Raw genomic sequence first — 57671 nt, 5'->3', positions numbered from 1 at the left:
GGGCTGGACCCGCAGGCGCGGCTGGAGTACCGGGTGAACCGGCACGTGGTCGTCCTCAACGACCTCGCGGCCGGCACGGTGTGGATGGCCGCGGACGAGTACCAGAAGGTCGACGACTGGGACGTGCAGCTCCCGGAGGAGGCGGAGGGCGAGGAGTCGGACGCCGAGCTGACGAACCCCGAGCAGGTGGACCAGTTCATCGCGGACCGGTCGCAGCCGAACAAGCCCCCGCAGCCGAAGGACGACGTGCTCGGCGTGCGGCCCGGGCGGTCGACGATCCTGCCGGTGCTCGCGAACGACGTCGACCCGGACGGCGACGTCATGACGGCGACGGTGCTGGGCGAGGGCCCGGACGAGGTCGAGGTGCAGGAGGTGCTCGGCGGCGCCGCGCTGCAGGCGGTGGTCCCGCAGGACGCCGAGGGCACGGTGGGCTTCCGCTACGCGGTGTCCGACGGGCGCGGCGGCGTGGCCGAGGCGTCGGTGTCGCTGAACGTCTCGCCGTGGGGCGAGAACGAGGTCCCCGAGCAGACGGGCGACCCGGTGCTCAGGGTCGCGCAGGGCGGCACCGCCTCGATCAAGGTGCTGCCGTTCTTCAAGGACCCCGACGGCGACGACCTCTACCTCGCCGCCGCGACGGCGACGTCCGCGGGCGACGACGTGCGCTCGCGTCCCGACGGGACGGTCGAGTTCCGCGACGCGGGCGGGTCGACGGGCCGCAAGATCGTGACGCTGGCGGTCGCGGACGGTCAGGGCGGTCTCGCCGAGGGCAAGCTCCTCGTGGACGTCGTCGCGTCGGACCAGCCGCCCGTCCCGGTGAGCGACCACGTCGTGGTGCTGGCCGGCCAGCCGGTGACCGTGGAGCCGCTGCGCAACGACTCCGACCCGGACGGCGACGACCTGCGCCTGGCCTCCGTCTCGGAGTCGGCGCCCGCCGAGATCACGGCGAACTACGACGCGGGCACGTTCCAGTTCCTGTCGAACGAGCCCCGCTCCTACGACCTCGTGTACGAGGTGACCGACGGGCCGCACCTCGCCCGTGGCCTCGTGCGCGTCGACGTCGTGATGCCGCCCGAGCACGGCGGCGCGCCCGTCGTCGTCACCGACACGGCGATGCTGCCCACCGGCGGCAAGACGCTCGTGGACGTGCTGGCGAACGACACGGACCCGGCGGGCGGGGTGCTCGTGGTGCAGTCGGTGAGCGTGCCGGACGACGCGGGGGTGTCGGTGGCGGTGCTGGCGCACCAGATGCTGCGGATCACCGAGCTGCGTGCGCTGGACGGTCCGGTGACGGTCGAGTACACGGTGTCGAACGGGACGGCGACCTCGGTGGGTCAGGTCCGTGTCGTGCCGGTGCCCGCACCGTCGGAGCTGCGGCCGCCGAACGCGGCGCCGGACGAGGTGACGGTGCACGCGGGGGACGTGGTGACGGTCCCGGTGCTGAGGAACGACACGCACCCGGACGGGTTGGAGCTGTTCGTGCAGCCCGAGCTGGAGCAGGGTGTGGACGGCGAGCTGGGTGAGGCGTTCGTGTCCGAGGACACGGTGCGGTTCAGGGCCGGGTCGCAGGCGGGCACGGCGTACGCGATCTACCGGGTGCGGGACACCAACGGGCAGGAGGACTCGGCCCAGGTCACGATCCGGATCCGGGACGGGCAGGACAACGCCCCGCCGGTGCCGCGCGACGTGGAGGCCCGGGTGCTGTCCGGGGGCAGCGTGCGGGTGGACGTGCCGCTGGACGGCATCGACCCCGACGGCGACTCCGTCCAGCTCACGGGCGTCGCGTCCCCGGCCTCGAAGGGCACGGCGCAGGTGGTCGACGGGTTCCTGGAGTACACGGCGTCGAAGAACTCGGTCGGTCTGGACACGTTCACCTACGCGGTGCTCGACGCGCGCGGGGAGACCGCGACGGGCACGGTGCGGGTGGGGATCTCGCGTCCGGGTGAGACGAACCAGGCGCCGGTCGCGGTCGACGACGAGGTCACGGTGCGCGGGGGTCGCACGGTCGCGGTCGCGGCGCTGGTCAACGATACCGACCCGGACGGGGACCAGATCGCGCTCGTGCCGTCCGCGGTCGAGGAGAGCCAGGGCATGGACCCGCAGGTCGTGGGGGACCGGGTCGTGATCACCTCGCCGCCGGACGACGGGTCGTACACGTTCTACTACGGCATCCAGGACACCTACGGTGCGCGGGCGACGGGCGCGATCACGGTGCAGGTCGCGGCCGACGCCCCGCTGCTGCCGCCGGTCGCGCGTGACGACGCGGTCCAGGTCGAGGACATCCTCGGTACGACCGAGGTCACCGTCCCGGTGCTCGACAACGACGACGACCCCGACGGCGCCGCGAGCGAGCTCGAGGTCGGCGTGGAGTCGCAGACCGCGACGGTCGACGACGACGGCGACCTCGTCGTCACGCTCACCGAGCGGCGCCAGGTCGTCACCTACACGGTCACCGACCCGGACGGCCTCACGGCGAAGGCGTTCGTCAAGGTCCCCGGTCTCACCGACCAGGCCCCGACGCTGCGCCCGGGCATCACGCCGCTCGAGGTGCACAGCGGGGAGCCGCTCGACATCGACATCACGGACCACGTGCTCGTCGTCGAGGGACGCACCCCGCGCCTGACGTCCGAGGACAAGGTCACGGCGCTGGAGGGGGCCCGCGAGGTCACGTCGGCGACGGAGATCACGTACACGTCGGACGCGGGGTACGTGGGGCCCGCGTCGGTGACGTTCGAGGTGACCGACGGCTCCGGCCCGGACGACCCGGACGGCAGCACGGCACTCCTCACGGTCCCCATCACCGTGCTCCCGCCGGAGAACCTGCCGCCGGAGCTCGTGGGCACCCCGACGCTCGACGTGGCGGCGGGCGAGGAGGCGTCGGTCGACCTCGCGCGCTTCGCGACCGACCCCGACGAGGACCCCCTCACGTTCTCGGTGGGCGGGAGCCCCGAGGGCATCACGCTCTCCCTCGAGGGCAGCACGCTGCACGCCCAGGCGACCCCCGACACCCCCAAGGGCACGGTGGTCGAGGTGCCTCTCACGGTCACGGACGGCGAGCACCCGCCCGTCGACGGGGCCGCGACGCTCACCGTCGTCGCCTCGACCCGGCCGCTCGCGCGCGCCGTCGACGACAGCGTGGAGGACGCCCACCAGGGCCGCGCGGAGTCGGTGGACGTGCTCGCGAACGACTCCAACCCGTTCCCCGAGGGTGAGCTGACCGTCCTCGACGCTCTCATCGAGACGGGGCGCGGCGCGCCGCCCGTCGTGCGCGGCGGGACGGTCGAGGTCACCCCCGCCGACGACTTCGTCGGTGTCATGGTGGTGCGCTACCGCATCCAGGACGCGACGAAGGACCCCGACCGCGAGGTCGAGGGACGCGTCCACCTCACCGTGCTCGGCAAGCCCGAGGCACCCACCACCCCGCAGGTCGTCGAGGTCCGCTCCGAGACCGTCGTGCTCACCTGGGACCCGCCGAACAACAACGGCGCCGAGATCACCGGCTACACCGTGCGCTCCCAGAACGGCTACGAGAAGGCCTGCGGCACCACCACCTGCACCCTCGACGGACTGACCAACGACGTCGAGTACACCTTCACCGTGTTCGCGACCAACGACGTCGGCGACGGCCCCGCCTCCCCGCCGTCGGAGATCGCACGACCCGACGAGAAGCCCGACCCGCCCGCCGCACCCACCCTCGAGTTCGGCGACGAGTCCCTCACCGTCACCTGGACCAACGCGACCTACACCGACCGCTCCGCGATCCGCTGCGTGAACCTGCGCATCACCGCGGGCGGCGGCACGGACAAGACGTGCGTCGAGGGGACCACCTACGAGTGGACCGGGCTGAAGAACGGCACGTCGTACCAGGTCCAGGTCCAGGCGGTGAACGACGCGCCGGACCCGTCGGAGTGGGGCGAGCTGTCCGCGGCGGAGATCCCCGCGGGCGTGCCGGACGCGCCGGCCGCGCCGACGGCGGCGCGCACCGAGAGCGCCGTCAACGGCGGCGTCATCGGCGTCACGTGGAGCGTGCCGTTCGAGAACGGCGACGCGGTCTCGACGTACCACCTCCAGCGCTACAAGAACGGCGCGGCCGACGGCGCCCCGGTGACGGTGAAGGGCAAGACGTCGTACTCGGCGACGGGTCTCGACAACGAGGCCAGCTACCACTTCACGGTCGTCGCCGAGAACAAGGCGGGCAAGGGCGCGGCGAGCGCGGCGTCGAACAAGGTCGTCCCGTACGGCAAGCCGGGCGAGCCGGGCAAGCCCTCGGCGTCGCTCATCAACGGCGACACGAGCGGCAAGGCCCGCGTGACGTTCGGCGCTGCCGACGCGAACGGCAACGCCGTCACCTACGACGTCCGGGCGAACGGCTCGGGCGGCTCCACGAAGTCCACGACCGCGACGTCGTACACGTTCACGGGGCTGAGCAACGGCAGCGCCTACACGTTCGACGTGCGCGCGTGCAACGCCGCCGGGTGCTCGGGCTGGACCACGCGGTCCGGCTCCGTGACGCCGTACACGACCCCCGGGTCGCCGGGCGTGAAGTGGAACAAGACGTCCGCGACCGACGGGTACTTCCAGGTGTCCGCGCCCGGGTCCGACGGCGGGAACAAGGCCACCGTCGAGTGGGAGTTCACGCGCGGGCAGTCGGGCAGCGGGAAGGGCACGGGCCGGGTCGACGTCGGTGGCGGGTACTCGAAGACGTACACGCTGCGCGCCCGTGCGTGCAACGACGCCGGGTGCTCGGGCTGGACCAGCGACAGCGGGACGACGGAGGACGAGCCGCCGCCCCCGCAGCCGACCGTGTACAAGCACTCGAACGCCGTCGGAGAGTCCGGCTGCGGCCACAGCTCGTGCCGCTGGCTGGGCCTGCACGCGAACGGCTACTCCGGCACGGTGAAGTACCAGTGCTGGGCGTCCGACGGCGGGTGGCACATGTTCTCGCCTTCCTCGTACTGGGTGGGCCAGGGCACCACCTGGTGGTCGGCCACCCTGACCGGCAGCAACAGCGTCCGCCTGCAGTGCTACTACGGCGCGCCCGGCCAGCAGGTGCAGATCCGGTTCCAGAGCGGACCGAGCACGACGGGCATGACCTGGTAGCCGGCGACCGCCACACCACGACCTCAGGAGAGACGGAACACCCATGAGCACGATGACCCCGGAGCAGGCCGCCTGGTTCGCTCAGACCTTCGACCGCCTCGTCGGCAACGTCGGCCAGGCGGTGCTGGGCAAGGCGCACGTCGTGCGCCTGACGCTCACCTGCATGCTGTCCGAGGGGCACATCCTCCTCGAGGACGCGCCGGGCACGGGCAAGACGTCGCTCGCGCGCGCCCTCGCCGCGAGCGTGCAGGGCACGAACAGCCGCATCCAGTTCACGCCGGACCTGCTGCCGTCCGACGTCACGGGTGTGACGATCTACGACCAGAAGTCGGGCAGGTTCGAGTTCCACCAGGGCCCGATCTTCGCGTCGATCGTCCTCGCCGACGAGATCAACCGTGCCTCGCCGAAGACGCAGTCGGCGCTGCTGGAGGTCATGGAGGAGGGGCGGGTCACCGTCGACGGCGTCGGCCACGACGTCGGCCGGCCGTTCATGGTCATCGCGACGCAGAACCCCATCGAGCAGGCGGGCACGTACCGCCTGCCCGAGGCCCAGCTCGACCGCTTCCTCATGAAGACGTCGCTCGGGTACCCCGACCACGCGTCCACGGTGGAGATCCTGTCCGGTGCGGCCGTGCGCGACCGCAGCAAGACGCTCCAGGCGATCATCACGACCCAGGCGGTCGTGGAGATGTCCGAGCTCGCGGCGCGCGTCCACGTGGACGGCGCCGTCCTGGAGTACATCTCGCGCCTCGCGGAGGAGACGCGCAACGCGCCCGAGGTGCGGGTCGGGGTGTCCGTCCGCGGCGCCCTCGCGCTCGTGCGCTGCGCGAAGGTGTGGGCGGCGGCGCACGGCCGCAACTACGTGCTGCCGGACGACGTCAAGGAGCTCGCGCAGCCGGTGTGGGCGCACCGGTTCGTCCTCGACCCGGAGGCGGAGTTCGCGGGCGCGACGAGCGAGGCCGTGCTGGGCCGCCTCCTCGCCGACGTCGCGGCACCGCAGGAGCGTCGCTCCGCCTGACCCGCCGCTCCGTCCCCGCTGCACCCGTACCGAGAGCAGGACCATGAACGCCTCCCGCCCCCGCTCCGGCGGCGCGACAGCCGGCACCGCGCCGTCGACCGCGCGCGCCGGGCTCCTGCGACCCGTCGGCGACGCCGTGTCGCGCGGCACCGCGTCGGTGCGCCGCGCGCTGCGCCCGCTCGCGCCCGCGACGTCCGCGGTGAGCCCCTTCGGCTGGGTCACGGTCGTCGCGGCCGTCGGGGCCTGGTGGGCCGGCCTGGTGCTGTCGTGGCTGGAGCTCGTCGTCGTCGCGGTCCTGCTCACGGTCGCGCTGCTCGCGGCCGTGGTCTTCGTGCTCGGCCGGTTCCGGTACGGCGTGGTCCTCGACCTGGCGCAGCGGCGCGTGACGGTCGGCGACCGCGCGGTGGGTCGGCTCGACGTGACGAACGCGTCGTCGCGCCCCCTCCTGCCCTCGGTCATGGAGCTGCCGGTCGGCCAGGGCATGGCGACGTTCCCCGTCCCGCGTCTGCGCCCGGGGGCGAACCACGAGGAGATCTTCACGGTCCCGACGAACCGCCGGTCCGTCATCTCGGTGGGTCCGGTTCGCTCCGTGCGGGCCGACCCGCTGGGCCTGTTGCGGCGCGAGGTCGTGTGGACCGAGCCCGAGGAGCTGTTCGTCCACCCGCGCGTGAAGAACCTCACCGGGTCGTCGACCGGGTTCCTCAAGGACCTCGAGGGCCGTGTGACGACGGACATCTCGAACTCCGACGTGTCGTTCCACGCGCTGCGCGATTACGTGCCGGGCGACGACCGGCGCCACATCCACTGGAAGACGACCGCGCGCACGGGCCAGCTCATGGTGCGCCAGTTCGAGGAGACGCGCCGCTCGCACCTCGCGGTGCTGCTGTCGACCCGTGCCGAGGACTACGCGCACGACGACGAGTTCGAGCTCGCCGTGAGCGCGTGCGGCTCCCTCGGGCTGCAGGCCATCAAGGAGGACCGCGGCGTCACGGTGCTCGTCAACGACGGGAACCTGCGCGGCGACCACCGGACCCGCCTCCTCGACGACCTCGCCCGCGTCGACACGAGCGCGCAGCGCGCGACGCTCGTCGACGTGGCCCGCCTCGCGGGCGCGACCATCACCGACGCGTCCGTGGTCGCGTTCGTCGTCGGGTCCCGCGTGACGCCGACCGAGCTGCGCGCCGCGTCCGCGCGTCTGCCGCAGGACGTGCGGGTCATGGCGATCCAGTGCGTCCCCGGCGCGTCGCTGAGCCGGCACGCGATCGCCGAGCTCGTGGTCCTGACGATCGGGGAGCTCGGGGAGCTCCCGCTCGCCCTGCGGAGGCTGAACGACTGATGAGCGCCCCCAGCACCACGACGCGCGGCTCGCGCCGCGTCCCCGCGGGCACCGCGGCCGCCCCCTCGTCGGGGACGTCGCGCCGCGGCACCACCCGGCTGCGCGGCGCCGAGCGGCCCCGCGCGCTGACCGTGGCGGGCGCCGTCGACGCCGCCGCCCTCCTCGTCGTCCTCGGTGCGACGATCGTCGGCCTCGGCCCCGTCTGGGGGTCGACGGGCTACCTCGTCCCGGCCGTCGGGGGTGCCGTGGTGGGCCTCGCGGTCGCGTGGCTCGGCGCATGGCGCCGCTGGCCCGCGGTCACCGTCCTCGCGGTCGCCGTCCTCGCCTACGTGCTGTTCGGCGGTGCGCTGGCGCTGCCCGCGGACGCGATCGGCGGCGTCGTGCCGTCCCTGACGACCGTCCAGGACCTGCTGCTCGGCGCGGTGACCGGGTGGAAGGAGTTCGTGACCACGGTCCCGCCGCTCCACTCGTTCCCGGACCTCGCGGTCGTCCCGTACCTCCTCCTGCTCGTGACCGCGCTCGTCGCCGGGTCGGTCGCGTGGCGTGCGAAGCACGCGGCCTGGGCGCTCGTGCCCGTCCTCGTGGCGTTCGTCGGCGTCATCCTCCTCGGCACGGTGATCGCGGCCGCGCCCGTGGCGCAGGGCCTCGTGCTCGGCGTCGTCGGCCTGCTCTGGGCGAGCTGGCGGGTCACCGCCGCGCGGATGGGCGCCCACCAGGTCACCACGGAGGCGAGCCGGGCCGCGACGCGCCGCCTGTGGTGGCACCGGGTCCGCACGGGCGCGGCGATGCTCGCCGTCGGCGGCGTGGCGGCCGCGTTCGCCGGGCCGGCGCTCCTGCCGGACGAGCCGCGGACGGTCCTGCGCGAGACCGTCGTCCCGCCGCTCGACCTGCACGAGTACGTCAGCCCGCTCACCGGGTTCCGCAAGTACGCCAAGGACCTCGACGAGGCGGAGCTGTTCACCGTCCGCGGGCTGCCCGCGGGCACGAAGGTGCGCCTCGCCACGCTCGACGCGTACAACGGCGTCGTGTACGACGCGTCCAGCGGCCTGCCCGGCTCCGGCGTGTACACGAGGGCGGGCGACGAGATCGCGACCGTGGCCACGGGCACGCCGACGACCCTGGAGGTCGAGGTCCGCGACTACGCGGGCGTGTGGGTGCCCGACGCGGGGACCCTCGCCGGCATCACCTACACGTCGGACCGGGCGCGCGAGCTCGCCGAGGGCACGTACTACAACTCCACGACGGGGACGGCGCTCACGACGGCGGGCCTGCAGCCCGGCGACACGTACACGCTCGACACGCTCGTGCGTCCGGAGCCCACGGAGGAGGACCTGCGCGCGGGGGCGATCGACCAGGTCGCCGTGCCGCCCCTGCAGAAGGGCCTGCTGCCCGCGGCGCTCGCCGGCAAGGCTGCGCAGTTCATGGGCGAGGAGACGGACCCGGTGGAGCAGCTCTTCGCGCTGCGCGACGGGCTCGTCGCGAGCGGTGTGTTCTCGAGCGGCCTGGAGAACCAGCCGCCCTCGCGCCCGGGCCACTCGGCCGAGCGCATCGACACCCTGCTCGCCGACGACGAGATGGTGGGCGACGACGAGCAGTTCGCCGTCGCGCTCGCCCTCATGGCGAACCAGGCCGGGATCCCCGCGCGCGTCGTCATGGGCTTCTACCCGGACGAGAAGGACCCGCTGGAGCCGGGTGAGCCGTTCACGGCCACCGGGGGCGACGTCCACGCGTGGGCCGAGGTGCCGTTCGTGGGCTACGGGTGGGTGCCGGTGACGGCGATCCCCGACGAGGACAACAAGATCGAGCCGGAGCCGAAGAGCCTCCAGGTGCCCAAGCCGCCCGTCCTCGAGGACCCGGAGCCGCCGGAGGAGCCCGCCGAGGCGGAGGCCGGGAAGGTCGACGACGAGGACGACGAGAAGGCCGACAGCGAGCGGTTCGACTGGGGCACGGTCGTGCTCGTCGGCGTCGCCGTCGCCGTGCCGCTGCTGCTCCTGGCCCTGCCGATCGTGCTCGTCCTCGCGTACAAGGCCCGACGCCGCGCCCGTCGCCGGGCGGCGGAGCGTCCGGTCGACCGGGTGAGCGGCGGCTGGCGCGAGGTGCTCGACGCCGCGACCGACCTCGGGACGCCCGTGCCGGTGGGCGCGACGCGGCGTGAGGGCGCGGGCGTGATCGCGCAGACGTTCGGCGCGACCACGACGATCCCGCTCGCGCATCGCGCCGACGCGACGGTGTTCGGCGCGGGCGAGCCGACCGAGCAGGAGATCGAGGCGTTCTGGGCCGACGTCGACGGTGTCGTCGGCGGGCTACGCTCCTCCGTGAACCGGCGCGCCCGGCTGCGCGCGGCCCTGTCGCTGCGGTCCGTGCGGGCCGGCCGGACCGCCAGGGCGGGCGGCGGACGGTGGACGTCGTGGTTCCGTCGGCCCCCGACGGCGCCGACCGGGACGGCGGGCCCGACGAGGGGCGCGCCGACGGACGAGGGAGTGGATCGATGACGGACGTGACCTGCGCCGCGTGCGGTTCCGCGCAGTCGGCGGGATCGGCGTTCTGCGCCGTGTGCGGGCAGCCGTTCCCCCGGACGGGTCGGCCGCTCGCGGCGCCGCCGTCGGGGCCGCTCGGTGGCGTGCAGGCCGCAGCGAGCGGCGGCGTGTGGCAGGGCGCACCGGCGGGCGTCGCCGACGTGACGACGGAGCCCGAGGTGTACGCCGCGACGCAGAAGGCGGCGCTGCCCGCCCCGGTCGCGGGCGCACCGGCGCTCGCCGCGGCGCCGTTCGCGGGGGTGGGCCGCCGCGTGCTGGCCTTCGTCGTCGACGCGGGGGCGGTCGGCGTGCTCGCCGCGATCGTCCTGGTGGTCGGCGTCGCGGTCGTCGGCGTCCCGCTGACGGGCGCACCGCGGCAGGTGACCCCCGAGGAGGCGTCCGCCATCCTCGGCCAGCTCCTCGTCGTCTACGCGCTGGCCGGTGTCCTCGTGCTCGCGTGGTGGCTCGGCATCGCGTTCTGGGAAGGACGCACGGGCAAGACCCTCGGCAACCTTGCGACGGGGATCCGCACGCTCGACCTGACCACGCGCACGCCCGTCGGCTTCGGCCGGGCGCTCGTGCGCTGGCTCGTCGTCGCGGCGGGCGGCCTCGTCGTCGTGGGGCAGTGGCTGGTCGTCGCGAGCCCGGCGTTCGACTCCTCGGGCCGCCGTCAGGGCTGGCACGACAAGGCGGCACGCGCGGTCGTCGTCGACGCGCGGGGCACCTCCGCACCCGCCCGGCACGACGGCGTCGCCTCGCTCGTGCCGCCGGCCTCCTCGGCACCGGGCTACCCCTCGGCACCGGGCTACCCCTCGTCGGCGGGCCAGCCCGGACCGGCGGGGTACGCCCCGCCCTCGGCCCCTGCGGCGGCCGGCGCTCCCGCGCCCGGCGGCTACGCGCCGTCGACCCCGGCACCGCGTCCCGTGGACCCGGCGGCCTTCGCCCCGCCCGCCGCGGCACCGGGCACCGCGGCCCCGTCCGCTCCGCTGCCGGACCCGTGGGCCTTCCCGTCGGCGCCCGCCGGGCCGGGCGGGGGCGGCGGTCTGATCACCGGCGTGCCCGGGTCCGCGCCCGCGGCCCCGGCCGCTCCGACCCCGGCTCCGACCCCCGCCCCGGCCCCGGCCCCGGCCCCGGCCCCGGCCCCGGCCCCGGCCCCGGTCGCCGCGCAGCCCGCGGCCGAGCCGGAGGACCCCGAGTGGGACAGCACGCGCATGAGCGTGGCGGAGGCCCGTGCGATGGACCCGGCGCCCGTCGTCACGGTCGTCCTGGAGCTCGAGTCCGGCGAGCGCCGCGTCGTCGACGGGCCCGCGCTCGTCGGACGCAACCCGCAGGCCCCCGACGCCGGGTGGATCCTCGTGCCGGTCGCCGACCCGACACGGTCCGTGTCCAAGACGCACGCCGAGCTGGGGGTCGACCCGGGCGGCCTGTGGCTCACGGACAGGGGCTCGACGAACGGCACGGTGGTGTCCGCGCCGGGCGCGCCGCCGCGCGTGGCCGAGCCGGGGGCGCGGGTCCGCGTCCCCGTGGGGGCCACGATCCACGTCGGCGACCGCCGGCTCGTCGTGCACCCGGGGGCCGCGTGAACGGCCCGGAGACCGAGGTGCACCTCTCCTGGGGCGCGGCGTCGCACCGCGGCGCCCGACGTCAGCTCAACGAGGACCGCTTCCTCGTGTCGCGCTCGGTCTTCCTCGTCGCCGACGGCATGGGGGGCCACGACGCAGGCGAGGTCGCCAGCGCCACCGCCATCGCGGCGCTGCGTCCCCTCGCCGACCTCGACGTCGTGCGGCCCGAGGACGTGCGCGCGCGGCTCGTCGCGGCGCAGGACGACGTGCGGGCGATCGTCACCGAGCCCGGCCGCGGCGCAGGCACGACGCTGAGCGGCGTCGCCGTGAGCGAGCAGGACGGCAACCCGTACTGGCTCGTGCTCAACGTGGGCGACTCGCGCACGTACCACCTGTCGGGCGGGCGGCTTGACCAGGTGAGCGTGGACCACTCCGAGGTCCAGGAGATGGTCGACGCCGGTCTGCTCACCGCGGGCGAGGCCCTGACCCACCCGCGTCGCCACGTGGTGACCCGGGCCCTGGGCTCGCGCAACGAGCCGCAGCCCGACTTCTGGTACGTGCCGATCGAGAGCCACGACCGTGTCCTCGTCTGCTCCGACGGGCTCACGGGCGAGCTGTCCGACGAGCGGATCGCGGAGATCCTGCTCGAGCACCCGGACCCGCAGAGCGCCGCCGAACGGCTGGTGCACGAGGCAATCGTCGCCGGGGGCCGGGATAACATCACTGTCGTCGTCGTGGACGCCACGGGCGTCCAGGACGATACGGGCGCCGGGAGCACCGCTCCGCGCGACCGGCTGCCCGCGACGGACTCGACGATCGACGACGACACCCTGCCCAGGGAGGTCCGACTGCAGATGGGGGGCTTGACGTGACGCTGCGCTACGTCGCGGGGGACGCCCACGTCCTGGTCCGAGGGGGTGCCGCGGTCGTCCTGCCGGGCGGCGCCGACACCGCCCTCGTGGACCAGGTCTGGGACCAGCTCGGCACGGACCCGGGGGTGGTGGAGGTCCTCCAGGTCCTCACGGGCGCCTTCGGGTCGAGCCTGCGGACCATCCCCCCGTTCGCGGTCGCGGTGGTCACCGGGCGACGCGCCCACGTCGCGGTCCGCGGCGCGGTGGGCGTGACCCTCGAGGTCGAGGACGGGCAGCGCCTCCACGTGGACGGCGAGCACGTCACCACGTGGTCCGAGCGCGTCGTGGACGACGTCGTGGAGCTCCTCGTGCGCACGGCGACCGACCCGCTCGACGTGCCCGCCGGGACGACCCTCCTGGGCGACGCGCCCTCGCTCCCGCTGACGTCCGCCGTCGTGCTCGCGGACGCCGTCGCGTGGCAGCTCGCCCCGCGGCCGGAGCCGGTCACCGTCGGGCCCGCGGGCTCGACCGCCGAGCCGACCGAGGAGCCGACCGAGGAGCCGACCGAGGAGCCGAGCGAGGAGCGGACCGCCGAGCCCGTGGAGGCGTCACCGTCGCCCGCCGTGGTGCCGCTCGGGGCGACCCTGCGGCCGTCCGAGGAGACGATCGCCCCGGGGCCGGAGGGCCAGACCTTCGCCGCCTCGCCCCCGCCGCCCGTCGACGAGCTGGACGTGCCGCCGGTCGCGGCCGACGACTACGCGCACCTGTGGGGCTCGACCGTGATGCGGACCGTCGAGGACGCCGCGGTGCGGGCGGAGGAGCCGGACGAGGACGAGCACGGCGACGAGGCCGCGGCGGGGCCGGTCCCGCCGGTCCCCGCCCCGCCCGCCCCGCCGACGCCGCCGTCTCCCGGGGCCGCGGCCGGGTCGGACGGCCTCATCGCGGGCGTGCCGCGCGAGTGGACGGGGGCGACGCCGGCCGCGGCCCACCGTGCCGCCGGCGTGGACGACGACCTCTCGTCCGTGCTCGACGCCGGGCACGACGTGGGTGCGGGCCAGCAGCCGGGACAGCGGCCGGGACAGCAGCCGGGACAGGACGCGGGCGGGCTCGACCACGACGGCCACACCGTCCTGTCCTCGGCCATCGCGGACCTGCGCGCCGCCGCCGAGCAGCCCGGCGCGGGGCCGACCGCGGACGACGCCTCCGGCGAGCCGTCCGGCACGGCACCGACCGACCCCTCGCCGTACGACTCCGCCCAGGACGACTCGGCACGGCTCGACGCCGCGCCGGACCACAGCGCTCCGTACGCGGTCTCCGGGACGGGTGCCGTGGCGACGCCCGCACCCGGGACGCCCTCGTTCGAGACGCCGCCCGGTCCGGGCCAGCGGATCCTCGCGCGCACGTGCGCGCAGGGCCACGCCAACCCGCCGTCGCGCGAGGCGTGCGCGCTGTGCGGCGCACCGCTCGAGGGCGACGCCGCGCTCGCCCTGCGCCCGCCGCTCGGTCGGGTCACCGTCTCCACGGGCCAGACCGTCGACCTCGACCGCGGGGTCGTGGTGGGGCGCCGCCCGCGGACGCCGCGCACGCAGGCCGCGGACCTCCCGCGGCTCGTGACCGTCCCCAGCCCGCAGCAGGACATCTCGCGCTCCCACCTGGAGATCACGCTCGAGGGCTGGCACGTGCTCGTGAGCGACATGGCGACGACCAACGGGACGACGCTCCTGCGCGCCGGCCAGCCCCCGCGCCGCCTGCACCCGTCGGAGCCGGTGCTCGTGGTCGACGGCGACGTCGCCGACCTGGGCGACGGCGTGACCCTGACGTTCGAGGGGATTCGGTGAGCACGAAGCGCGCTCCCTCGCCGCCGCCGGAGATCCAGGGGTTCGAGTACGTCTCGCTCGTCGGGTCCGGCGGGTTCTCGGACGTCTTCCTCTACCAGCAGCAGCGGCCGCGTCGCCGCGTCGCGGTCAAGGTCCTCCTGCACGAGTGGTCGAGCCCGTCGCAGCGCGCCGCGTTCGACGCCGAGGCCGACCTCATGGCGACGCTGTCGAACCACCCGTCGATCGTCACCATGTACGAGGCCGACGTCGCGGACGACGGCCGGCCGTACCTCGCGATGGAGTACTGCTCGCGCCCGAACCTGGGCGCGCGCTACCGCACGGAGCGGCTGTCCGTCGCGGAGGCGCTGCGCATCGCCGTGCAGATCGCGGGCGCCGTGGAGACGGCGCACCGCGCGGGCATCCTGCACCGCGACATCAAGCCCGCGAACATCCTCGTCACGGAGTACGGCCACCCCGCGCTCACCGACTTCGGCATCTCCTCCACGGTGGACGACGCCGCGCGCGCCGAGGGCATGTCCATCCCGTGGTCCCCGCCCGAGTCGTTCGCGGAGCCGCCGCGCAGCGGCATCGCCACGGACGTGTGGGCGCTCGCGGCCACGACGTACACGCTGCTCGCCGGCCGGTCGCCGTTCGAGGTGCCGGGCGGGTCGAACTCCAGCGCGAACCTCATCTCCCGGATCGAGTCGTCGCCGCTGCCGCGCACGGGCCGGACCGACGTCCCGGCGTCGCTGGAGCGCGTGCTCGCGACCGCGATGGCGAAGAACCCGGGCGCGCGGTACCCGACGATGCTGGCGTTCGCCCGCGCCCTGCAGCAGGTGCAGAACGAGCTCGCGCTCGCCGTCACCCCGATCGACCTCCTCGACGACTCCGGCCACGTGCAGGAGGAGGAGCCGGACGACGACGGCGGGACCCGGCTGCGCCAGGTCGTGTCGATCGACCCGTCGGGGCCGGGCGGGGGCGCCGCCCCCACGACCGGGGCGCCGCAGCCCGACCCGCGCTGGTCGGTGCCGCACGCGGGTGCGGGCGCCGCGGCGTCGTACGGGCCGGGGGCGTCGGCCGGGCCCGGCTACGGCCAGGGGGTGCCCGCGGCGACCACCGGCACGCCGGGGGCCGCGCCGGCCGCGTGGACCGGCCACGCGCCGTCGGGCACGAGCGGCACCGCCCCGACCTCGGCGCTCGGCCACGCGCCCGTCGTCGAGCTCACCGACCCGTCGCGGGGCGGCGGCCGCCCGGGGGCGTGGGGCGGCGTACCCGTGGAGGACACCGTCCAGCGCACGGTCGGGCCGTCCGGGCCCGGGGACGACGGCGCCGGGGGCGGCGAGCAGACCCCGCGCCGGGGCGTGCTGTGGATCGTGCTGTCGGCCGTGCTCGTCGTCGCCGTCGCGGTCGGCGGTGTGCTCGCGCTCACCCGCGACCGGACCCCGGGCGGGGACGACGCGGAGCCCCCCGACGAGCCGACGAGCACGTCGACGTACACGCCGTCGGACAACCTCGGGGCGCTGGTGCCGCCCGTGAACGACCTCGTGGGCACGTACGACCCCGACCGGGAGGTCGCGACGTTCACCTGGGCGTACGACAGCCCGGACGCGCAGGAGGATGACGGCTTCGCGTGGCGCCGCCTCGACGTGCTGGGCGACGGCCCGTACAAGCGGATCTTCGACCAGGACGAGGTGGAGCTCAGCGCCGACCCGGGCGAGCAGGTGTGCATCGAGGTCGTCGTGGACCGGTCGGGCCGGCAGTCCGCGAGCCCGCAGACCGCGTGCGTCCAGGGGGAGGCGGGATGAGCGAGCTCGCGATCGAGTTCTGCGGGGAGTGGTTCCGCCCGGACGCGGAGGGGGAGCCGTTCGACATCGGGCGCGACGGCGACCTCGCGATCGAGGACAACCCGTACCTGCACCGGCGCTTCCTGCGGGTCTCGCACGAGGGCGGGATCTGGTGGCTGGCGAACGTCGGCACGCTCATCTCGGCGACGGTCTGCGACGCGGGGGGCGGCGTGCAGTCGTGGCTCTCGCCGGGCAACCGGCTGCCCATCGTGTTCCCGACGACGTCGATCGTGTTCACCGCGGGTCCCACGACGTACGAGGTGATCGCGCAGCTCCGGGGCGCGCCGTACCAGGAGATCCGCTCGGAGGACCCCGACTCGGGGGCGACGACGATCGGCATGATCACGTTCACCACGAGCCAGAAGCAGCTCATCGTCGCGCTCGCGGAGCCGATGCTGCGGCGCGACGGCACGGGCCTGTCCGAGATCCCGTCGTCGGCCGCGGCGGCCGCGCGCCTGGGCTGGGCCACGACGCGCTTCAACCGCAAGCTCGACAACGTGTGCGACAAGCTCGACCGCATCGGCGTGAAGGGCCTGCGCGGCGGGCCGGGCGCGCTCGCGACGAACCGCCGTGCCCGCCTGGTCGAGTACGCCGTGGCCTCACGCCTCGTCACCGGTGCCGACCTGCCCCTGCTGGACCTGACCGACGACGGCTGAGCCGCCGGCCGCCCACGACCCCCGACGGAAGCCGAGGACGACCCTGTGCGCATCAAGCTCACGCTGCACCGCCCCGACGCGTCGACGACGAACGTCGCCGTGACCGCGGACGCGACGGCGTCCGTGCGCGACGTCGCGGAGGCGCTGTTCGCGGGCGACCCCGCTCGCGCGGGCGCCGCCGTGCCGGAGCGCCTGACGTTGCAGGTCGCGACGAACCCGGCCGCCGGGTCGGGTGCCGGGCAGGGCCGCGTGCTGTCGCCGACGAGCGACCTCGTGGAGGCGGGCCTGCGCTCGGGCTCGACCGTCTCGATCGTGCGCGTCTCGGAGCAGTTCGACGCGCCGGGGCAGGACCGGGGGGCGGCCGTCGCGGTGCTGCGCGTCCTGGAGGGTCCCGACGCGGGGCGCGAGTTCCCGCTGCCGGTGGGCACGAGCTACGTGGGGCGCGACCGCCACATGGACATCCGGCTCTCCGACCCGCAGGTCTCCAAGCGCCACGCGCGCATCACGGTGGGCGAGACCATCGAGATCACGGACACGAACTCCGCGAACGGCCTCGTCATGGGCGGTCAGCGCATGACGCGCTCGGCGCTGACGTCGGCGGACACGGTGACGATCGGCACGTCCGTGGTGTCGGTCGTGGCCCTGCACCGGTCGACGAGCCTCGCGCCGACCAGCCCCGTCGTCGAGTTCAACCGGTCGCCGCGCGTCGTCGCGCGGTTCAAGGAGCGCAAGCTCCGGGCGCCGAAGCCGCCGCGCCCGCCGGAGGGCGCGCGCTTCCCGTACCTCGCGATGGTCGCGCCGCTCATCATGGGCGTGATCCTCTACTCGGTCACGAAGAACGTCCTGTCGATCGTCTTCATCGGTCTCAGCCCCATCCTCATGCTCGGGGCCTACCTCGACTCGAAGATGCAGGCGAAGCGGAAGTTCACGGCGCAGGTCGAGCAGTTCCGCCAGTCCGTGGCGGCGATGCGGGTCACGATCGAGCGCACGCACGCCGTGGAGCGCGCGGTGCGGCTCACGGAGGCGCCCTCGGTCGCGGACACGGTCGACGGGGTGCGTCGCCTCGGCGGGCTCCTGTGGACGCACCGGCCCGAGCACGACGCGTTCCTCACGGTCCGCATCGGGCTGGGCGCGGCGCCGTCGCGCACGCAGGTGGACCAGCAGTCGGAGAACGACACCCTGCCCCAGTTCTGGTCCGAGCTGGAGAAGCTGCACACGGAGTGCGCCACGATCGACGGCGTCCCCGTCGTCGCGCGGCTGCGCACCGACGGCGCCCTGGGCATCGCGGGCACCGGGCCGAGCGCCGACGCCGTGGGGCGCGGCGTGCTCGTCCAGCTCGCCGGCCTGCACTCGCCGTCCGAGCTCGTCCTCACGGCCCTGACGTCGCAGCGCTCGCGCGCCGACTGGGAGTGGCTCGAGTGGCTGCCGCACACGGGCTCCCCGCACAGCCCGCTCGGGGGCGACCACCTCGCCGACAACCCCGGTGCCGCGCTCTCGCTCCTGTCCCAGCTCGAGGACCTCGTCGAGCTGCGCGGCGCCGACCTGGGCGCCCGGGCGGAGCTGCGCGGCCCCATCGACCCGGACGAGCCGCAGGAGACGCCGAAGCCCGTGCTGCCGACCGTCGTCGTGCTCGTCGAGGACGACGCCCCGGTGGACCGGTCGCGCCTCACGCGCCTCGCGGAGCGCGGTGCCGACGCGGGCGTCCACGTCGTGTGGGTCGCGCCGACGGTCGAGCAGCTCCCCGCGGCGTGCCGCACGTTCGTGCTCGTCTCCGCGGACGACGGCGCGGCGACGACCGACGGCGCCGGGCGACCGGGCGCCGTCGGCGGGTCGACGGCGGGGGAGGTGCGGGTCGGACGGCTGTCCTACCCGGTGACGTGCGAGACGGTGGACCTGCCCACGGCGCACGAGGTCGCGCGCATCCTCGCGCCGGTCGTCGACGTCGGCGCCCCGGTGGACGACGACTCCGACCTGCCGCGCTCGGTGTCGTACCTGAGCCTCGCGGGCACGTCGCTCGCCGACGACCCGGGCCGCCTCATCGACGCGTGGCGCGAGAACGGCTCGCTCACGCCGCGCGACGGGTCGCCGCCGGTGCGCCGCAAGCGCCCGACGAACCTGCGCGCCCTCGTGGGCCACTCCGGCGTGGAGCCGCTGTACCTCGACCTGCGCACCCAGGGCCCGCACGCGCTCGTCGGCGGGACGACCGGCGCCGGCAAGTCCGAGTTCCTCCAGTCGTGGGTGCTCGGCATGGCCGCGGCGCACAGCCCGGACCGGGTGACGTTCCTCTTCGTCGACTACAAGGGCGGTGCGGCGTTCGCGGACTGCGTGAACCTGCCGCACACCGTGGGCCTCGTCACCGACCTGTCGCCGCACCTCGTGCGGCGCGCGCTGACGTCGCTGCGCGCCGAGCTGCGCTACCGCGAGCACCTGCTCAACCGGAAGAAGGCGAAGGACCTCGCCTCGCTCGAGCGCACGGGCGACCCGGACGCGCCGCCGAGCCTGCTCATCGTCGTCGACGAGTTCGCGGCCCTCGTCAACGAGGTGCCGGAGTTCGTCGACGGGGTCGTGGACGTCGCGCAGCGCGGGCGCTCCCTCGGCCTGCACCTCATCCTCGCGACGCAGCGCCCCGCGGGCGTCATCCGCGACAACCTGCGCGCCAACACGAACCTGCGCGTGGCGCTGCGCATGGCCGACGAGGACGACTCGACGGACATCCTCGGCATCCCCATGGCCGCGCACTTCGACCCGTCGATCCCGGGGCGCGGCGCCGTGAAGACGGGCCCGGGGCGCATCACCCCGTTCCAGACCGGCTACGCGGGCGGGTGGACGACGGCGCAGCCCGAGCGGTCGCGCATCGACGTGCAGGAGATGGCGTTCGGCACGGGGGCGCGCTGGGAGCTGCCGGAGCCCGAGGTGGAGGAGGTCGCGGACCCGGGTCCGAACGACATCGCTCGCGTCGTGTCGACGATCTCGGCCGCGGCCACGCAGGCCGGCGTGCCGGTGCCGCGCAAGCCGTGGCTCGCCGAGCTCGCGCCCACCTACGACCTCGCGCGCCTGCCCAACCCGCGCACCGACACGATGCTGCTCCTCGGCGTCGAGGACGACCCGGGCGCGCAGGCCCAGCCCACCGTCTTCTACGAGCCCGACCGCGACGGCAACATGGCGGTGTACGGCACCGGCGGCTCGGGCAAGAGCGCCACACTGCGCACCATCGCGGTGTCCGCCGCGATCACCGCGCGCGGCGGCCCGGTGCAGGTCTACGCGATCGACTGCGGCGCGAGCGGCCTGCGGATGCTCGAGGACCTGCCCCACGTCGGCGCCGTGATCTCCGGCGACGACGAGGAGCGCGTGCAGCGCGTCCTGCGGATGCTGCGCGACCTCGTGGACGAGCGCTCCGCCCGGTACGCCGCCGTGCGGGCCGGTGACATCACCGAGTACCGGCGCCTCGCGAACGCGCCCGACGAGCCGCGCGTCCTGCTCCTCGTCGACGGCATCGGCGCGTTCCGCGAGTCGTACGAGTTCCGTGCCGCGCACCAGTTCCCCGTCTGGGGAGCGTTCTCCGCGGTCGCGACGGACGGCCGCCAGGTCGGGGTCCACCTCGTCGTCGCGGGCGACCGGGCGGCGTCGGTCCCGACGGCGCTCGGGTCGACGATCCAGAAGCGGCTCGTGCTGCGGCTGGCGAACGAGGACGACTACCTCACCCTCGGCGTCCCCAAGGACGTCCTGTCGCTGACCTCGCCGCCCGGCCGCGGCGTGCTCGACGAGAACGAGGTGCAGGTCGCGGTCCTCGGCGGCGACGCGAACGTCGCCCTCCAGTCGCGCGAGCTGGGTCGCCTGCGCGACGCGATGGTGCGCCTCGGGATCTCTGCGGCCCCGGGGGTGGACCGCCTGCCGGACAGCTTCACGCTCGCGGACCTGCCCGTCCTCGCGGCGGACCGCCCGACGATCGGTCTCGACGACCTCGACATTGCGCCCGTCGGCCTGCCCGCCCGCGGCACCTTCATGCTCGCCGGCCCCCCGGGCGGTGGTCGCACGACGGCGCTCGTCACGATCGCGCAGACCGTCCGGCGGGCGCGCGCCGGGAGGGTGGTCTACCTCTCGCCGCGCCGCACGAGCATCTCCGGCCTCGACGCGTGGGACACGGCGGCGACGTCGCCCGAGGACGTCGTGACGCTGCTGGGCAGCCTCACCGCCGCGCTCGAGTCCGGGTCGCTGCGCCCGGGCGGGCTGACGGTCCTCGTCGAGTCCGTCACGGAGTTCACGGGCACCCCCGCCGAGCAGCCCCTCGCGGCGTTCGTGCGGACCGCGGTGCGCGCCGAGCAGCTCGTCGTGGGGGAGGCGGAGTCCTCGACGTGGGGGCAGGCGTGGGCGATCGCGCAGCCGTTCAAGGCCGGCCGGTCGGGGCTCCTGCTCACGCCGGGCGACCTCGACGGCGACAACCTGCTGGGCACCGGGCTCGGCAGGCTCCGCCGCGCGGACTTCCCCCCGGGACGGGGCTTCCTCGTCGTGTCCGGCCGGGCGCGCAAGATGCACGTCGCGCTGCCCGAGTAGCAGCGCGGTGACCAGGGGTTTCGCCGATGGGGACCGGTCCCCATCGACGGATCGCGTGGCGCGATGGTTGAGTCGTGCCATCGACAACGCAGGGGCGTCCACATCGGGTGGCCGCCACGACGGAAGGGGAACACCATGGCTGGTGGCATGTGGGGCGCGAACGTCGAGGAGCTCCGCGGACTGGGGCAGACGCTGCAGCAGAAGGCGGACGAGATCCGCACGACGATGCAGCAGCTGAACAGCCAGATCCAGGGCGTGCCGTGGGAGGGCCCGGACGCCCAGCAGTTCAAGGGCAACGACTGGCCGGCCGCGCAGACGCAGCTGAACAACGTCGCGCAGACGCTGAGCGACGCGGGCCAGAAGGCCCAGCAGAACGCGCAGCAGCAGGAGCAGGCGTCGAACTCCTGATCCCCGGAGCCTCGACCCGAGGGCGCAGGACCGTCAGGTCCTGCGCCCTCGGCGCGTCCGGGGCCCTCCTCTGGGAGACTGGGCCCCGGACCACCCACGACGAAGGGCTGCCGAGCGCATGACCGAGCTGCACTACCCGAGCGACGACTTCCCCGCCCCGGTGGGCGTGCGCGTCGAGGCCCCGGACGGCTGGGTGCCGTTGCCGCACGTCGCGCTCCCGCTGGCGCTCGGCCGCGAGGTCCCGGAGGGCGAGTTCAACCCCAACGTCATCGTCGTGGTCTCGCGGGTGCGGTCGGACGTGACGATCGACGACGCGCACGCCGAGGTGCTGCGCAAGCTGCGCCCGCTGCCGAAGCTCCGTGAGCTGGGCTCGGGCGAGGCCGACGTCGACGGGCTGGCCGGGCGGTGGGTCGAGGCGTCGTTCAAGGGCGGGGCGGGCACGGTGCTCGTCCAGGCGGTGCGCACCGTCCTCGTGCCGCGTGGCCCGGTCGCGGACCTCGTGCAGACCACGGGGACCTGCACGATCACCCAGCACCCGTGGGCGGCGGACGAGATCCGGGCGGTCCAGGACAGCCTGCGGCTCGACCGGTAGCGGGCGCCGCAGGACCCTCACCGTTTACATTCGCCCGGATCACAAGACGGCCTATCCGCCTGGCGAGACCGCTGGCACAGTAGGAGGGTCGGGAGAGGGCTGGGTGAGGTCACCCTCACCCGGTCGTACAATCGAGATGGTCTCCGCGGCCGGTGCTCCCCGACCGCCACGGTGCGGCCGGGCGACACGCCCGCCCGCGAGCACCAGACTCCCGTCCTCGACCGGAAGGCGTCCTGTCCTGTGAGCAGCATCCGTCCCCTGCGCGTCGCGATCGTCGGCGCGGGTCCCGCCGGGATCTACGCCGCGGACATCCTGTCCAAGACCGATCTCGACGTGAGCATCGACCTCTTCGAGCGTCTGCCCGCACCGTTCGGCCTCGTGCGCTACGGCGTCGCGCCCGACCACCCGCGCATCAAGCAGATCATCGTCGCGCTGCACAAGGTGCTCAGCCGCGGCGACATCCGCCTGCTCGCGAACGTGGACTACGGCGTCGACCTCAAGCTCGACGACCTGCGCCAGTACTACGACGCCGTGATCTTCTCCACCGGCTCGATCCGCGACGCCGCGCTCCCGATCGAGGGCATCGACCTGCCCGAGTCCTACGGCGCGGCCGACTTCGTCTCCTGGTACGACGGGCACCCCGACGTGCCGCGCACCTGGCCCCTCGAGGCGCAGCAGGTCGCCGTGCTCGGCGCGGGCAACGTCGCGCTCGACGTCGCGCGCATCCTCGCGAAGCACGCCGACGACCTTCTCCCGACGGAGATCCCGCAGAACGTCTACGACCTGCTCAAGTCGTCGCCCGTCACCGACGTCCACGTGTTCGCCCGCCGCGGTCCCGCGCAGGCGAAGTTCTCCCCGCTCGAGCTGCGCGAGCTCGGCCACGTGCCCGACGTGGACGTCGTCGTCTACCCGGAGGACTTCGAGTTCGACGAGGGCTCGATGGCCGCGATCAACTCGTCCAACCAGACGAAGCAGGTCGTCAAGACCCTCACCGACTGGACGCTCAAGGACCCCTCCGAGCTCACCGCGTCGCGCCGCCTGCACCTGCACTTCCTCCACGCCCCCGCCGCGATCCTCGGCGACGGGAAGGTCGAGGCGCTGCGCACCGAGCGCACGCGGCTCAACGGCGACGGCACCGTCTCCGGCACGGGAGAGTTCCACGAGTGGCCCGTCCAGGCGGTCTACCGCGCCGTCGGGTACTTCGGCTCGCCCCTGCCCGAGATCCCGTTCGACGAGCTCAAGGGCGTCATCCCCAACCGCGAGGGCCGCGTCGTCGACATCGACGGCGAGCACCTGCCCGGCGTGTACGCGACCGGGTGGATCAAGCGCGGCCCGGTCGGGCTCATCGGACACACCAAGTCCGACGCGTCCGAGACGATCCGCCACCTCGTCGAGGACGTCACGGGTGCCGGCGACGGCGGCGACGTCGCCACCGCCGACCTCGGTGCGGGCCGCACCGCGCCGCACGGGAGCCCCGAGGCGGTCGTCGAGTTCCTCGCCGAGCGTGGCGTGGACTACGTCGAGTGGTCCGGCTGGGAGCTGCTCGACGCGTACGAGCGCGGCCTCGGCGAGCCGCACGGACGCGAGCGCATCAAGGTCGTCTCCCGCGAGGACATGATCCGTGTCGCGCGGGGCGAGTCGCAGGTCGGCTGACCTCCACGACCCCGAGCACCGCACGACGGCGCCCCGCCCACCCGGGTGGGGCGCCGTCGTCGTCCCGGGAACGTGCCGCCGCCCTCGCGCGTTCTGCAGATGGGCACCGGCGAGGCGGGTGCCCCACGGGCGGCCCCGCACCACGGTGGGCCGCCCGGAGCGTGGAAGGAGCGCACGTGGGACGACGCCAGCACTTCAACGGCCTGAAGACGGCCGCGCTGTTCGGGGTCATGTGGGCCATCGTCCTCGGCCTGTGGGCCGTGTTCGGTGCCCGCCCGAACCTGCTGTGGCTGTTCGTGGGCGTCGGTCTCGTCACGACGTTCTACGGGTACTGGAACTCCGACAAGATCGCGATCCGGGCCATGCACGCCCGGCCGGTGAGCGAGCTCGAGCAGCCGGCGATGTACCGGATCGTGCGGGAGCTCTCGACGGAGGCGCGCCAGCCGATGCCGCGCCTGTACGTGTCGCCGACCCAGGCGCCCAACGCGTTCGCGACGGGTCGCAACCCGAAGAACGCGGCGGTGTGCTGCACGGAGGGGATCCTGCGCATCCTCGACGAGCGCGAGCTGCGGGGGGTGGTGGGGCACGAGCTCATGCACGTGTACAACCGCGACATCCTCACGTCGTCGGTCGCGGGGGCGCTCGCGGGCGTCATCACGTCGCTCGCGCAGTTCCTGCTGTTCTTCGGCGGGGACCGGGAGCGGGGCGGCAACCCGCTCGCCGCGCTCGCGATGATGATCCTCGCGCCGATCGCCGCGATGCTCGTCCAGCTCGCCATCTCGCGCACGCGCGAGTACGACGCGGACGAGGACGGTGCGCGCCTCACGGGGGACCCGCTCGCGCTGGCGTCGGCGCTGCGCAAGCTCGACGCGGGGACCAAGCGTGCTCCGCTGCCGCAGAACCGCGACCTCGTCGACGTGTCGCACCTCATGATCGCGAACCCGTTCCGCGGCGCGGGGGTCGGGAAGATGTTCGCGACGCACCCGCCGATGGCGGACCGGATCAAGCGTCTCGAGGCGATGGCGGGTCAGGGTCAGGGCTACGGCGGGATCACCTACCACTGACGGGCCGGGTCGGCCCTCAGGGCACCTGGCCGCCGAGCAGGACCCCGCCGACGAACGCGACGACGCCGAGCGCGGCCACGACGGCGCTGGGGCCCGGGCGTCGTCGGGTGTCGCCGGACCCCGTGCCGTGGACGGCGCGGTCGTGGGTGGTGAGCAGGGCGTCGCGTGCCGCGAACGGGTCGGCGGCGCCGCGCACGAGGCCGCCGGTCGCCGCGGCGGGCAGGAGGATCGCGTCCGCCTGCTCCAGCGACGTGGCGGCGACGCGCACCACGAGGGCGTCGGCGCTCGCGACCACGGCCTCGACGCGGCGCCACGGGACGTGGGCGTCGAGGAGGGCGCCGCGCACGACGAGCGCCCGCGGGCGCGGCGCGAGCGCCGGCTCCGCGGCCCACGACCACGCGTGCAGCCCCCACGCCACGAGGACCGCGCCGCCCAGGAGTCCGAGGGCCGAGACCTCGGGGGCGAGCAGGGCGCCGAGCGGGAGCCCGAGGACCGCCGCGAGCCAGGGGCCGACCCGGCCGGTGCGCACGGCCAGCCGGAGCAGCCGGTCGTGCGCGCCCGCCGCACCCTGCGCCCCCGGACCCTGTGCCCCCGCTGCCGGCCCCGCCGTGCCGTCCCGGGTCGTGCCCTGCCCGCCGGCGCCGGCGGACGCGAGCGTCGGGCCGCCGACGTGCCGTCCGCGCCCGCGCGGGAGGTCCACGACCGTCTCGGTGACGTACCAGCGGTCGTCGGGCCCGCGCAGCGCGACGGGGGAGCCGTCGGCGACGAGACCGACGACGAGCACCGGGGTGCCGTCCCAGGTGGGCGGCGATTCCGGCGGCCAGTCGTCCTCGGCGTGACCGTGCGCGAGGTCGAGGAGCTCGTCGTCGGAGACGGAGCCGACGGGCCGGTCGAACGGGTCCTCGTGCTCGGCGGTGTCGGGCGGCTCGGAGAGCAGGAGCAGGTCCTGGGCGGCGGCGAACGGTCGGCCGTCGTCCGCGGCCGACAGGAGCACGTCGCGGCCGTCCCACGTCGCGCGCACCCGCACCGCCGGGGCGTCGTGCACGAGCAGACCTCGCACCCGGCGCCGACGCGCGGTCTCCCGCCCGAGCAGCACGAGCCCCACCACGGCCCCGCCCGCGGCCGGCAGGAGCACGAGGGACGGGTCGAACGCGTCGTCGACGAGCTCCGCCCGGCCGTGCCGGTCGTACCGCACGACGACGGCGGACCCGACCTCCGGCGTCGTGGAGGGGAGCGGGACCGCCAGGTCGAGGCCGTCGACGTCGACGACGGCCGTCCAGTCGTCGTCGACGAGCGCGACGACCGTGCCCTCGGCGACGGTCGCCGACGCGCGGAACTCCTCCGCTGCCCGGACGTCGCGGACGAACCAGGCCGCGCAGGCGACGGCCCCGACCAGGGTGACCGCGCCGAGCGTCGTCCAGCCCCCGCGTCGGCGCACGGCGTAGGCCCGCGCCGGGGGCTCGCCGCCGGGCACGACGCGCGGGCCGCCCCAGAGCCCGGCGGCGACGCGCTGGCGGGCGCGAGCGGCCGCGTCCACGGTGGCGAGCGCGACGAGCGCACCGGTCCCGCAGAGCCCGACGAGGAGCGGCGCGCCCGACGTCCCGGCGGCGCTCGCGGCCGCGGCCGCGGCGGCGACCCACAGACCGGTGCGGGGTGCGAGCAGGAGCGTCACGAGCGCCCCGAGGGCGACCCCGGCGGCGACCACCGTGCCCCAGTACCCGGGGTCGGCGACGACCTCGGCCGTGGACGGGCCGTCGTCGTCCGGCAGCAGGAGCACGACGAGGGCGACGGTCGCCACGAGCGTCGCGGCCGCGGCGGTGGCGAGGTGGCGCACCGCGGGCCGGCGCCGCCACAGGGCGACGTCGTCCGCGGTCAGGAGGCGGGTCACGCGCGCAGTGTACGTCCGGGGGAGCGCACCCCCCGGACGACCGTGTCCCGCCGAGGCGTGGGCGGTCCTGGCACGGGTGTGACCTGGCGGCGTGACGCACCGGCCAGGTGACCTGGCTCACGATCCACCGGGACGAGCCCGCGGGCGTCCTAGCGTGGCAGGAGGCCCGGCTCCCCCCGGGCCGGTCGCCGCGGGTGGTGCCCGCGGCGGCTCCGGGTGCACCGACGGAGGTCCAGCCATGCAGCACAGCCATCGCCGCCTCGCGACGAACGTCCTCGTCATCGGGACGGGGGGTGCCGGGCTGCGCGCCGCGATCGAGCTCGCCGAGCGTGGCGTCGACGTCCTGGCGGTCGGGAAGCGTCGCCGGCACGACGCGCACACGAGCCTCGCGGCGGGCGGCATCAACGCCGCGCTCGCCACGACCGACCCCGAGGACTCGTGGCAGCAGCACGCGGCCGACACGATCACGGAGTCGTACGGGCTCGCCGACCCGGAGGTCGTCGAGATCGTCACGCGCGGCGCCGCGCGCGGCATCGAGGACCTGGAGCGGTGGGGCATGCCGTTCGCGCGCCAGGCCGACGGCCGGATCAGCCAGCGGTTCTTCGGCGCCCACACCTATCGCCGGACCGCGTTCGCGGGCGACTACACGGGGCTGGAGATCCAGCGCACGCTCGTGCGCCGCGCGTCCGAGCTGCACGTGCCGATCCTCGACACCGTGTACGTCACACGGATCCTCACCGCCGGCGGGCGCGTGTTCGGCGCGTACGGGTTCGACGTCACCGACGGCACGCGCGTGACGATCCACGCCGACGCGGTGATCCTCGCCGCGGGCGGGCACACGCGGATCTGGCGGCGCACGTCGTCGCGCCGCGACGAGAACACGGGCGACGCGTGGCGCCTGGCCGTGCTCGCGGGCGCGCGCCTGCGCGACGCGGAGCTCGTCCAGTTCCACCCGTCGGGGATCGTCGAGCCGGAGGACGCCGCGGGGACGCTCGTCTCCGAGGCGGCGCGCGGCGAGGGCGGCATCCTGCGCAACGCGCTGGGCGAGCGTTACATGGAGCGCTACGACCCGCAGCGCAGGGAGCTCTCGACGCGCGACCGCGTGGCGCTCGCGGGGTTCACGGAGATCGCCGAGGGTCGCGGCACGCAGAAGGGTGCGGTCTACCTCGACGTGTCGCACCTGCCGCGCGAGCAGGTGCTCGAGCGCCTGCCGCGGGTCTACCGCATGATGCTCGACCTGCAGATGCTCGACATCACGACGACGCCCATGGAGGTCGCGCCGACCGCGCACTACTCGATGGGTGGGGTGCGCGTCGCGGCGGCCGACCACTCGACGGACGTCGACGGGCTGTACGTCATCGGCGAGGCGGCGAGCGGGCTGCACGGGGCGAACCGGCTGGGCGGCAACTCGCTCGTCGAGCTGCTCGTGTACGGGCGGATCACGGGCGAGGCGGCGGCCGAGTTCGCCGTCGGCTCGGACGCACCCCGTCGTGACCGCGAGGCGGTCGCCGAGGCCGCCCACGAGGTCGACCGCGTCCTCGGCCTCGGCGTGCCGATCGGTGCGGACGCCGCCCGGCAGGAGAACGCGCGCCGCCTCCAGCGGGAGGTGCGCGACCTCATGACGGCCCACGCCGGCGTCGTCCGCTCCGAGGCCGGGCTCACCGAGGGGCTCGCCCGGCTGGACGAGGTGGGGGAGCGGGCGGCGGCCGTCGTCGCGCACCCCGACATCGCGGGCTACGACGACCTCGCGCACGCGTTCGACCTGCAGGGCTCGCTGCTGGCCGCCCGCGCGACGCTCGACTCGGCGCTCGCGCGGCGCGAGACGCGCGGGTGCCACAACCGGTCGGACTTCCCGGAGACCGACCCGGCGCTGCGCGTCAACCTCGTGTGGTCGCCCGACGGCGGCGTCGAGACGGAGGCGATCCCGCCCGTGCCCGAGGAGATCGCCTCACTCGTGCGGCACGACGACTCCGTGGCCGGCAAGCTCGTCGAGTAGCGCGCGAGCCACCCCGTCGTCGTCGTTCGCCGCGGCGCGGTCCGTCGCCGCGGCGAGCACGTCGGGGTGGGCGTTCGCGACGGCGAAGGACCGCCCCGCCCAGCGCAGCATGGGCAGGTCGTTGGGCATGTCGCCGAACGCCCACACGTCGCGGGGCTCGACGCCGAGCCGGGCGCACCAGCGCGCGAGCGCCGCGTCCTTGGTCACGCCCGGGGCGAGCAGCTCGGCGAGCCCCGCGGCGCCCGAGTACGCGAGATGGGCGCGGTGCCCGACGACGTCCCGCACCTCGGCGAAGAAGCGCTCCTGGGCGGGGTCCTGGCCGTGCGCGACGACGACGGGCTGCGTCGCGCGGACCGTCGGGACATGCGCGGACGGTCGGCGGTCCGCGTGTGGTTCACGCGTAGGCGCGGGCGGGGCGGGGTGCGCGTCGGGCGGGGCGGGATGCGCGTCGGGCGGGGCAGGTGCAGGGCGCCCTCGGGCGAGGATCTTCCCGACGGGACCGGAGGCTGCCCCGAGCGCCTGCTCGACGGGTCGTACGGACTCCGGCCCGGCGGGGTCGGAGGCGTCGTCCGCCGGGGAGCGGAACCCCGGGTCGAACGTCGGGCCCTCGACCCGTTCGAGCGCGAGCGCGACGTCGGGCACGGCCCCGCGGAGGTCCGCGACGAGGGCGGCGACCTCGTGGTCGGCGAAACCGCACACGTCGAGCGCGCGCCCGGTCGCCAGGTCCCACACGGCGGCGCCGCCGAGGCAGATGACGCGGCCGTGCCCGCCGACGACGTCCCGCAGCGGCGCGAGCCAGCGCGGCGGGCGCGCCGTGACGAAGACGACCTCGACGCCCGCGTCCTCGGCGGCGAGCAGCGCGGCGCGGGTGCGCGCGGAGACGCCGCCGTCCGAGCGCAGGAGCGTCCCGTCGAGGTCCGTCGCGACGACGCGCGGCAGCCCGCCCGACCGGGCGCCGGGGCGGGCCGACGGCGCGGGGCGCGGCCCGTCGTCGGGCACGGGCACCGGGGTGCTACCGGTAGTTCGTGAACTGCAGCGCGACGTCCAGGTCGGAGCCCTTGAGCAGCGCGATGACGGTCTGGAGGTCGTCGCGCGACTTCGACGTCACGCGCACCTCGTCGCCGGTGATCTGCGTCTTGACGGCCTTGGGGCCCTCGTCGCGGATGATCTTCGTGATCTTCTTCGCGTTCTCGCTGGACAGGCCCTCCTTGAGGGTCGCGGCGAGGCGGTACTCCTTTCCGGACGCCTTGGGCTCCTTGTCCCCGGAGTCGATCGCCTTGAGCGAGATGCCGCGCTTGACGAGCTTCGTCTCGAAGACGTCGAGGATCGCGAGGACGCGCTCGGCCGAGTTCGCGACCATGAGGATGCTCTCGCCGCTCCACGCGATCGACGCGCCGACGTTGCGGAAGTCGTAGCGCTGCGAGACCTCCTTGGCGGCCTGGTTGAGCGCGTTGTCGACCTCCTGGCGGTCGACCTTGCTGACGATGTCGAACGACGAGTCGGCCATGGGTTCTCCCTCGTGACGGGTACGGGTGCTGGGCACCACGGTAGTCGAGCGTGCCCGACCAGGTGCTCGCCGAGGGTCAGGCTCGTGTCGCGAGCCGCGTGGCCCGGGCGGCGTGCAGGCCGTCCACGGAGAGGACGACGAGCGCGACCCACACGAGCCCGAACCCGACCCAGCGGGCCGGCGGCATCTGCTCGTGGAAGACGAGGAGGCCGCACAGGAACTGCAGCACGGGCGCGAGGTACTGGAGCATCCCGACGAGCGACAGGGGGATCCGCCGCGCGGCCGAGGAGAACAGCAGCAGGGGGACGGCCGTGACGAGGCCGGACGACGCGAGGAGCAGCGCGTGCGCGGGGTCGGCGGTCGTGAACGTCCCGGTCCCGGTGGCACCGAGCCACACGAGGTAGCCGAGGGCGAGGGGAGCGAGCGTCGTGGTCTCGGCGGCGAGCCCGGGCAGCGCCTCGACGCTGCGGCCCGTGCGGTTCTTCACCAGCCCGTAGAGACCGAAGCTGAACGCGACGCCCAGCGCGATCCACGGCACCCGGCCGACCCCCGCGCTGATGACGGCGACCGCGGCGGCACCGGTCGCGAGCGCCACCCACTGCGCGGGACGCAGGCGCTCGCGCAGCACGAGGACGGCGAGGAGCACGGTGACGAGCGGGTTGACGAAGTAGCCGAGCGCCGCGTCGAGCACGTGGCCGGACAGCACGCCGTAGACGTAGATGGTCCAGTTCGTCGCCACCAGCACCCCGGCGACCGCCAGGAGCCCGAGGGCGCGGGGCGTGCGCAGCACCTCGACGAACCGGCCGAGCGCACGCGTCGCGAGCAGCAGGCCGACGCAGACGACGAGGCTCCACACGATCCGGTGGGCGATGATCTCGAGGGGGCGGGCGGGGTCGAGCAGCGGGAAGTAGAGCGGCATCGCGCCCCACAGCACGTACGCGCTCGCGCCGTAGAGCAGCCCGCGGCGGTCCACGGGTCCGACGGCGCCCGGGACGGGGTCGGTCACGGCACCACTCTAGGAGCCCGGGGGAAGCGGATTTCGCGCTGCGCCCACCCGGGCTGTATCGTTGCCTCGCCGCCATGGCCACCCCGCACGACGTGTCGGGACCGGTCGTGCGCGACAGCTCCACGGCAGGTTGCCCGAGCGGCCAAAGGGATCTGACTGTAAATCAGACGGCTCAGCCTTCGGGGGTTCGAATCCCTCACCTGCCACCGGAGCGACGGGGCGTCACCCATGCGGGTGGCGCCCCGTCGTCGTCTACGACTGCTGGTCGTCGGCCGGTCGTCGGCTGCCCGATGGCCGGTCGTCGGCCGGTCGTGGAGGGTCCGAGAGTGGCGGAACGACGCCGATTTCGCGCCCGGCCCGGTTGCGTGTAAAGTTTTCCGCGCTGCCCCGATAGCTCAGTCGGCAGAGCATCTCCATGGTAAGGAGAAGGTCAAGGGTTCGATTCCCTTTCGGGGCTCTGTGATGACGCGGGGCCGTCCACCTGAGACGATGGTGGCACGGCCTCGCGTTCGGTCACGCGGCGGGGTAGCTCAGATGGTTAGAGCGCACGACTCATAATCGTGAGGTCGCGGGTTCGATCCCCGCCTCCGCTACCACTTTCGACAACTTCCGTACGACGGCCGGCGTCGTGCGGCCTGCACAGCACATGCGCCCTCCGGAGGCGCGAGAGGTGGCTCACTACCGTGGCAAGCAAGAGCGCTGACGTTCGCCCCAAGATCACGCTGGCCTGCGTGGACTGCAAGGAGCGCAACTACATCACGAAGAAGAACCGTCGCAACGACCCGGACCGCCTGGAGCTCGCGAAGTTCTGCCCGCGCTGCGGCAAGCACACCGCGCACCGCGAGACCCGCTGAGCCTCCGGCTCCGCACCCGCGCCCCGCAGTGAGCGTCTGAACCGCAGTGAGCGTCAACCTGGCCTACGTCGGCCGCGAGTACCCCGCCACCGCGCCGTACTCGGTGGGACGCGAGAAGCTGCGCGAGTTCGCGAGCGCCGTCGGCGCCACCCACCCCGTGCACCACGACCTCGTGGCGGCGCGGGGTGTCGGCTATCCGGATCTCGTCGCCGCCCCCACGTTCGCGGTCGTCGTCGCGCAGCGCGCCGAGGCGCAGCTCGTCGAGGACCCCGAGGCTGGCATCGACTTCTCGCGCGTCGTCCACGCGGACGAGCGCTTCACGCACCACCGGCCGATCGTCGCGGGTGACGAGCTCGTGACCGTGCTGCACGTGGACTCGATCGTCGAGCGAGCCGGCCTCGCGATGGTCAGCACGCGCTGCGAGATCTCCGCGCAGGGACCCGACGGCGCGGTCGGCGAGCGCGTCGCGACCGTCACCTCCACCCTCGCCGTCCGCGGGGAGGGCGCATGACCGCCGAGCGGCAGGGGGGCGCCGCCCGCCCCTCGATCGCCAGTCTGAGCGTCGGCGACGTGGTCGGCACCCGCACTGTCGAGGTCGACCGTGCGCGCCTCGTGCGCTACGCGGGTGCCAGCGGCGACTTCAACCCCATCCACTGGAACGACGCCGTCGCGGCCGAGGTCGGCCTGCCGGGCGTCATCGCGCACGGCATGTTCACGATGGGCGCGGCGGTCGCGCTCGTCGAGGACTGGGCGGGCGACCCCGGCGCGGTCGTCGACTACCAGACCCGCTTCACGCGCCCCGTGCCCGTCCCGAACCCGGGCGTCGCGACGCTCGACGTCACCGGCACCGTCGGCGCGGTCGACACCGACGCCGGGACGGTGCGCGTCGACCTCACCGTGACCTTCGAGGGTGCCCGCGTGCTCGGCAAGGCCCAGGCGGTCGTCCGCCTCTGACGCAGGTCCCACCCGCAGGACCATCACGTACGACGGCGCCGCACCCACCCGGGTGCGGCGCCGTCCTCGTCCGGTGGGTTCAGCAGGTCGCCCAGTCCACGCAGCCGCTGTCCTCGAGCCGCGGCTCGCTCGGCGGCGCGTCGGCGGGGCCCTCGTCGAGGTAGGTGGTGCGGGACGTGGTCGACATGATCACGCCGTCGAGTCCTCCATCCGCCTCCAGATCCTCGATCACGCCCTCGTCGACCGCTCCGGACTCCTCGAGCACGCGATGGTCGTCGGGGTCGTACACGAGCCGGGTGGTCCAGCCCTGGACCGACGTCTCGACGCCCTCCCCGGTCCGCCCGCGCGAGTCCGTGACCTCGCCGAGCGGGGTGCTCGTGGGAAGGCCCGACATGACCTCCCAGAGCGCGTCGCGCAGCGCGGGAGGGGCGGGGGACCCGACGAGCAAGGACCGGGCCATGTCGAACACCTTGTCGTCAGCCGTGCCGGCGCCGCGGTCGGCCTCGACACTGTCGCGCAGGAGCTGTTCGAGCTCGTCGGGGTCGGTGGGCAGGGCGTAGAGGCCGTCCCAGCCCACGAGGACGCGCTCACCGTCGACGAGCAGGTCGGCCCACGCGCGGGGGCCGAACGACGTGACGTCGTCCGGGCTGTCCTCGACGGTGAAGAGACCCGGCCGGCCGTTCCCGTACCAGGTGTCCCGCGTCTCGGACTCCTCCGACCCGTCGGTGGAGGAGCCGGACGACTCCGAGCGGACGTGCCAGTACGGTGCGTCCGGCCAGCCGCCGTCGATCGTCGGGACGTCGTCCCCGGGGACGTAGGGCAGCACCGTCGCCGGCTGGAGGTCCGTCGTCGTGAGGTCGGCCCACGGCTGGGCCGCCCACGTCGCGCCGCTGCCGACGAGACCGAGGGCGGCGACGAGGGCGACACCGGTCCGGTGGCGCCGGCGGACACGCCGGGCCGCGGGCACGACCGCCGAGGTGTCGACGTCGACGTCGGGGGCGGCGGCGTCGAGGCGGTCGCGCAGGGTCCGGGCGAAGTCCTCGTCGGTGCGGGTCGGGGCGTTCATCGCGGGCTCCTCTCGGTGCGGGCGGGACGGGTCGGGCGGGGGCCGGTGTCGTCGGGTGGTCGTCCGCGGCGTCGAGCACGGACCGCAGCTGGGCGAGGCCGCGGGACGCGGTGGACTTCACGGTGCCGACGGACACGCCGAGGTCGTCGGCGACCTCGCGCTCGGTGAGCCCGACGAGGTGGCGCAGCACGACGACGCGCCGCTGTCGCTGCGTCAGGGTGGCGAGGGCGCGCACGAGCCGGTCGCGCTCGGCGTGGACGTCGGCGTGCGCCGGGTGCTGCGGTGCGGCGGCCGGGTCCGGGCCGGGGGACGTGCCCGCACCGGGCTCCGGGACGGCGTCGGGCGCGACGAGCACCTCGCGGCGTCGGCGTCGCCAGTGGTCGACGCGCAGGTTCGCGAGGGTGCGGCGCGCGTAGGCGTAGGGGTCGCGCTGCCGTGCGACGGACCAGCGCAGGTAGGTGCGTGTGAGGGCCTGCTGGACGAGCTCGTCGGCGAGGTGTGCGTCACCGCACAGGTACCAGGCGGTGCGGGCGACGCGGGGGGCGGCGTGCGACATGAAGTCGGTGAACTCCTGCTCCCGGTCGGTCGCGACGCGCAGCAGGGGGACGTGGTCGGGTGGCCCGTCGTCGGGTCGGTCGTCGTCCTCGACGAGGGCGAGTGCGTTCACGGTCATGACAGTGACACGTCCGGCGGGGCCGAAAGGTTGTGCCGCCGCTCGACGCGACGGGGCTATCCCTCTGGGAGCGCTCCCACTACGCTGGGGAACGGTCGCCCGACGTCGAAGGAGACGCTCATGAGCCAGAACCCCGCCCCGACCCCGCACCTCGACGGCCCGTCGCCCGGCCACCGGACGACGGCGCACCCGGACCCCGCGCTCGACCGGCGCCGATTCCTCGCGCTGAGCGGGGTCGGCGTCGGGACGCTCACCGCGCTCCTGGCCGCGCCCGCGCACGCCGCCCCTGCGACCACCGGACCGACGCCGACCGGGCTCGCGACGGGCGGCCGCGGCACGCCCGGGGGCGGATCCGGTCGCGACGCGGTGCGCCGCGCCCACGCGTTCCTCGACGCCATGACCGACGCCTACCCCGCCCAGAACCCCGGTCCGCGCCTCGCGCAGTCCTACGCCGACCAGCTCGGCCTGTTCTCCACGGCGTTCGTCTACGACACGGCGCTCGCGATCTGCGCGTCGCTCACCGCGGGCCGCGAGCACCTGCACCGGGCGCGGGCCCTCGGCGACGGCCTGGTGTTCGCGCTCGAGCACGACCCCGTGCACGACGACGGCCGGCTGCGGCAGGCGTACAACGTCGGCCCGTACGTGTTCTACGACGGGACGCCGCAGGACCACGGCCTGGTGCTGCCGGACGGGACGGCGAACATCGGGTGGCAGTTCGGGTTCCTCGGGACCGCGGTCGGGGACATGGCGTGGCCCGGGATCGCGCTGCTGCACCTGTACGCGGCGACGCGCGAGCGCCGGTACCTGCGCGGTGCGGTCCGCCTCGGCGAGTGGATCCGCGCGAACACCTGGTCGACCCGGCCTCTCGGCGGGTTCTCGTTCGGCGTCGACGGGGCGAACGCGCCCGTGCCGAACGGGTCGACCGAGCACAACGTCGACTGCGTCGCCTTCTTCCGCGGGCTCGACGCGACCACGTGGGACCGGCGCTGGTCGCGCGCGAGCGAGCACGCGCGCGCGTTCGTCGACCGGATGTGGGAGCCGGACGGCGGGTTCCTCTACACCGGGACGAACGACGGGACGGAGATCAACCGCGACCCGCTGCCGCTCGACCCGCAGACGTGGGGGTGGCTCGCGCTGCGCGAGCGCCGGTACGCGCGGGCGCTCGACTGGGCGGCGCAGGCGCTCGCGGCCCGCGACGTCGCCGGCGAGGGCGCCTCGCAGCTCCCGGCGGGCGTGACGGTCGAGGGCGTGACGTTCTCCAGCGCGAGCCTGACGTCGACGGCGACGTACAACGGCCTGCCGGTGCACCCGCAGGGGGTGTGGCTGGAGGGGACGGCCCAGCTCGCCGCGGCGCTGGACGACCGGAACGGCAAGGGAGCCCGCGCCGGCCGGGGAGGTCGTGGGCACGGGGGCCCGCGCGACGCCGAGCGGGCGGCGCGGCTCCTGCGGGAGGTGCGGGGCGCGCAGGACGCGGTGGGCGCGGACCAGACCGTGGGCGGCGTGCCGCTGCCGGAGCGGTCGGGCGTCGTCGCGGCGTCGAGCCTGATCGACAGCGGCTTCGGGTTCGGCTACTTCCAGGTCCGGCACGTCGGCGCGACGGCGTGGTACCTCATGGCCGCGGCGGGGGCGAACCCCCTCCAGGTGGGCGGCCTGCGCTGACCTCGACGCTCAGGCGGCCGGAGCGGGGCCGGTGGTCGTCCCGACCGCCAGGGTGACGTCGAGCGTGACCGTGCGGGGCTCCTCGCCGGCCAGCAGCCGGATGACCGCACGCCCCAGCTCGGCGCCCTTGAGGGCGAGCGGCTGGTCGACGCTCGTCAGCACGTCGGGCGCGAGCCAGGGCAGGTCGAGCCCGTCGAACCCGGCGACGGAGACGTCCTCCGGCACGCGCAGCCCGAGCTCGCGGACCCCGAGCAGCGCCCCGGCGGCGAGCAGGTCGGAGTGGGCGATGATCGCCGTCGGGCGGGTGGTGGCCCCCGCGGCCTCGGGTGCCGTCCCCGAGGACCCGGGCCGGGCGAGGAGCGCGACCGCGGCGGACCGGCCGTGCTCGACGAGCGACGCCTCGGTCTCCCAGCTCGCGACCGGGTCGACGACGTCCCGCACCCCCGCCAGGCGGTTCGCCGTGGGCGTGCGGTCCACCTGGGCGAGCCGCGCGGCGTCGAGCGGTCCGCTCCGGTCGGAGGAGTCGAGGGGGAGCGAGATCTCGGCGATGCGCTCGTGGCCGAGGCCCACGAGGTGGCGCACGACGTCGGCCGTGCCGGCGCGGTCGGCGATCGCGACGAGCGGCGCGCCCTCGACGGCGCGGCCCTCGCCGATCACGACGGGCACGCCGCGGCGGCGCAGGGCGGCGAGCGTGGGGTCGTCGGAGCCGACGCCCCACACGAGGACGGCGACGTCCATGGCGGCGCTCTCGACGAGCGGGTCGACGGCGCGCGCCGGGTCGTCGGAGGGGATGCCGGGGATGAGGAGCACGCCGAGCCCGTTCTCGCCGAGCGTCGACACGAGGCCGTCGAGCACCTTGACGGCGACGGGGTCGCGGAACGCGCGGCGGAGCTGGTCGCCGACGACCACCCCGACGACACCGGACCGGCCGGAGCGGAGCTGGCGGCCAAGGGGGTTGGGGCCGGTGTACCCGAGCTCGCGGGCGGCGTCGAGCACGCGTGTGCGGGTCTCGGGCGTGATGGGGCCCGCGCCGGAGAAGGCGAGGGACGCCGTCGAGACGGAGACGCCTGCCCGCTCGGCGACGGTGGCGAGGGTGGGGCGGTGCCGTGGCGCGGCCCCGGTGCCGGGGTCGCCGTCGCCGGCGTGCTCGCCGGTGGTGCCGCGGGTTCCGCTCATCACGCTCCTGCCTTCCCGTCCGGCCAGGTCCGGGGCGGGATGTCGATTGACGCGCGGCCAGCGTACCCGCACACTGGTGACCATGCCTCGAAACGATTCGAAGCGCGCGGTGGCCGTTCGGCTCGAATCGATTCGAGGAGCCGCGTCGCCGACACCGTCGCTCACCCGCGCCCGCGGGGCGCTCCTCGGCATCTTCGCCCTCAACGGCGTGATGATGTCGAGCTGGCTCGCGCGCATCCCCTCCGTGCGCGACGCCCTCGCCCTCAGCCCCGCCGACCTCGGAGTCGTCCTGCTCGCCGGCGCGGTCGGCGCGCTCGCCACGGTCACCGCCGCCGGGCCCTTCGTCACCCGCTTCGGCGGACGCCTCGCGTTCGCCGTCTCCGCCGTGCTGTTCGGCGTCGCCTTCCTCCTCCTCGGCCTCGGCCCCGCCACGGGGTCCGTCGCGCTGCTCGCCGCAGGCATCTTCCTCAACGGCATGGCCTTCTCCCTCGGGAACGTGCCCATGAACGTCGAGAGCGCCGGGATCGAGCGCCGGATGGGCCGCACGGTCCTGCCGCAGTTCCACGCCGCGTTCTCCGTCGGTGCGGTCGTCGGGTCGCTCCTCGGCGCCGCGTGCGCCCACGGCGAGGTGCCCGTCCTCGTGCAGTTCACCGCCACCGGCGCCGTCGCGCTCGTCTGGCGCCTCGCCGCCATCCCCGCGACCGTGCACGACACCGCCGTCGAGCGGCGTCCCCGGGCCGACCGGCACACGCACGCCCCCGCCCCCGTCGAGGCGCTCGGCGACGCCGTCGTCGACGTCGAGACCGCCGGCCTGCGCGCACGCCTCGCCCGGCGCGGCACCCAGCCCGCTGCCGGACCCGGTGCCCGACGCGGCACCCGCCCGGGCGCGGCGCTCGGCGCCTGGCGCGAGCCCCGCACCCTGCTCATCGGGCTCGTCATCCTCTCCGCAGCGCTCTCCGAGGGGTCCGCCAACGACTGGCTCGCGCTCGCCGTCGTCGACGGGTTCGCGCAGACCGAGGCCGTGGGCGCCGTCGTCTTCGGCACGTTCGTCGGCGCGATGACCGTCATGCGCCTCGCCGGCACCCGCCTCATCGACCGGTTCGGCCGCGTCACCGTCCTGCGCGCGTCCGGGATCACGTCGATCGCGGGGCTCGTCCTCTTCGGGTTCGCCCCCACGCTCGCGCTCGCCGGCGTCGGCGTCGTGCTCTGGGGCCTCGGCGCGGCGCTCGCGGTGCCCGTCGGGATCGCGGCCGCCTCCGACGAGCCGCTGCGCGCCGCCGGCCGGGTCTCGGTGGTCTCGGCGTTCTCGTCGATGGCGGCGCTCGCCGCGCCACCGCTCCTCGGCCTCGCCGCCGAGGCGATGGGCGCGCGGCACGCGCTCGTCCTCATCGTCGCGGCCATGGTCCTCAGCGTCCTGCTCGCCGGGCAGGTGGCGCCGCTGCGCACGCCCGCCGCGGTCGCGGCCCGCGCGGGGGAGGATGAGGCCGTGGACGACACGACGGCGCACGACGGGCACAGCGGGACCACGGGGCACGGTCAACCCGACGCACCCGGAGCGCCCGGAGCACCCGGCGCGACCGACCCGGTGCCGGGCCACCCCGGGACGCACGCCGAGCCGCACACCGAGCCGCACGGCGAGCCCCACAGCCTTGCCGTGCGCCGTCGGGCACCGGGCCGGTCCCGCGGTCCCCGACGCCCCGCGCGCACGCGCCGCCACGAGGAGACCCGGGCATGACCGCCGAGCGCGCCGTGCGGTCCGCCGCGGTCGCCGCCTGGGCCGTCTTCGCGGTCTTCTTCCTCAACGGCTTCAACTTCGCGACGTGGGCGTCCCGCCTGCCCGCGGTGCGCGACCAGCTCGGCTTCGCCGAGGCGCAGATGGGTCTGCTGCTCCTCGTCATGGCCGTCGGGTCGCTCCTCGCGCTGCCGCTCTCCGGGCTCGTCGTGCAGCGGCTCGGCGCGAGCCGGGCCGTCGTGGTGTTCGCCACGATCAACACCCTCGGCCTGGTGACCACGGCCGTCGCCGTCGCCGAGGGGGCGGACTGGCTGGTCCGTGCGGGGCTGTTCGTCACGGGTGTCGGCACCGGCGTCTGGGACGCCGCGATGAACCTCGAGGGCGCGGCCGTCGAGCAGCGCCTCGGCCGCGCGATCATGCCGCGGTTCCACGCGGGCTTCTCCTTCGGGACGATGGCGGGCGCGGGGCTCGGCGCCGTCGCCGCGGCGACCGGCGTCCCGGTGCAGTGGCACCTCGCCGTCGCCGTGGTCGTCAGCCTCGTCGCGGTCCTGTGGTCCGTGCGCTTCTTCCTCCCCGCGGGGAAGGTCGACCACGACGCCGTCGACCCCGGTGCCGGAGGGATGCAGGCCGACGGCGCCGACCCCGCCACGGCCGTGCCCGCCCCGACGATGCCCGCTCCGACCGTGCAGGGGGCACGACCGGACGACCGGTCGACCGGCGCGCGGTCCGCGCTCTCGGCGTGGACCGAGCCGCGCACGCTCCTCATCGGTCTCGTCGTGCTCGCCGCGGCCCTCACCGAGGGTGCGGCGAACGACTGGGTGAGCCTCGCCGTCGTCGACGGGTTCGGCACGAGCGACGCGATGGGTGCCGTGGGCCTGGCCGTCTTCCTCACGGCCATGACCGGGATGCGGCTCCTCGGGACGGGTCTGCTCGACCGGTACGGCCGCGTCACGGTGCTGCGGCTCGCGGCCGGGCTCGCGCTCGTCGGGCTCCTCGTCTTCGGCCTCGCGCCGAGCCTGTGGCTCGCCCTCGGCGGGGTCGTGCTGTGGGGCCTGGGCGCCGCGCTCGGGTTCCCCGTCGGGATGAGCGCCGCCTCCGACGACCCGCGGCGCGCCGCCGTGCGGGTCAGCGTCGTCGCGACCATCGGCTACTCCGCGTTCTTCATGGGCCCGCCCCTCATCGGCTTCCTCGCCCACGAGGTGGGGTACCGGCAGGCGCTGCTCGTCATCGCCGTCCCGATCGTCGTGGGGCTGCTCGTCGCGGGCGCGGCGCGCCCGCTCGCGACGGCGGCCGGGTCGCGGCGGGAGGACGCCGCGCCCGACGGCCGGAACTAGGCTGTCCGGGTGACCTGCGAACCCACCGGTGCCCCCGTCGTCGACCCCGCGACCGTGGCCGCGACCCGACCCGGCGTCCGGCCCGACGCGCCCGGCGCCCCGGCGCTCGCCGAGCTGACGACGCTGCGCGTCGGCGGGTCCGCCGACCGGTACGTCGAGGTGCACGACGAGGCGGAGCTCGTCGAGACCGTGCGCGCCGCCGACGCCGCGGGGGAGCCGCTGCTCGTCCTCGGCGGCGGGTCGAACCTGCTCGTCTCCGACGAGGGGTTCGGGGGCGTCGTCGTGCGCGACCTGCGCCAGGGCGTCGTCGTGGACGCGCAGGACTCGTGCGGCGGCGCGAGCTTCACCGCCCCGGCGGGCCAGGACTGGGACGCGCTCGTGGCGCGCGCGGTGGCCGAGGAGTGGGTCGGTGTCGAGGCGCTGTCGGGCATCCCCGGCACGGTCGGCGCCGCGCCCGTGCAGAACATCGGCGCGTACGGGCAGGAGGTCGCGGGCGCGGTCTCGACGGTGCGCACGTGGGACCGGGCGCGCGGGCGCGTGCGGACGCTCGCGGTCGGCGAGCTCGGGTTCGGCTACCGCACGTCCGTGCTCAAGCGGACGATGCACGAGCGCACCGACGACGACGGGCCGTGGTACCCGTCGCCGCGGTTCGTCGTGCTCGAGGTCGGGTTCCAGGTGCGTCTCGGGTCGCTCTCCGCGCCGGTCGCCTACCCCGAGCTCGCCCGCCGGCTCGGCGTGCAGGTGGGTGAGCGTGCGCCGTCGGCGGACGTGCGCGACGCCGTCCTCGCGCTGCGCGGCGGCAAGGGGATGCTGCTCGACGACCCGGCCGCGCCGGACCACGACCGGTGGAGCGCCGGGTCGTTCTTCACCAACCCCGTCGTCCCGGCCGACCAGGCGGGCACGCTGCCCGCGGACGCGCCCCGCTACCCCGTGCGCTCGGCGACGCCGAGCAGCACCACCGGCCCGAGCCTCGGCGAGATCGACCCGACGCTCGTCAAGACGTCGGCCGCGTGGCTGATCGAGCACGCGGGCTTCACGAAGGGGTTCGGCGTGCACGGTCCCGCGAGCACGGCGACGCTCTCGACGCGGCACACGCTCGCCCTGACCAACCGCGGCGGGGCGAGCGCGGCGGACGTCGTGGAGCTCGCGCGCGCGGTGCGCGACGGCGTGCGCGACACCTTCGGCGTCGAGCTCGTCCCCGAGCCGGTCCTCGTGGGCGTCTCCCTCTGACGCTGAGTGCGGGGGATCTGTCGTCCCCCGGACCCGGCAGGGACGAAGACCCCGCACTCAGCGGTCAGTAGACGAGGACCGTCGTGCCCGGCGGGGCGCCCCAGGAGTCCCAGATCCAGTTCATCGCCCCGTTCGCCACGCGCACGCACCCGTGCGACGCCGGCCACGGCGGGATCGACGGCGACCCGTGGACCGCGATGCCGCCCGTGAAGAACTTCGGTCGCCACATGCTGCCCAGCTCGAGGCTCGACTCGTAGTTCGCGTCCACCTGTCGCCCCACGGCGAACGTGCCCCGCGGGGTGCCCGCCCGGTACGTGCGCCCCTTCGCCTCGAACGTCTCGCCGTTGCCCGTCGACGCGTTGACGACCGTGACGACGCGCCCGTCCTCGACCGCGAGGAGGAGCTGCCGGTTGAGGTCGATCTCGACGACCTTGCCCGCCCCGCTCCGGGCCGCGGGCCGCACGCCCTCGTCGAGCGCGGCCTGCGTCGCGGGCCCCACGACGCCGTCGCGGGAGATCCCCGCCGCCTTCTGCAGCGCCCACACCGCCTGCTGGGTGCCCGGCCCGAACGCGCCGTCGGGCGGCGGGATGAAGTAGCCGAGCTCGGCGAGCCGCTCCTGCAGCACGCGCACACGGTCGCCCGTGGCGCCGCGCTGGAGCGTCGCGGGCTCCGCGGGCGGGGTCGGCTCGGTCGTGGGCGGCGGGGTGGACTCCTCGGCCGTGGGGCTGGGTGCCGGGTCGGGCGTGTCCGACGGCGCGGGGTCGGGTGTCTCGGACGGCGTGGGCTCGGTCGTCGTCTCGGTGGTCGTCGTCTCGGTGGGCGTCGGCGCGTCGGTCGTGGACGGGGCGCTCGTCCCGGCCGTCCCGCCGGCGTCGGGCGTCGCGGTGCCCGACGACGCGGCGTCGGCCGACGGCGCCCGGCCCGGTTCCATGTCGGGCCAGCCCGCCTGGCAGCCCGACAGCACGACGAGCGTCGCGGCGAGCACGAGCGCGGTCCCGGTCCGGCGGGTCCTGCGGCGTCGGCGCTCCCGGGAGGCCCCCGGGCGCCCGAGGTGCACCGTCCTGTCTGCTGCGTCCTGCTCCACGTCGGTCCCCCGTCCTCCTGCGCCGCGCGGGCCTCTCGTGACGCACCGGGCGGAGGTCCATCATCCGCCGCGCGCGGCGTGGCGCCACCCCGGCGTCCCGACGGCGCCACGATCGTGACGCTCTCGTGACACCCGGCGCGCTCGTGGTCCAGGACGCGCGCGGCGCGCGCACCGTGGAGTCCTGCGGGGACGGAGCGGTCAGGGCGGTCCGGGTGGTCCGGGCGGTCAGGTCGGCTGGGCGGGGAGGGCCGTCAGGGGCGTCAGGACGTCGGGTCGGGGTCCTGCGCGAGGGCCGTGCGGACGAGGTCGAGGACGGTCGCGTCGTCGAGCCCGGAGTGCCGGGCCGTCGCGACGAGGTCGCGGGCCGCGCGCCGGGCGTCCACGTCGGAGGGTGTGACGCCGTCGGCGACGACCGTCCCGGCGCGCCGGCGGGTCACCACCACCCCCGCCGCCTCCAGCTCGCGGTAGGCCCGCGCGACCGTCCCGGCGGCGAGCCCGAGGTCGCTCGCGAGCGCACGGATGGGCGGCAGCCGGTCACCGGGGGAGAGGTGACCGGCCGCGACGTGCGCGACGACCTGGGCGCGGATCTGCGCGTAGGGCGGGTCGGGGGCGTCGAGGTCGATCTCGACGCGCAGGTCAGCGGGCATCCGCGCTCCTCGTCGCCGGGACCGCGCCGGGGCTGTGCTGCGCGTCGCCGGCGCGGTCGGGCAGGCGGGGGGCCGGGCCGGGGACGAGCGCGACGGCCACCACGGCGAGGAGCAGCGCGACGCCGAGCGTGAGGGCGACGACGCCCGCCGGACCGGCGGCTCCGGCGCTCGCGCCGTTCGCGGCGGCACCGGCGGCGAGGCGGTGCGCGGCGGTGCCCCCGACGAGGAGCATGCCCGCGGCGGTGAGCCCGACGGTGAGCTGCGCGCCGCGGAGCAGCCGGTGGGCGGACAGGCGGCGCAGGTCGAGGTCCCAGCGCGCGTCGACCCCGGCGACCGCGGGGCGACGGACGACGAGGCGCAGGCACGCCTCGGCGCCGAGGAGCACGAGCAGGCACGCGCCGAGCAGGGGCAGGCCGTAGAACCAGCCCGGGTAGGGGCTGCTGGCGCCGGAGACGAGGTCGTCGACGTAGCCGACGGAGCGGCCGTCCGGTCGCGCGGTGAGCCCACCGAGGAGGCACGCGAGGGCGGCGACCGCGCCCGTGGTCCACGTCCAGCGGCGCAGGCGGGCCGGCGCGACGTCGTGCACGGAGCGGGGCACGAGGCTCGCGGACCGGCGCGCCCCGGCGGGTGAGGGCCACGTGACCTCGGTGAGGGCGAGGGCGGCGAGGAAGGTGAGGCCCGCGGTGGCGGGCAGGAGCCCGACGGCGACGCCGGCCCCGAGACCGGAGAGGGTGCTCGCGGCGGTGTGCGCGGCGAGCAGGAGGGCTCCGGCCGCGGCGACGAGGGCGAGGGCGGCGCCGGTGCCGGCGTGCCGGCGGGCGCGGCGGGCCGCGGCGGGGTCCGTGACGCCGGGCGGGGCCTGGTCGGCCGGGGGGCGGACCGTGACGGCGGCGACGAGCCAGACGAGCACCGCGACGGGCGCGACGACGAGCAGGCCGACCAGGGCAATATGTATTGACACAATGTTCATCATCGGGCCCTCCCGGCCCGGCGTCAAGAGGGGGGCGACCGCGGCGGATGAGAGGTCTCTCATCCGGGTCTCACACCACCCCCACGTCGCCGCGCTCTGCTGGGGGCATGAGCCCCACGACCGCCACCCGGCCGGGCCAGGGGTCCGCCCCGGCCACGGACCCCGACCACACGCGCTGGCTCGAGCTCCTCACCGGGCCGGCAGCCGCGGACGTCCTCGCGGCCGCGCTCGGGGCCGACGGCGCCCGGCTCGGCACGTGGCGCGTCGACCAGGTCCACGCGCGACCGGGCGCGGAGGTCACCGTGGGGTTCGACGTCGTCGCCCACCGCGACGCGGCGCCGCTCGCCGAGGGTGCGCCCCGGTCCGTCGAGGCGGTCGAGTACCTCCTCGCGACCACCGCCGACCTGCCCGCCGGGTCGCTCGGCGCCGGTGTCGTGCGGCTCGCCGACGAGGACCGGGTCCTGCACGTGTGGCGGCACCCCGCCGACCCGCTCCTGCCCGGGCTGGCCGAGGCCTGCGACGCCGACGCCCTCACGCGTCGGCTGCGGGCGTCCGGGCACCCGGTCGACGTCGTCTCCGTCGAGGTCGTGGCCTACCGTCCCCTGCGCCGCGCGGTGCTGCGTGCCCGCACGACGCGCGGCGTCGTGTACGTCAAGGTGGTCCGTCCCGACCGTGTCCGGTCCGTCGTGCGCCGCCACGTCCTGCTCGGGGGAGGGGACCGGCCGCCGGGTGCGGTGCGCGGACCACGGTGCCTCACCTGGAGCGCGGACGGCGTCGTCGTCCTCGAGGAGGCGCACGGCCGGTCGCTCGCCCAGCACCTCGCCGCGACGCCGGTGGCCTCGCGCGCCACGGCGTTCGACCCGCGCGCGCTGCTCCGCGCCCTCGACGAGCTGCCCCCCGCCGCCACGGCGCTCACCCGGCGCGCGGCCTGGGCGGCGCGCGTCCACCGCTACGCGCGGACGGCGGTCGAGGTGCACGGGCTCGACGCCGCGCGCGCCGACGCCGTCGCGCAGGCCGTCGCGGCCGTCGACGAGCACGCGCTCGGGCCCGTCGTCGCGACGCACGGGGACTTCCACGCCGCCAACGTGCTCCTCGCCGACGCCGCGGGCGATCGCGTGGGCGTGCTCCTCGACCTCGACACGCTGGGGCCGGGCCACCGGGTCGACGACCTCGCGTGCGTGGTGGCCCACCTCGCCGTGCTCCCCAGCCTCTCGCCGGGCGACTACGCCGGGTCGGAAGGCCTCGTCGAGCGGTGCCTCGCGGAGTTCGACCGCGCCGTCGACCCCGCGGTCCTGCGCGCCCGGACAGCAGGGGTGGTCCTGTCGCTGGCGTCCGGCGCGGTGGACGCCGCGCTGGCGCGCACGTGGCTGGCGATCGCCGAGGGACTCGTCGCCGACGCCGTGCGCGCCGGCCACCGCGTTCCCTGAGAGGTCTCTCATCGGCGGCTCCTCGCCGTCTCACCCACCCCCGAAAGACTCGGTCCAGACGCGGACACCAGGACCGCGCACCGACACGAAGGAGCAGGACCATGAAGGCTCGCAGCGCATGGATCGTCACCGGGGCGCTCGGCGCCGTCGCCCTCGGCGCCACCGTCGCCACCGCGCAGGGCGCGTTCGACGCACCCGACGACGCCGTCGTCTCGCCCGCCGCGGAGGTCACCACCCCCTCGTCGTCCCCGAGCGGGTCGCCGAGCCCCAGCGCCGTGCAGAACGGGTCGTCCGTGACGACGGTGACGGCGCAGACCACGGTGTCGGCGCAGACCGCCCAGACGGTGCAGAGCGCGGTGTCGGCGCAGACGGCGCAGACCGCGGTGTCGGCGCAGACGGCGCAGACCGCGGCCTCCGCCCCGACGCCGGCGTCGGCCCAGACCCCGGCCTCCGCGCAGACGGCCCAGACCCCGGCCTCGGCACCGACGGCGCAGTCGCCGGCCTCGGCGCCGACCGCTCAGACGGCGCCCTCGGCGCAGACCCCGGCCAGCCCGGCCAGCCCGGCCAGCCCGGTCACGCCGCCGACGCCGCAGTCGGCCGCCTGAGCCCCCGTGCCGCGGGGCCTCCCGCGCGACGACGCCCGTCCCCCGCCCGGGGCGGGCGTCGTCGTGTCGAGGGGGGCTCGTCAGCCGCTCGAGGGGTGCGTCAGCCGCGTGACGTGTCGGCGAGGCGGTACCCCATGCCCCGCACCGTGACGACGTGCTCCGCGCCGAGCTTGTTGCGCAGGTAGCGCACGTACACGTCGACCACGTTCGAGCCGGGGTCGAAGTCGTAGCCCCACACCCGCGACAGGAGCTGCTCGCGGCTGAGCACCTGCCCGGGGTTGCGCAGGAACGCCTCGGCGAGGGCGAACTCCCGCGCGGAGAGGTCCACCTCGCGGTCGCCGGTCCGGGCGCGGCGCGTCCGGAGGTCGAGGCTGAGGCTCCCGTGGGTGAGCACCGTGACCTCGCCCGCCGGCTCGGCGCGCAGGCGCAGCCGGATGCGTGCCAGGAGCTCCTCGAACCGGAACGGCTTCGCCATGTAGTCGTCCGCGCCGCCCTCCAGCCCGGCGACGGTGTCGTGGACCGACGTGCGCGCCGTGAGGATGATGACGGGGATCGCGTTGCCGGTCTCCCGCAGGCGCCGCAGCACGGTGAACCCGTCCTGGTCGGGCAGCCCGATGTCGAGCACGAGGAGGGCGAAGTCGCCCGTGCTGGCGAGGTCGAACGCCTCGCGCCCGGTCGCGACGGTGGTGCTGGCGTACCCCGCGGACCGCAGGCCCTTGGCGACGAACGACGCGATGCGGGTCTCGTCCTCGGCGACGAGGATCTGGCTCACGGGTGGGTCCTTCCGTCGGTGCGGGGCACGGCCGCCCCCGCGTCGTCGTCGCCCGGCGCGGGCAGGGTGGGCGTGGGTGCGGTCGGGACCGTCGGCACGGTGGGCGCGGTCGGGCCGGGCGCGGCCCTCCCCGTGCTCCCTGGCCCGGTCCACGTCGTGCCGGTCGGCACGGCCGCGGACTCGACCGGCAGGTCGAGGGTGAACGTCGAGCCCACGCCCGGCGTGGACGCGACGGACGCGTGCCCGCCGTGACCCTCGGCGATCGCGCTGACGATGGCCAGGCCCAGGCCGGCGCCCTCGGGGCGCTCGCGGCCCGCGGGCGCCGGGGCCTGGGCGAAGCGCTCGAAGATGCGGTCCGCCTGGTCCGGGGCGATCCCGACCCCCTCGTCGCGCACCCACAGGCGCAGGCGCGTGCCGTCGTCGGACACCGCGGACCCGATCGCGACGACCGTGCCGTCGGCGGAGAACTTCACCGCGTTCGCGGCGAGCTGCAGGAGGGCCTGGGTGAGCCGCTGGGAGTCGACCGGTGCGACGACGTCGGCGCGGGCGTCGACGAGCCAGCGCCGGTCCCCGAGCGTGCGGATCTTGTCGTGCACGTCGTCGGTGAGGCGGCCGACGTCCGCGTCGGCGGGGCGCACGAAGTCGGGGCGGCCGATCGTCGCGAGGGTGACGAGGTCGTCGACGAGGCGGTTCATCCGGTCGAGCTCGTCGAGCGTGAGGTCGCGGGTCTCGCGCGCGTCCTGCGGGTCCTGCGGGTCCATGAGCTCGAGGTGGCCCCGGACCACCGTGAGAGGGGTGCGCAGCTCGTGCCCGACGTCGTCGAGCAGGCGCCGCTGCGACTCGAACGCGCCCTCGAGCCGGTCGAGCATCCCGTTGACCGTGCGCGACAGGTGGGACAGGTCGTCGTTCCCCGTGACGGGGATGCGCGCGGACAGGTCGCTCTCGCCGATGTCCTGCGCGGTGCGGGCGAGGACGCGGATCGGGCGCAGGAGCCGCCCGGCGACCACCCAGCCGACGACGCCCGTGAGCAGGAGCGCGACGAGCGCGACGAGCGCGTAGGTGCCGAACACCCGCGTGAACTCCGCCTGCTCCGCCCCGCGGTCGTAGGCGAGGACGAGCGCGGTCCCCGTGTCCGGGGTGACGGGGGCGCCGGGGGAGGGCGGGGGCGTCTGCCCGGTCGCCGAGGCGTCCGCGGACGTCGGGTCGGCGAGGACCGGCACGACGACCGCGCGGTAGTCGGCGACCGGTGTCGTCACGGACCGCAGGACCGTCCGGGTGCCGGCGACGTCGGCGGCGAGGGCCTCCAGGAGCGCCGGGTCGTCCTCGAGATGGACCTGCACGCTCTGCTGGGTGACGAGCGGCGCACGCGCGTCGCGCAGCCCCACGACGCCCTCGTTGCGGGCGGGGACCATGAGCTGCATGGCGGCCACCACGACGTCCTCGGTCGACGAGAACGGCTCACCGGTCACCGGGTTGGTCCCGGACGCGCTGAGGGTGCTCACCTCGCCCGCCGCCTGCCGCAGGCTCTCGTCGATCCGTGCGTCGACCTGCTCGCGCTGCAGCAGGTAGGCCGCGCCGCCGGCGAGGACGAGCGCGAACGCGCTGAGGGCGAGGAACGCGGCGAGCATGCGGGCGCGCACGGTGAGCACGACCCGGCCCTGACCCGTCGGGCGACGGGCCATCAGTCGTCCCCGTCGTCGTCGTCGCCACCGTCATCGCTGTCGTCGTCGTCATCGCTGTCGTCATCATCATCGTCGTCGTCGTCGTCGTCGTCGCTCGCGGGCGGCGGCGGCACGACCGGCGCGACGGACTCCGTGGGCTCCGGCGACGTGGTGGGCGTCGGGTCCGTCGGCTCGCTCGTCGTGGAGGGGTCCGGCGTGGGGACCGGCGTCACGACGACCGCCCCACCGATCTCCACGTCGTCGGGCCGGCTCGTGAGCGCGCTCGCGGTGACGGTCCCGGCGAGGAGCACGACGAGGACGCCCACGATCCACGCGGCGGTCCGACGGCTCATGGACCCAGTATCCGAGACCCGGATGAGATGCACATGAGAGCGCGTGTCAGCCCTCCGCGAGCCAGGCGTCCACGCCTGCCAGCAGCCGCCGCCGCGTGAGCGACGACGCGCGGCTGGCCCGGATCGACGACCGGGCGAGCGCGGCGAGCTCGGCGTCGGAGAACCCGTGCTCGGTGCGCGCCGTCTCGTACTGCGCGACGAGCCGGGACCCGAACAGCAGCGGGTCGTCCGCGCCGAGCGCCACCCGCGCCCCCGCGTCGACGAGCGCGCCGAGCGGGACCTGCCGCGCGTCGTCGTACACGCCGAGGGAGACGTTCGACGCCGGGCACACCTCGAGCGCCACCCCGCGCCCCACCAGGTCGTCGAGGACGTGCCGGTCCTCCGCCGAGCGCACGCCGTGCCCCAGCCGGTCGGGCGCGAGCTCGCGCACCACCTCGTGCACGTGGGCCGGCCCGAGGAGCTCCCCGCCGTGCGGCACCGACGCGAGGCCCGCGCGCCGCGCGATCGCGAACGCGCGGGCGAACTCCGCCGTGTCGCCGCGCCGCTCGTCGTTGCTCAGCCCGAACCCCACGACGTCGCCCGGCCCCTCGCCCGCGTAGCGGGCCGCGAGCCGCGCGAGGGTGCGCGCGTCGAGCGGGTGGCGCATGCGCGACGCCGCGACGACGACCGCGACCTCGGTGCCCGTCTCGGCGCTCGCGGACCGCGCGGCGTCGAGCACGATCTCCACCGCGGGCGTGATCCCGCCGACGAACGGGGCGTACGACGTCGGGTCCACCTGGATCTCCAATCGCCCGGAGCCCTCGGCGGCGTCGTCCTGCGCGGCCTCCAGGACGATGCGGCGCATGTCCGCCTCGGAGCGCACGCACGCGCGCGCGGCGTCGTACAGGCGCTGGAAGCGGAACCACCCCCGCTCGGTGGGGGGCAGGCGCAGCGGGTCGCCGTCGATCAGGGCGTGCGGCAGGCGGACGCCGTAGTGCTCGGCCAGGTCGCGCAGGGTCTCGACCCGCATCGAGCCCGTGAAGTGCAGGTGCAGGTGGGCCTTGGGGAGCGTCGCCAGGTCTCGCACACGCGGAGTCTGCCACGCGCCTCACCGGGAGGCTCACCGGCCGGCTCACCGGCCGACTCACCGGCCGACGAGGTAGCCCCGCTCCATCGCGACGGTCACCGCGGCCGTCCGGTCGTCCACCCCGAGCTTGCCGAACACGCGCAGCAGGTGCGTCTTGACCGTGGTCTCCGCGATGAACAGCTCCCGGCCGACCGCCGCGTTGGACAGCCCGCGCGCGACCAGCCGCAGCACCTCGACCTCGCGGTCGGTCAGCCGTTCGCCGCGCACCGACGTCACGAGGCGGGTCGCGACGCTCGGCGCGAGCACCGTCTGCCCACGGGCTGCGGCGCGCACCCCCGCGACCAGCTCGTCGCGCGGCGTGTCCTTGAGCAGGTAGCCCGTCGCGCCGGCCTCGACCGCGCGCAGGATGTCGGCGTCGGTCTCGTACGTCGTGAGCACGACGACGCGCGGCCGGTCCGGCGCGGTGACCGCACCGCGGGCGGACCCGAGGATCTGCGCGGTCGCGCCGACGCCGTCGAGGACGGGCATGCGCAGGTCCATGAGGACGACGTCGGGCGCGAGCTCGGCCGCGAGGGCGACGGCCCGCGCCCCGTCCTCGGCCTCGCCCACGACGTCGAGGTCCGGCTCGGCGGCGAGCAGCCCGACGAGCCCGGAGCGCACCACGGGGTGGTCGTCGACGACGAGCACGCGCACCGAGGCGTTCACCGTGCACCGCCCGGGTCGCCGACCCGCGGGAGCTCGACCACGACAGACGTGCCGCCGCCGCTCCCGGGACCGAGCCGGACCGTGCCGCCGCCGACGGCGACCCGCTCGCGCATCCCCCGCAGGCCGTAGCCCTCGGTGACGTCGCCGGGCAGGCCGCGACCGTCGTCGTGCACCTCGAGGCGGGTGCGCACGCCGTCCTGCGCGAGCACGATCCGGACGGCGTGCGCGGCCGCGTGCCGCCGGACGTTCGCCAGGGCCTCCTGCGCCGAGCGCAGCAGCACCACCTCGTCCGCGCTGGACAGCCCCGCGACGTCGGTCAGCCGCGCGGAGACGACGACGCCCGTCTCCGCCTCGAACCGGCCGGCGAGCCGCGCGAGGACCTCCCCGAGCGTGCCGCCGCCCATCAACGGGGCCGGACCCGACGCCGCGACGAGCGCCCGCGCCTCGGCGAGGTTGTCGCGCGCCGTCGCCTCGACGAGCCCGAGCCGCTCGCGGGCGGCGTCGGCCGCGCCGCGGTCCAGGTCCGCGCGGGCCGCCTGCGCGAGCATGACGACGCTCGTGAAGCCCTGCGCGAGCGTGTCGTGGATCTCCTGCGCGACGCGGTCGCGCTCCGCCGCCACGCCCGCCTCGTGGTGCGAGCGCGCGAGCTCCGCCTGGGTGGCGCGCAGCGCGTCGACGAGCCGCGCGTGCCGCTCCGCCTGCCGCATCGTGTGCGCCGTCCACAGCCCGAGCCCCAGGGAGAACGCCAGCGCGACGCCCATCTGCGGTGCGGTGCTCGCGAGCGCCGACGGCTCGACCCTCCCGGTCGCCGGGTCCCACGCGAGCGCCAGGGCCGTCCCGCCGGCCAGCACGACGCACAGCACGACCTGCGCCCACAGGTGCTCCGACAGCATCCAGATCTGGGTGAAGACCGCGAACAGCAGGAGCGTGCCGAGGGTGTCCTGCGCGGCGACGACGACGGTCGCCGCGACCGCGACGAGCAGGTACAGGTGGGCCGGGACCTGGTCGCGCGTGCGGGCGGCCCGCCTGCCGAACGTGGTGTAGGCGACCAGCAGGACCGCCGTCGCCGTCATCGCCACGGCGAGGGCCGGTCCGCGCACCTCGGACACGACGAGGGCCAGGGCGCTGAGCGTGACGATGACGTAGAACGCGACGTCCCACCAGCGCACGTCCCGCGCCCACGTGCCGTCGAGCTCGTCGGTGGCGCGCGGCGGCGCCCCCGGGTCCGCCGGCGCGCCGACCGCGCGTGCCCCGTCAGCCGTCGTCACGGCGCCGCCACCGGAACGTGCGCACCCCGACGACGAGACCCACCACCAGCCATGCGACCAGTACAGCAGCCGTCGCCGGGTGCTGCCACGACCCCGACGGCTCGAGGACCACGGCCTCCGCGGGGAGGAACACCGACCGCATCCCCTGCGCCATCCACTTCAGCGGGAACAGGGACGCGACCGTCTGCATCCACGACGGCAGCGCGAAGAACGCGAAGAACACGCCCGAGATGAACTGCAGCACCAGCACGACGGGCGTGACGACCGCCGTGACCGACTTCCCGGAGCGCGGGAGCGAGGAGAACCCGACGCCGCACACGGCGCCCGCCGCGCAGCCCAGGACGAAGACCCACGCGAACGTCGCGACCCGCGCGGCGCCGTCGGGCATGTCCCAGGGCATGGGCACGTCGAACGCGACGGCGGCCAGCGCGAGCAGCAGCACCGTCTGCACCACGGCCGTCGTCAGGACCAGGCCGATCTTGCCCAGGAAGTACGCCACCGGGGGCAGGGGAGTGGCGCGCAGGCGCTTGAGCGTGCCGTCGTCACGCTCCACCGCGATGGAGATCGCGAGCGACTGGAAGCCCGTGAGCATGATGCCCGTCGCGAGCATGCCCGGCAGGAAGTACTGCGCGAACGGCACGCCGTAGTCGGCCGTGGCCTGCTCCTGGCCGTCGAAGACCGTCGCGAAGATCGCGAGCATGATCACCGGGTACGTGAACACGAAGATCACGGCGTCGCGCTCGCGGAAGAACCCGCGCAGCTCCGCCCCGGTGCGGGCCAGCCCCAGGCGCGCGACGCCCGGCAGCGCGGGGGAGCGGCGCGCCCCGGGGGGCGGCGACGGTCGGGTCGGTGCGGTCGTGGTGCTCACGGTCGGGCCTCCTGGTCGGTCGTGCCGGCGCCCGCGGCGCCGATGAGGTCGAGGTAGACGTCCTCGAGGCTGGGCCGCGCGACCTCCAGGTCGGGCACCTCGCCGTCGGGGGAGGCCGCCGCCAGCTCGGCGACGAGAGCGGTCGGCCGGGCGGTGCTCCGCGACCGACGCACGCCGTCCTGGGTCCAGCGCACCACGGGGCGCCGGGCGTCCGGGCCGCCCAGCCGGTCCGGGGCGTCGAGGGCGACCACCACGCCGTCGCGCAGCACCGCCACGCGGTCCGCGAGCTGCGCCGCCTCGTCGAGGTAGTGCGTCGTGAGGAGGATCGTCGTGCCGTCGTCGCGCAGGGCGCGCACCAGGTCCCAGAACGCGCGCCGCGCCTGCGGGTCGAACCCCGTGGTCGGCTCGTCGAGGAACACGAGCTCGGGCCGCCCGACGATCCCGAGCGCGACGTCGAGCCGCCGCCGCTGCCCGCCCGAGAGCTGGCGCGTGCGCGTGCGGGCCTTCTCCCGCAGCCCGACGGCGTCGATCACCTGCTCCGGGTCGCGCGGCGCCGCGTAGAAGCCGGCGAAGTGCGCGACGATCTCCGCGACCGTGAACTCCGTGAGGTCCCGCGAGTCCTGCAGCACGACGCCGATCCTGTCCCGCCACGCGCGCCCCGCCGTCTGCGGGTCCGCGCCGAGGACGCTGACGTCGCCCGCGTCGCGCGAGCGGAAGCCCTCCAGGATCTCGACGGTCGTCGTCTTCCCGGCGCCGTTCGGCCCGAGCAGGGCGACGATCTCGCCGCGCTCGACCCGCAGGTCGACCCCGGCCACGGCCTGCTTGGCGCCGTACCGCTTGCGCAGCCCGCGCACCTCGATCGCGGGCCCCGCCGCCCGCCCGCCCGTGCTTCCGGCGGTGCTGGCGGCGGTGCTGGCGGCGGCGCTGGCGGCCGGGCTGCCGTGCCGGGCCGGCGCGGCCGCCGTCCCGCGGGCCGCGGCCGTCCCCTCTCGTGTGGTGTCCATGCCGACCAGCGTCGTCCGACGGCGCCCTCGCGCGCGACGCCCGATCGTCCGGACCTCGTGTCCACCGACCGGTGGACACGCTCGCCGTCCGTGGCGGACGTGGTTCGACCGCACGGCCGCGGTCGCGTACAGTGGTCCCTCGGTGGTGGACGCCCACCCTGCTGAACCGCGCCTCGACGGGCGGTACGGAGGGGAGAGGACGGGCGTCGATCGCGAAGGGTAGTGGCGCAATTGGTAGCGCAGCGGTCTCCAAAACCGCAGGTTGCAGGTTCGAGTCCTGTCTACCCTGCACAGCACCTCCCCCATGGGGGTCGTGCGTGGTCCGACTAACGGATTGCATCGAGAGGTTCCAGCAGGTCCAGGGCTCGTCCCGCACGTCAGCGATGGGGTAGATCAGTGAGCGAATCGCCTTCAGAGGCCGTGGGTGCGGACGGCGCACGCGCCGACGAGGTGAGGAAGGCGCGTCCTGCCGGGGAGAAGAAGCCCAACATCTTCGCCCGCATCGCCCTCTTCGTGCGCCAGGTGATCGCCGAGCTGCGCAAGGTGGTCACGCCGACGCGCTCCGAGCTGATCACCTACACGACGGTCGTCCTGGTGTTCGTGCTGGTCGTCATGGCCTTCGTGACGGTGCTCGACCTCGGGATCGGCAAGGCCGTCCTGTGGGTCTTCGGGGACTAGCCCGCCAGGACGCACCCCCGGTGTCGCCACACCGGCACCCGGCGCCCCTCGGGGCGCCGTCGGCGCTTCCAGCCGCAGTCCTTCCAGAAGTCATCGAAGCCGGTCAGCAGAAAGCAGGTTCGTTCGTGTCCCAGGAGTCGCTGGACCAGACGGAGAACGTCGACCCGACGCAGCCCGAGGGTGCCCAGGACGAGGTCGACGAGAGCACGGACGCGCCCGCGGCCGCCGACGAGTCCGCGACGGCGGACGACGACGCGCAGGACGCGGACGTCGAGGCCGAGGACGAGCGTCCCACCGACGAGGACGGCGACGTCATCGAGGACCCGGTCGCCGAGTTCAAGCGGACCCTGCGCTCGCAGCTCGGCGACTGGTACGTCATCCACTCCTACGCGGGCTACGAGAACCGTGTGAAGGCCAACCTGGAGAACCGCATCCAGAGCCTGAACATGGAGGACTACATCTTCCAGATCGAGGTCCCCATGGAGGAGGTGGCCGAGATCAAGAACGCGCAGAAGAAGATCGTGCGACGCGTGCGCATCCCCGGCTACGTCCTCGTGCGCATGGACCTCACCGACGAGTCGTGGGGCGCGGTGCGCCACACGCCCGGTGTCACCGGGTTCGTCGGTCACACCCACCAGCCGGTGCCGCTGACGCTCGACGAGGTCTTCTCGATGCTCGCGCCGATGCTGGCCCCCGCCCCGGAGCCCGGCAAGCCCGCCCCCGCGCAGGCCAAGGCCCCGATCGAGGTCGACTTCACGGTCGGCGAGTCCGTCACCGTCACCGACGGCCCGTTCGACACGCTGCCCGCGACGATCTCCGAGATCAACGTCGAGAACCAGAAGCTCAAGGTCCTCGTCTCCATCTTCGGCCGGGAGACCCCGGTCGAGCTGTCGTTCAACCAGGTCGCCAAGATCTGACACCCAGGTCCGCAACCTGGCGCGGCACGCCTGTGCCGCGTGAGCGCAGTACTGCAACCGGGTCATCGCCCACGGCGTCGGCCCACGAGAAGAAAGCCAGGGAAGAGTCATGCCTCCCAAGAAGAAGGTCTCCGGCCTCATCAAGCTCCAGATCCAGGCCGGTGCGGCGACGCCCGCCCCGCCGATCGGCCCCGCGCTCGGTCAGCACGGCGTGAACATCATGGAGTTCTGCAAGGCGTACAACGCGGCGACCGAGTCGCAGCGCGGCAACGTGATCCCGGTGGAGATCACGGTCTACGAGGACCGTTCCTTCACCTTCGTCACGAAGACGCCGCCGGCCGCGGAGCTCATCAAGAAGGCCGCGGGCGTCCAGAAGGGCTCGGCCACGCCGCACACCGTCAAGGTCGCGAAGATCACCGCGGACCAGGTGCGCGAGATCGCCCAGAGCAAGCTCGAGGACCTCAACGCGAACGACATCGACGCCGCGTCGAAGATCATCGCGGGCACGGCCCGCTCGATGGGCATCACCGTCGAGGGCTGAGCAGAGCGAGCGCGGAGGGAGGACGAGCGCCAGCGAGTCCTGCCGGAGCGTGAGCGGCGCTCGGCCCGACCACGAGACAGTGGGCTGAGCAGAGCGAACGCGGAGGGAGGACGAGCGCCAGCGAGTCCTGCCGGAGCGTGAGCGGCGCTCGGCCCGAGCGAAGGAACAGCGGGCTGAGCGTCGCTCGACACCTCAGATCGTCCGTCCGCGTCCGCGGGCGGCAGTGGCAGGGTCCGCGCGGACCCGTCGACCACGACTGCAGAAGGAGAAGCAGAATGGCAACGCGCAGCAAGGCGTACCGCAACGCCGAGGAGAAGATCGACCGCGAGCGTCTCTACGCTCCGCTCGAGGCCGTCCGTCTCGCGAAGGAGACGTCGACGGTCAAGTACGACGCGACCGTGGAGGTCGTCTTCCGCCTGGGTGTGGACCCGCGCAAGGCGGACCAGATGGTCCGTGGCACGGTGAACCTCCCGAACGGCACGGGTAAGACGGCCCGCGTCATCGTCTTCGCGAACGCGGCGAAGGCCGAGGAGGCCCGTGCGGCCGGTGCCGACGAGGTCGGCGGCGACGACCTCATCGAGAAGGTGGCCGGCGGGTACACCGACTTCGACGCCGCGGTGGCGACGCCGGACCTCATGGGCAAGGTCGGGCGCCTGGGCAAGGTGCTCGGTCCCCGCGGTCTGATGCCGAACCCGAAGACCGGCACCGTGACGATGGACGTGACGAAGGCCGTGTCCGACATCAAGGGCGGCAAGATCGAGTTCCGTGTCGACAAGCACTCGAACCTGCACTTCATCATCGGCAAGGTCTCGTTCGACGAGAAGGCGCTGGTGGAGAACTACGCGGCCGCGATCGAGGAGGTCCTGCGCCTCAAGCCGTCGTCCTCGAAGGGCCGCTACATCACGAAGGCGACGCTGACGACGACGATGGGCCCCGGCATCCCGCTGGACCAGTCCAAGACGACGAAGCTCCTGGAGGAGGACGCCGCCTGACGGTGGTCCTTCTCGGCGGCTGACAACGCGCACGACGGCGCGGCAACCTGCGGGGGGGCCGCGCCCTCGTCGT

The 57671-nt window shown here is 75.1% G+C and carries 45 protein-coding genes, 4 tRNA genes and 1 pseudogene (1 of these 50 cut by a window edge); 32 read left to right on the top strand and 18 right to left on the bottom strand.

Annotated features, from left to right (window positions below):
- The 14 genes from LGQ04_RS17410 to htpX form a co-directional block, all read left to right on the top strand.
- Positions 1-5097 carry the 3' portion of an Ig-like domain-containing protein gene (locus LGQ04_RS17410; protein WP_308016385.1) on the top strand. It extends 915 nt beyond the left edge of the window, so 5097 of the gene's 6012 nt are visible here — the last part of the coding sequence; its start codon lies off the left edge, out of view; its stop codon occupies positions 5095-5097.
- Positions 5098-5140: 43 nt separating this feature from the next.
- Positions 5141-6115, top strand: coding sequence for an AAA family ATPase (locus LGQ04_RS09775; RefSeq protein WP_229243478.1), 975 nt, complete (start codon positions 5141-5143; stop codon positions 6113-6115).
- Positions 6116-6158: 43 nt separating this feature from the next.
- Positions 6159-7451 (top strand): DUF58 domain-containing protein, encoded by a 1293-nt coding sequence (locus LGQ04_RS09770; protein ID WP_229243477.1) that lies wholly within the window; start codon positions 6159-6161, stop codon positions 7449-7451.
- On the top strand, positions 7451-9943 hold the full coding sequence (locus LGQ04_RS09765; RefSeq protein WP_229243476.1) for a transglutaminase-like domain-containing protein: 2493 nt from the start codon (positions 7451-7453) through the stop codon (positions 9941-9943). Before LGQ04_RS09770 ends, LGQ04_RS09765 begins: the two co-directional genes overlap by 1 nt.
- On the top strand, positions 9940-11550 hold the full coding sequence (locus LGQ04_RS17405; protein WP_267494619.1) for an RDD family protein: 1611 nt from the start codon (positions 9940-9942) through the stop codon (positions 11548-11550). The genes LGQ04_RS09765 and LGQ04_RS17405 overlap by 4 nt, the downstream gene beginning before the upstream one ends.
- The gene (locus LGQ04_RS09750; RefSeq protein ID WP_229243475.1) at positions 11547-12401 is read left to right on the top strand and encodes a PP2C family protein-serine/threonine phosphatase; all 855 of its coding nucleotides are present in this window, start codon (positions 11547-11549) and stop codon (positions 12399-12401) included. Before LGQ04_RS17405 ends, LGQ04_RS09750 begins: the two co-directional genes overlap by 4 nt.
- Complete coding sequence (locus LGQ04_RS09745; RefSeq protein WP_229243474.1) at positions 12398-14218, top strand: FHA domain-containing protein; 1821 nt, start codon at positions 12398-12400, stop codon at positions 14216-14218. The genes LGQ04_RS09750 and LGQ04_RS09745 overlap by 4 nt, the downstream gene beginning before the upstream one ends.
- The gene (locus tag LGQ04_RS09740) at positions 14215-16002 is read left to right on the top strand and encodes a serine/threonine-protein kinase (RefSeq protein WP_229243473.1); all 1788 of its coding nucleotides are present in this window, start codon (positions 14215-14217) and stop codon (positions 16000-16002) included. Before LGQ04_RS09745 ends, LGQ04_RS09740 begins: the two co-directional genes overlap by 4 nt.
- Positions 15999-16697: a hypothetical protein gene (locus LGQ04_RS09735; protein WP_229243472.1), complete on the top strand. Its 699-nt coding sequence runs from the start codon at positions 15999-16001 to the stop codon at positions 16695-16697. The genes LGQ04_RS09740 and LGQ04_RS09735 overlap by 4 nt, the downstream gene beginning before the upstream one ends.
- 45 nt (positions 16698-16742) lie before the next feature.
- Complete coding sequence (locus LGQ04_RS09730) at positions 16743-21248, top strand: type VII secretion EssC family protein (protein WP_229243471.1); 4506 nt, start codon at positions 16743-16745, stop codon at positions 21246-21248.
- 135 nt (positions 21249-21383) lie between these two features.
- Complete coding sequence (locus tag LGQ04_RS09725) at positions 21384-21656, top strand: WXG100 family type VII secretion target (protein ID WP_229243470.1); 273 nt, start codon at positions 21384-21386, stop codon at positions 21654-21656.
- 118 nt (positions 21657-21774) lie between these two features.
- On the top strand, positions 21775-22248 hold the full coding sequence (locus tag LGQ04_RS09720) for an LpqN/LpqT family lipoprotein (RefSeq protein ID WP_229243469.1): 474 nt from the start codon (positions 21775-21777) through the stop codon (positions 22246-22248).
- 240 nt (positions 22249-22488) lie between these two features.
- Complete coding sequence (locus LGQ04_RS09715) at positions 22489-23901, top strand: FAD-dependent oxidoreductase (protein WP_229243468.1); 1413 nt, start codon at positions 22489-22491, stop codon at positions 23899-23901.
- A gap of 176 nt (positions 23902-24077) precedes the next feature.
- Entirely contained in the window at positions 24078-24965 is an 888-nt protein-coding gene (gene htpX / locus LGQ04_RS09710) for a zinc metalloprotease HtpX (protein ID WP_229243467.1), read from the top strand.
- 16 nt (positions 24966-24981) lie between these two features.
- Here htpX and LGQ04_RS09705 read toward each other — a convergent pair whose 3' ends face one another.
- On the bottom strand, positions 24982-26853 hold the full coding sequence (locus LGQ04_RS09705) for a hypothetical protein (protein ID WP_229243466.1): 1872 nt from the start codon (positions 26851-26853) through the stop codon (positions 24982-24984).
- Between the two features lie 238 nt (positions 26854-27091).
- Here LGQ04_RS09705 and LGQ04_RS09700 point away from each other — a divergent pair, with 238 nt between their 5' ends.
- Positions 27092-28849, top strand: a complete 1758-nt coding sequence (locus LGQ04_RS09700; RefSeq protein ID WP_229243465.1) for an L-aspartate oxidase — start codon at positions 27092-27094, stop codon at positions 28847-28849.
- Here LGQ04_RS09700 and LGQ04_RS09695 read toward each other — a convergent pair.
- The 3 genes from LGQ04_RS09695 to rarD all read right to left on the bottom strand — a co-directional run bounded on the left by LGQ04_RS09695 (position 28802) and on the right by rarD (position 31362).
- Entirely contained in the window at positions 28802-29848 is a 1047-nt protein-coding gene (locus LGQ04_RS09695) for an HAD family hydrolase (protein WP_308016384.1), read from the bottom strand. The genes LGQ04_RS09700 and LGQ04_RS09695 overlap by 48 nt on opposite strands.
- A gap of 13 nt (positions 29849-29861) precedes the next feature.
- Positions 29862-30356, bottom strand: coding sequence for a YajQ family cyclic di-GMP-binding protein (locus tag LGQ04_RS09690; RefSeq protein WP_229243464.1), 495 nt, complete (start codon positions 30354-30356; stop codon positions 29862-29864).
- Positions 30357-30432: 76 nt separating this feature from the next.
- Entirely contained in the window at positions 30433-31362 is a 930-nt protein-coding gene (rarD, locus tag LGQ04_RS09685) for an EamA family transporter RarD (protein WP_229243463.1), read from the bottom strand.
- A 124-nt stretch (positions 31363-31486) separates the two neighbouring features.
- Here rarD and LGQ04_RS09680 point away from each other — a divergent pair.
- From LGQ04_RS09680 to LGQ04_RS09655, 6 genes are all read left to right on the top strand, one after another.
- A tRNA-Tyr gene (locus LGQ04_RS09680) sits at positions 31487-31568 on the top strand.
- A 178-nt stretch (positions 31569-31746) separates the two neighbouring features.
- Positions 31747-31819, top strand: a tRNA-Thr gene (locus LGQ04_RS09675).
- Between the two features lie 62 nt (positions 31820-31881).
- A tRNA-Met gene (locus LGQ04_RS09670) sits at positions 31882-31958 on the top strand.
- An 87-nt stretch (positions 31959-32045) separates the two neighbouring features.
- A complete protein-coding gene (gene rpmG / locus LGQ04_RS09665) occupies positions 32046-32216 on the top strand; it encodes a 50S ribosomal protein L33 (RefSeq protein WP_021482899.1) in 171 nt (56 codons plus the stop codon).
- Positions 32217-32262: 46 nt separating this feature from the next.
- On the top strand, positions 32263-32727 hold the full coding sequence (locus LGQ04_RS09660) for an FAS1-like dehydratase domain-containing protein (protein ID WP_229243462.1): 465 nt from the start codon (positions 32263-32265) through the stop codon (positions 32725-32727).
- Complete coding sequence (locus tag LGQ04_RS09655) at positions 32724-33170, top strand: MaoC family dehydratase (RefSeq protein ID WP_229243461.1); 447 nt, start codon at positions 32724-32726, stop codon at positions 33168-33170. Before LGQ04_RS09660 ends, LGQ04_RS09655 begins: the two co-directional genes overlap by 4 nt.
- Positions 33171-33249: 79 nt before the next feature.
- Here LGQ04_RS09655 and LGQ04_RS09650 read toward each other — a convergent pair whose 3' ends face one another.
- A complete protein-coding gene (locus LGQ04_RS09650; RefSeq protein ID WP_229243544.1) occupies positions 33250-34236 on the bottom strand; it encodes a hypothetical protein in 987 nt (328 codons plus the stop codon).
- A 55-nt stretch (positions 34237-34291) separates the two neighbouring features.
- A pseudogene (locus tag LGQ04_RS09645) lies at positions 34292-34792 on the bottom strand (sigma-70 family RNA polymerase sigma factor); the annotation flags it as partial.
- A gap of 237 nt (positions 34793-35029) precedes the next feature.
- Between LGQ04_RS09645 and LGQ04_RS09640 the strand changes: the two are divergent.
- Positions 35030-36568, top strand: coding sequence for a Tat pathway signal sequence domain protein (locus tag LGQ04_RS09640; RefSeq protein ID WP_229243460.1), 1539 nt, complete (start codon positions 35030-35032; stop codon positions 36566-36568).
- Positions 36569-36577: 9 nt separating this feature from the next.
- Here LGQ04_RS09640 and LGQ04_RS09635 read toward each other — a convergent pair whose 3' ends face one another.
- A complete protein-coding gene (locus tag LGQ04_RS09635; protein ID WP_229243459.1) occupies positions 36578-37744 on the bottom strand; it encodes a LacI family DNA-binding transcriptional regulator in 1167 nt (388 codons plus the stop codon).
- 82 nt (positions 37745-37826) lie between these two features.
- Here LGQ04_RS09635 and LGQ04_RS09630 point away from each other — a divergent pair, with 82 nt between their 5' ends.
- The 3 genes from LGQ04_RS09630 to LGQ04_RS09620 are packed head-to-tail and all read left to right on the top strand — an operon-like array spanning position 37827 to position 42040.
- Positions 37827-39479 (top strand): MFS transporter, encoded by a 1653-nt coding sequence (locus tag LGQ04_RS09630; RefSeq protein WP_229243458.1) that lies wholly within the window; start codon positions 37827-37829, stop codon positions 39477-39479.
- Positions 39476-40810: an MFS transporter gene (locus LGQ04_RS09625; RefSeq protein ID WP_229243457.1), complete on the top strand. Its 1335-nt coding sequence runs from the start codon at positions 39476-39478 to the stop codon at positions 40808-40810. The genes LGQ04_RS09630 and LGQ04_RS09625 overlap by 4 nt, the downstream gene beginning before the upstream one ends.
- A gap of 54 nt (positions 40811-40864) precedes the next feature.
- Positions 40865-42040 (top strand): UDP-N-acetylmuramate dehydrogenase, encoded by a 1176-nt coding sequence (locus LGQ04_RS09620; RefSeq protein ID WP_229243538.1) that lies wholly within the window; start codon positions 40865-40867, stop codon positions 42038-42040.
- Between the two features lie 64 nt (positions 42041-42104).
- On the opposite strand, the gene LGQ04_RS09615 is transcribed toward LGQ04_RS09620, so the two are convergent.
- From LGQ04_RS09615 to LGQ04_RS09605, 3 genes are all read right to left on the bottom strand, one after another.
- Positions 42105-43124, bottom strand: a complete 1020-nt coding sequence (locus LGQ04_RS09615; protein WP_229243456.1) for a L,D-transpeptidase family protein — start codon at positions 43122-43124, stop codon at positions 42105-42107.
- A 260-nt stretch (positions 43125-43384) separates the two neighbouring features.
- A complete protein-coding gene (locus LGQ04_RS09610; RefSeq protein WP_229243455.1) occupies positions 43385-43771 on the bottom strand; it encodes a GntR family transcriptional regulator in 387 nt (128 codons plus the stop codon).
- Complete coding sequence (locus LGQ04_RS09605) at positions 43761-44744, bottom strand: hypothetical protein (protein ID WP_229243454.1); 984 nt, start codon at positions 44742-44744, stop codon at positions 43761-43763. Before LGQ04_RS09605 ends, LGQ04_RS09610 begins: the two co-directional genes overlap by 11 nt.
- A 104-nt stretch (positions 44745-44848) precedes the next feature.
- Between LGQ04_RS09605 and LGQ04_RS09600 the strand changes: the two genes are divergently transcribed.
- A complete protein-coding gene (locus LGQ04_RS09600) occupies positions 44849-46168 on the top strand; it encodes a phosphotransferase (RefSeq protein ID WP_229243453.1) in 1320 nt (439 codons plus the stop codon).
- 101 nt (positions 46169-46269) lie between these two features.
- The gene (locus tag LGQ04_RS09595) at positions 46270-46773 is read left to right on the top strand and encodes a hypothetical protein (protein ID WP_229243452.1); all 504 of its coding nucleotides are present in this window, start codon (positions 46270-46272) and stop codon (positions 46771-46773) included.
- Positions 46774-46873: 100 nt separating this feature from the next.
- On the opposite strand, the gene LGQ04_RS09590 is transcribed toward LGQ04_RS09595, so the two are convergent.
- From LGQ04_RS09590 to LGQ04_RS09555, 8 genes are read right to left on the bottom strand one after another with little or no spacing between them, the layout of a single operon-like run.
- On the bottom strand, positions 46874-47545 hold the full coding sequence (locus LGQ04_RS09590; protein ID WP_229243451.1) for a response regulator transcription factor: 672 nt from the start codon (positions 47543-47545) through the stop codon (positions 46874-46876).
- On the bottom strand, positions 47542-49227 hold the full coding sequence (locus LGQ04_RS09585; protein ID WP_229243450.1) for a sensor histidine kinase: 1686 nt from the start codon (positions 49225-49227) through the stop codon (positions 47542-47544). Before LGQ04_RS09585 ends, LGQ04_RS09590 begins: the two co-directional genes overlap by 4 nt.
- Positions 49227-49559, bottom strand: coding sequence for a hypothetical protein (locus LGQ04_RS09580; protein ID WP_229243449.1), 333 nt, complete (start codon positions 49557-49559; stop codon positions 49227-49229). Before LGQ04_RS09580 ends, LGQ04_RS09585 begins: the two co-directional genes overlap by 1 nt.
- 46 nt (positions 49560-49605) lie before the next feature.
- Entirely contained in the window at positions 49606-50625 is a 1020-nt protein-coding gene (locus tag LGQ04_RS09575; RefSeq protein WP_229243448.1) for an adenosine deaminase, read from the bottom strand.
- A 57-nt stretch (positions 50626-50682) separates the two neighbouring features.
- The gene (locus LGQ04_RS09570; protein WP_229243447.1) at positions 50683-51330 is read right to left on the bottom strand and encodes a response regulator; all 648 of its coding nucleotides are present in this window, start codon (positions 51328-51330) and stop codon (positions 50683-50685) included.
- Positions 51327-52598: a sensor histidine kinase gene (locus LGQ04_RS17725; protein WP_229243446.1), complete on the bottom strand. Its 1272-nt coding sequence runs from the start codon at positions 52596-52598 to the stop codon at positions 51327-51329. Before LGQ04_RS17725 ends, LGQ04_RS09570 begins: the two co-directional genes overlap by 4 nt.
- Positions 52585-53466 carry an ABC transporter permease gene (locus tag LGQ04_RS09560; protein ID WP_229243445.1) on the bottom strand — a complete coding sequence of 294 codons (882 nt, stop codon included), beginning with the start codon at positions 53464-53466 and terminating at the stop codon, positions 52585-52587. Before LGQ04_RS09560 ends, LGQ04_RS17725 begins: the two co-directional genes overlap by 14 nt.
- Entirely contained in the window at positions 53463-54470 is a 1008-nt protein-coding gene (locus tag LGQ04_RS09555; RefSeq protein WP_229243444.1) for an ABC transporter ATP-binding protein, read from the bottom strand. The genes LGQ04_RS09560 and LGQ04_RS09555 overlap by 4 nt, the downstream gene beginning before the upstream one ends.
- A gap of 216 nt (positions 54471-54686) precedes the next feature.
- Between LGQ04_RS09555 and LGQ04_RS09550 the strand changes: the two genes are divergently transcribed.
- The 5 genes from LGQ04_RS09550 to rplA all read left to right on the top strand — a co-directional run bounded on the left by LGQ04_RS09550 (position 54687) and on the right by rplA (position 57598).
- Positions 54687-54759: transfer RNA gene (locus LGQ04_RS09550), tRNA-Trp, on the top strand.
- A gap of 107 nt (positions 54760-54866) precedes the next feature.
- The gene (secE, locus tag LGQ04_RS09545; RefSeq protein ID WP_372470032.1) at positions 54867-55148 is read left to right on the top strand and encodes a preprotein translocase subunit SecE; all 282 of its coding nucleotides are present in this window, start codon (positions 54867-54869) and stop codon (positions 55146-55148) included.
- 125 nt (positions 55149-55273) lie between these two features.
- On the top strand, positions 55274-56065 hold the full coding sequence (gene nusG / locus LGQ04_RS09540) for a transcription termination/antitermination protein NusG (protein WP_229243443.1): 792 nt from the start codon (positions 55274-55276) through the stop codon (positions 56063-56065).
- A 109-nt stretch (positions 56066-56174) separates the two neighbouring features.
- Entirely contained in the window at positions 56175-56606 is a 432-nt protein-coding gene (rplK, locus tag LGQ04_RS09535) for a 50S ribosomal protein L11 (protein ID WP_229243442.1), read from the top strand.
- Between the two features lie 275 nt (positions 56607-56881).
- Positions 56882-57598: a 50S ribosomal protein L1 gene (gene rplA, locus LGQ04_RS09530; RefSeq protein ID WP_229243441.1), complete on the top strand. Its 717-nt coding sequence runs from the start codon at positions 56882-56884 to the stop codon at positions 57596-57598.
- The last annotated feature ends 73 nt before the right edge of the window (positions 57599-57671 follow it).

Source organism: Cellulosimicrobium marinum (assembly GCF_020551945.1).
Classification (GTDB): domain Bacteria; phylum Actinomycetota; class Actinomycetes; order Actinomycetales; family Cellulomonadaceae; genus Cellulosimicrobium; species Cellulosimicrobium marinum.
This window is presented reverse-complemented; position numbering and strand designations above follow the sequence as displayed.

Excerpts from the sequence above, each read along its gene's own strand:
- LGQ04_RS09775 (WP_229243478.1), top strand. The coding sequence starts at position 5,141 with ATGAGCACGATGACCCCGGAGCAGGCCGCCTGGTTCGCTCAGACCTTC.
- LGQ04_RS09770 (WP_229243477.1), top strand. The coding sequence starts at position 6,159 with ATGAACGCCTCCCGCCCCCGCTCCGGCGGCGCGACAGCCGGCACCGCG.
- LGQ04_RS09765 (WP_229243476.1), top strand. The coding sequence starts at position 7,451 with ATGAGCGCCCCCAGCACCACGACGCGCGGCTCGCGCCGCGTCCCCGCG.
- LGQ04_RS17405 (WP_267494619.1), top strand. The coding sequence starts at position 9,940 with ATGACGGACGTGACCTGCGCCGCGTGCGGTTCCGCGCAGTCGGCGGGA.
- LGQ04_RS09735 (WP_229243472.1), top strand. The coding sequence starts at position 15,999 with ATGAGCGAGCTCGCGATCGAGTTCTGCGGGGAGTGGTTCCGCCCGGAC.
- LGQ04_RS09725 (WP_229243470.1), top strand. The coding sequence starts at position 21,384 with ATGGCTGGTGGCATGTGGGGCGCGAACGTCGAGGAGCTCCGCGGACTG.
- LGQ04_RS09720 (WP_229243469.1), top strand. The coding sequence starts at position 21,775 with ATGACCGAGCTGCACTACCCGAGCGACGACTTCCCCGCCCCGGTGGGC.
- LGQ04_RS09700 (WP_229243465.1), top strand. The coding sequence starts at position 27,092 with ATGCAGCACAGCCATCGCCGCCTCGCGACGAACGTCCTCGTCATCGGG.
- LGQ04_RS09690 (WP_229243464.1), bottom strand. The coding sequence starts at position 30,356 with ATGGCCGACTCGTCGTTCGACATCGTCAGCAAGGTCGACCGCCAGGAG.
- LGQ04_RS09655 (WP_229243461.1), top strand. The coding sequence starts at position 32,724 with ATGACCGCCGAGCGGCAGGGGGGCGCCGCCCGCCCCTCGATCGCCAGT.
- LGQ04_RS09650 (WP_229243544.1), bottom strand. The coding sequence starts at position 34,236 with ATGAACGCCCCGACCCGCACCGACGAGGACTTCGCCCGGACCCTGCGC.
- LGQ04_RS09640 (WP_229243460.1), top strand. The coding sequence starts at position 35,030 with ATGAGCCAGAACCCCGCCCCGACCCCGCACCTCGACGGCCCGTCGCCC.
- LGQ04_RS09635 (WP_229243459.1), bottom strand. The coding sequence starts at position 37,744 with ATGAGCGGAACCCGCGGCACCACCGGCGAGCACGCCGGCGACGGCGAC.
- LGQ04_RS09630 (WP_229243458.1), top strand. The coding sequence starts at position 37,827 with ATGCCTCGAAACGATTCGAAGCGCGCGGTGGCCGTTCGGCTCGAATCG.
- LGQ04_RS09625 (WP_229243457.1), top strand. The coding sequence starts at position 39,476 with ATGACCGCCGAGCGCGCCGTGCGGTCCGCCGCGGTCGCCGCCTGGGCC.
- LGQ04_RS09610 (WP_229243455.1), bottom strand. The coding sequence starts at position 43,771 with ATGCCCGCTGACCTGCGCGTCGAGATCGACCTCGACGCCCCCGACCCG.
- LGQ04_RS09605 (WP_229243454.1), bottom strand. The coding sequence starts at position 44,744 with ATGATGAACATTGTGTCAATACATATTGCCCTGGTCGGCCTGCTCGTC.
- LGQ04_RS09600 (WP_229243453.1), top strand. The coding sequence starts at position 44,849 with ATGAGCCCCACGACCGCCACCCGGCCGGGCCAGGGGTCCGCCCCGGCC.
- LGQ04_RS09595 (WP_229243452.1), top strand. The coding sequence starts at position 46,270 with ATGAAGGCTCGCAGCGCATGGATCGTCACCGGGGCGCTCGGCGCCGTC.
- LGQ04_RS09585 (WP_229243450.1), bottom strand. The coding sequence starts at position 49,227 with ATGGCCCGTCGCCCGACGGGTCAGGGCCGGGTCGTGCTCACCGTGCGC.
- LGQ04_RS09580 (WP_229243449.1), bottom strand. The coding sequence starts at position 49,559 with ATGAGCCGTCGGACCGCCGCGTGGATCGTGGGCGTCCTCGTCGTGCTC.
- LGQ04_RS09555 (WP_229243444.1), bottom strand. The coding sequence starts at position 54,470 with ATGGACACCACACGAGAGGGGACGGCCGCGGCCCGCGGGACGGCGGCC.
- rplK (WP_229243442.1), top strand. The coding sequence starts at position 56,175 with ATGCCTCCCAAGAAGAAGGTCTCCGGCCTCATCAAGCTCCAGATCCAG.
- rplA (WP_229243441.1), top strand. The coding sequence starts at position 56,882 with ATGGCAACGCGCAGCAAGGCGTACCGCAACGCCGAGGAGAAGATCGAC.